The following is a 55,981-nucleotide window of genomic DNA, read 5'->3' on the forward strand; positions in this document are numbered from 1 at the left end:
ATCAGCTTGGTGGCCTCGCGGTAGGTGAGCACCACGTCCTGGGGCGCCTGAGGCTGTGCGAGGGTCACGGCGTGCCCTCCCTGATGGTGATGACGGTCCAGGCGCCCAGGTGGATCCTGTCGCCCGCGCCGACCCTGACCGGCACGTTGACCTTGACAGGCTTGCCGTTCACCTGGGTGCCGTTGGAGGAGCCGGGGTCGACCAGCATCCACGAGCCGTCCGGCTGCGCCAGCAGCACGGCGTGCAGGTGGGAGACGCCTGGGTCCTCGGGCGGCCCGGTCAGGTCGATCTCGGGGGCCAGGCTTCTGGCCCTGCTGCGCCGCCCGATGCGTACCTGCTCGCCCATCAGCGCGAACGAGCGCTCGGGGCAGTACGGCGGGAAGGCCATCGTCGCCGCGTCGGGCCCGCCCTCGGCGATGACCTTCTCGTAGTAGGTCCGGTCTGCCGCCGTGACGGCCTCGAACCTGACCCCTCGCACGGGGACCGAGACGGGCGCGCTGCCGCCGGTGTAGTCGTGCCCGCACACCTCGCAGAACTGCCCGGCACGCGGCGTCTGGCAGACCGGGCACGCCTCGGCCGAGGGGCCCGGCGCCTGGGGCTGGGGCGCCGCCGCGGGCGCGCCCCCCATCTGGGCGCCGCAGACGTCGCAGTAGTCGTCGGCGCCTGACGGGTGCCCCTGCGGACAGGTGGCCATCAGTTTCCTTCCTTGCGCAGCCTGCTGGTGCGGACGGAGCCGGTGTCGAGCTCGAGCTCGTCGGCCTTGTCCACGTTCCTGCGCAGCCTGGCCGTACCGGTGGCCGGATCGACCTCGACCACCTTCTCCAGCAGCCTGGCCGTGTCCTCGCGGCCCGACTGGGTGGCCAGCTGCTGGGCCTTGGCCAGGCGGGCGGTCGCGGTGTCGACGTCGCCCATCGCCCGGGCGCTGAGGCCGTCCTGGATGAGCTCGTGCAGCTCGGCCTGGCCGGTGTAGTGGGCGACCTTGCCGTTGATCCGGGTGGACTGCGCCAGGTCGTCGGTCCACTGGGCGAGCACGTTCCCGCTGGCCAGGACCTCCTGGGTGTCGGGGCGTACGAGCTTGACCCAGCCTGCCCTGATCTCGTGCCCGATCTGTCCCGGCGGCACCTCCACGCAGAGGTGGTACTCGCGCTCCTCCGCGCCCCAGGAGCCGGTCGGGTAGTCGCCGGTCAGCGGGTTCACGTCGGTGCGCTTGCCGGTCAGGTCGAGCAGCGTGGGGGAGACCTGCTTGACGAACTTCAACGTCGCGGTCTGCGGCACCCACACCCGCAGCGACAGCTCGGCCACGGTCTTGCTCATCGACGTCTGCGTCAGCCTGCGGAAGTACTCCGACAGATCCCCTTGGTTGCGGACGAAGTCGAACGAGCCGAGCATGGCCTCGGCGACCTTCCGCAGCTCGGCGGGCACCCAGTCCTCGCCGATGCCCAGGGAGTCGCACACGAACTTGCCGCTCCAGCCGGCCAGCACCGAGGCGAACACCTCGGGCCGCTCGTTGTTCTGGCCGTCGGTCATCAGCAGCGCGTGCCGGATCGCCGACGGGTGCGCCGAGAGCAGATGCCCGGCCAGCTTCAGCCACTCGCCCATGGCGGTGCCGCCGTGCGCGCTCAACCGGCTGATCGCCCGCTCGGCCTCGGCCCTGGTGGCCGGGCTCGCCTTGACCAGGTTGGCGTTGCCGCCGGGGTAGACGACCTTGGCCCGCTCGGTGCCGGCGACCACCGCGAAGTAGACCCCGTCGCGAAGGGTGTGGACGGCGGTCGTGGCCGCCTGCCTGGCCTCGCGGATCTTGCTGCCGCTCATCGAGCCGGAGGTGTCAATGATGATCACTTCGGCGGCCTCGGCGTTGACGGACTGGGTGGTGACGCCGCCGGTGGAGGTGACCGTGAGGATGGCGTGCACGTCGCGGCCGTCGGTGGAGAGGTACTTGTTCTGGTCGATGGTCAAGGTGAAAGTCGGCTGGTCACCCATGCGTCACTCCTAAGGGGATCAAGGCAATGGTCACGTTGTCCTGGCCGCCGGAGTCGAGCGCGTGGCGCAGCATCTCGCGGGCCATGTCGAGGGGGGTTCCGGAGCTGGGGAAGGCGTAGCCGTCCAGATAGCGCCACAGGCCGTCGCTGCACACGAGCAACAGGCCCGGCTCCTCCGGGGTGAGAGTGCGTACGTGGAGCGGGACGTCGACCGCGTCGGCGCCCAGCCAGCCGGTGATCTCGCCGGTATCGATCGCGTCGTCCACGGTCAGCATGACGCCGGGCCGGCCCGCCGGGGCCGGCAGCCAGTAGGCCCTGGTGTCGCCGGCCCAGCCGAGCGTGATCCGGCCCCGCTCGACCACGGCGGCGATGTACGTGCAGGCGGGGGCGTCGTCCACGGACGTGGCGAGCTTGGTCACCGCGCGCCCGGCCAGCTCGAACGCCTCCTGCTGCCCCAGCCCCCTGGCCAGCGCGGCCGAGGCGGTCTCGACGGCCACCGCGGACGCCTCGTCGGCCCTGGGCGAGCTGCCCACGCCGTCGCAGACCACGGTCACGATCGCGTCGCCGGACGTCAGCAGCGCCACCGCGTCCTCGTTGCGGCTGCGGCGCAGGCCCTTGTCGGTCACGGCCGCCGCGCCGCCGTCGATCACGCTCTCCGCGTGGTCCCTGTCGGTGGGCTGGCGCAGGCCGCACCGCTCGCAGTAGCCCTCGGCGTCCACGGCCGCCGCGCCGCACGACGCGCAGGTCGGCGCGCCCAGGGCGTGCCCGCACGCCTCGCAGTACGTGTCACCCGCGAGCACGGGCGCCTCACACACGGGACAACTCATCAGAACCACGTCCTCGGCCGTACCGCGTTCGCCTGGTCGATGAGGGCGTGGCGCTCCTGGCGGGACTCGGCCGCGACGGCCAGCTTGCGGTAGATCGACTCCAGCCGCCTGCGCAGCCCCTGCTCGGTGAACGGTGCCTCGGCCAGCTGCGCGCCCTTCGGCGGCGAGCTGCTCTCCAGCCAGGTCAGTGCCGAGGTGAGCAGCTCGGCGGTCAGCACGTCGCGGCGGCGCGGGTCGAGGTCGGCCTGCTTGGCCAGCCGGTCGGCCGAGCCCACCAGGTCGTCCGTGGTGAGCCTGCTCAGGTCGGCCCCCCGTACGACGGAGACCGCCAGCGCCACCTGCGCCCGAGCCCGGTAGACCGAGTGGGTGGGCACCTCGTCGAGCACGCTCATCCGGCCCGACCTGGCCAGGCCGAACACCGCGCTCACGTACGAGTGGTCGGTCCGCCAGACGGCCTCGTACCAGCCGGCGGCGGGCTTGCCCGCGCACTCCAGCGCGAACGCCAGCGCCAGCTTCGGCGCCAGCTCCCCGGGCAGTGCCGACAGGCACGCGTCGAACATCGCGACGGCCTCGTCCGGCCGCCCCGTGGTCAGCGCCAGCACCCCGCGGTACCAGGTGACCCGCCAGTCGCGGGGCAGCTCGATGTCCAGCTCGTGCAGTGCGACGGGGGCCTCGGCCGCGGCCCCCTCGGCCAGCAGCCTGGCCCGCATCAGCTTCGTCTCGGGCGTCTTCGGCAGCGCGGCGAGCTGGTCCATCAGCTCCTTGCCGTCGCTGCCCAGCAGCCCGGCCAGCGCGCCCGCGGCCGCGTCGGCGGGGTCGACCAGCGGCACCGGCAGCGCCTGCGCGACGGCCACCGGGTCGAGCGGCCCGAACACCACGTCGCTCTCCTCCGCCGGCACGGTGCCCACGGCGGTCCGCTCGGGCCCGAACATCGGCGAGGGCGCCGGGTACGGGACCTTGTCCTCGATGGCGCTGACCTCCCGTAGCACCCCGACGAGCTGCTCCTCCATCTCCTCCGCGCTCTGGAACCTGTCGGCGGGATTGACGGCGGTGGCCTTGCGCAGCAGCCGGGTGAACGACGGGTGCCCGCAGTCCTCGGGCAGCGGGGTGGCCACGCCGTTGGCGTACGGGGAGAAGCCCGGGATCGCCAGCACCGCCAGCGTCCTTGCCACGGTGTAGAGGTCGGCGGTGGCGGCGGCGGCGTGGCTCTCCACCTCGGGGGCGTGGTAGCCGGGCGTGGCCCAGCCCGAGCCCGGCGGCGCGCCGATGGGCAGCACCGCGCCCAGGTCGATGAGCTTGAGCCGCTTGCCGACCCTGATCACGTTGGCGGGCTTGAGGTCGCAGTAGACCATGCCGTGCTCGTGCAGGTAGGCGAACGCCTGCAGGATCTCCCGGCCGTACATGAGGGCCTCGCGCAGCGGCAGCGGGCCCTGGCGGCGCAGCTCGTGCAGCGACTGGCCGCCGACGTACTCCATGACGATGTAGCCGAAGCCGCCGGAGCGCTGGAAGTTGAGGATCTTGACGATGTTGGGGTGGTCGACCGTGGTGAGGAACTTCCGCTCGGCCTCCGCCGCCGCCAGCGCCTCGGCGTCGTTGGTGTTGAGCAGGCCCTTGAGCACGACCCACATGCCGTCGAGGTTCTCGTCGGAGGCCAGGTAGATCCAGCCGAGCCCGCCGTGGGCCAGGCAGCCAAGCACGCGGTACTGGTCCGCGACCAGGTCGTCCTTGTCCAGCTTGGGGGTGAACGAGAACTGCGTACGGCAGTGCGGGCAGAATCCGTCCGTCAGTCCCGGCCGGCCCTCCCTGGAGCGCCCGACCTCCTGCCCGCACGCCGGGTTGGCGCAGTACCGCTTGTTCTCGGGCACCACGGGGTCGGCCATCACGGCGGTGGCCGGGTCGCGGTAGGGCACCGACGGCAGGTCGGCGATGGTGGCCAGCACGCCGGCCCGCGACCTGCCGCTGCTCACCGGAGAGGTGACGGATCTGCTCACCGGCTGTGTCTGCAGGGGGACGGAAACGGGCCCGGAAACGGGCACGGAAGCGGGCACCGGTGCCGGGGCGCTCGCCGAGTGGCCGCACAGGTCGCAGTAGCCGTCCTCGATCGTGCCCGTGCAGCCCGGCTGCGCGCAGCGGGTCATGGCTTACCTCCGTGGATCGCGCGCTGGTACGTCTCGACGGCCGTCGCCGCCCTCGTCAGATCGCAGGGCGCGGTCCACAGCAGCACGCGCGCCCGTTCGAACAGCTCGCAGGCCGCCGGGTCCTCCGCCAGCCCCTTGCGCACCGCCATCACCTGGCAGGCGCCGAGCCGCCCGCGCAGCTCGTCACGCCTGCTGACCAGGCCGTAGAGCGCCTTGGCCGTGGCCTGCGACTGTTCGGCGGCCTTGCGGGCCTCCTCCTCCAGCGCCGCCAGCCGCTTGGCCCGCAGCACCCAGGTGTCGGCCGAGGCGTCCAGCGCGTCCAGCTCGGCGGCCAGGGACTCGGCCCGCCCACGCGGCTGGGCCTGGGGCGGCAGGGCGATCTTCACGACGACCGCGCCGTGGGCCAGCCTGGCCTCGCTCTCGGCCGCCCGCACCCGGTCGAGCGCGGCCACGAGGTCCTCCCGCCGCCTGCCGAACTCGTCCTTGACGGTGAGCGCCAGCTCCAGCTCCGCGCGGGAGCCGGCCAGCAGCCGGGTCAGCCGGTCGAGGTCCGGCTCGGCGGACGGGCCCAGCGGGTCTTCGAGCACCGAGCCGCGCAGCCGCTTCAGCTCGGCCTCCTGCGCGGTCAGGTCGGCGCCCTCGCCCAGTTGGCGTTCGAGGTCGCGGATGTGGCGCAGGTCGCTGTCGGCGCCGTCGAGGCGGGGCAGCACGGCGTTCCACACCGCGTCGATGTCGTTGAGGGCGGAGGTGACCTCGCGGAAGGCGGCGTCCATCCGCGCCAGGGTCTGGTCGAGGGTCAGCCGCTCGTCCTTCTGGGGGAGCAGCGAGCGCTGCTCGACCGGCTTGGCGGTGGCCCGCAGCACCACGGACGGGCCCGCGAGCAGCTCCGTCAGCCGGTTCAGCTGTTCGGGGGTCGGCCTGGCGCGCGTGGCCCTGATCTGCTCCGCGTCGCGCAGCACCCCCCGGTACGCGTCGTTCAGAGACCACAGCGTGACCAGCGACTCCTGCGCCGCGGCCCATCGTCGCTGCGTCTCCCCGCGTAAGGAGGCTCCCTTGAGCAGCTGATAGGTGGTGTGGGATTCGAGATCGAGCAGGTCGCCGGAGACGCGGTCGCGTTCGTCGGCTCGAGCGCGCAGTGCGTGCTCGACGCCCTCCCTGCTCATAGGTGGTCCCAGGCTCATCACGCTCCCCGTGAAGCAGGCCGCCCCCGAACCCTTGCTCCTACCGGCACAACGGGGGGATCGGCCGGTTGGTTCCAAGAGTAGGGGTGACCCCTGACTTGTCCCTGATTCAACCCTGCATCGCCTGCAATTCGCTTAAAGGATCTTTTACCGTTGCAGGCATGGGACGAATTCTGCTGATCATCGCGGCCGTCGTGGCCGCACTCGTACTTCTCGGGCCCCTTGTGGGCTTCGCGCTCACGCTGCTCAAGTGGGGACTGATCATCGGTGCCGTGGCGTTCGGCGTCATGCTCCTGTCGAAGTGGGTCAAGAGGACATAGCGTCCTGAGGTTTCCCCAGGCATAGTTGTGTGATGGAGGCGCGGCCGGCGGTCGACGATGCCGCGCTCGGGCGCGAGGCTCTGGCCGTGCTCGAGGCGAACTGGACAGGCACGGGCACCGTGCCCGCGCCAGGTCTCTATCCGCACCAATGGAGCTGGGACTCCGCGTTCGTCGTCATCGGCCTGTCCAGGCACCGGCCGGACCGGGCTCGCGACGAGCTGCTCAGCCTGCTGCGGGGGCAGTGGGCGACCGGGATGGTGCCGCACATCGTCTTCCACACGCGCGAGGCGTACTTCCCGGGGCCGTCCGTGTGGCGCTCGCAGGAGCACGATGCCGCGCCACGCGTGCTCACCTCGGGACTCACCTCGCCGCCGCTGCACGCGCTGGCGCTCTGGTGGTTCTACCGGCACACCGGCGACGTCGCGTTCGTCAGGAAGGCGTACCCGGCGCTGGTGGCCCAGCACGCCTACCTCTCCTCGGCCCGCGACCTCGGCGGCGCGGGCCTGGCGGCGATCGTGCACCCCTGGGAGTCGGGCATGGACGACAGCCCCTCCTGGGACGAGGCACTGAACGCGCTGCCCGCGATCAGGTACGGCTACCGCCACGTGGAGCTGGAGGAGCGCCACCCCGACAGCGACCACGACCGCTACGTCTGGCTGGCCATGCGCTACCGGGACGCCGGATACCGGGCCGAATACCTGCGGGACGAACATCCGTTCGCCATCGAGGACCCAATGTTCAACGGGATCTGGCTGGCCTCCTGCCAGGCCCTGGCCGAGCTGGCGCCGCTGGTGGGCGCCGACCCCGTGCCCCACGCCGAGCAGGCCGACCGCATCAGGCAGGCCATGCTCGACCGCCTGTGGGACGGTTGCTTCTACGCCCGCGACCTGCGGACCGACCGGCTGATCCGGGTCTGCACGGTGGGCGGGTTCGGGCCGCTGCTGGACCCCGGCCTGCCCAGCGACCACCTGCACGCGGCGGTGGAGGTGCTGGAGTCGGCCAGGTTCATGGGGGCCACCGGCTATCCGGTGCCGAGCTGCGAGATCCGGGCGCCCCAGTTCGACCGTACGCGCTACTGGCGCGGCCCCTCCTGGGTGAACACCAACTGGCTGCTGCGCAGGGCCGCGGCCGTGCACTCGCTCGACCAGCTCGGCCAGCAGCTCGCCAACGGCACCCTGCGCCTGGTCCGGCAGGCCGGATTCCGGGAGTGCTTCGACCCCTTCGACGGCAGCGGGCGCGGGTGCAGGGACTTCTCGTGGAGCGCGGCGCTCACCCTCGATCTGCTCGCCGATAACGTGGAGGAATGAGCATCTTCCGCCGCCTGCCCGCCGACGTGCGCAAGTCCCTGGCCACCGAGCCCGGGGAGCGGGTGCTGACGTTCGCCGCCGGGGCGGTCTCCGGCTATGTGGTGGCCACGAACCTCGCCCTGTACCTGACGGACGGGACGCGGGTGCCGTACGAGAAGGTCGACAAGGCCTCCTGGGACGACGACGGGGTGCGGATCCTCACCACGGACGGCACGTGGCACGCCGAGGGGATCAGCGAGCCGCGGATGCTGCCCGAGACCGTGCGGGAGCGCGTCAACTCCACGATCGTGGTCAACAAACACGTGAAGCTCCCGGGGAGGGGCGGCGTGCGGCTGGTGGCCAGGCGCCGGCCCGGCGGCGAGGTGCGCGGCTGGACCTTCGTCTTCGACGACGGTCTCGACCCCGAGGACCCGGGCCTGCGCGCACAGGCCGAACAGGCCCTGGAAGGGCTGCGGCGGAGCATGGGCGTGTGACGCCCGTCTTGCTGTGGACGCCCGTACGGAGCCGTGTGGGGCGCCCACGCCCATGCCCTGCTCTTGTCGGATCAGTAAGGAATCCCGCTCTCGCGGGCCTTCTTGTCCACGATGTCCTCTTCAGGCCAGCCCGTGCCCGTGTCGGGGTGGTGGTCGTCGGCGCTGAGGAACGGGATGCGTTGCTGCAACGTCGCCCCCACCTTCGACTTGGCCACCCCGGCCAGCCTCGACGCCTGCGCGCCCATCACCCCGGCGACTTCCTGCACTCTGGGGTTGTCGGCGACACGCTGCGCCGTCCGCTTGATCTGTTCGTACCGTTCGCGCCCGGCCCGGCTGCCCAGCACGTAGCCGATCGCCATACCCACAGCGAATGTCACTCGATAACGCATTTTGCACCTCCGCTGTCTCCGGGCCTACCCCGCTTACGATGCGACACGCACCCCAGGAGTGCGCTAATCTATTCCTGCGCACGACGGAGGGGCCCACAACCCCCGACGAAATGCGCAGACGCACGATCCCGCGTAGCTCAACGGCAGAGCAGCCGGCTGTTAACCGGCAGGTTATAGGTTCGAGTCCTATCGCGGGAGCTGCAGTCAACTAAGAGGTTGGCAGGTCAGGCCCTCTCACCGGCAACAGGTGGGAGGGCCTGAGTCGTTCTGGGAGCCACACCCGGTTTGATCACCGTTACCGAAGACGGCATCCATGGTTTCAGCTCCATGCACGATGACCGGCCTGATCTGGTGCCGGTAGACGGTCTGCGTGGTGGTGGGTGTCGAGTGCCCGACGAGATCGGCGATACGTTCCACCGAGACATCCCCGTCGCTCAAGATCGAGACGAAGGAATGCCTCAGTTCCCGTACCTTCCAGTGGTTCCCGATGCCAGCCTTCTTTGTGATCACTCGCAGGCCGCGCAGTACGCGCATCGGGTCGAGCAGGGTTCCGTCATCGCGTGCGAAGACGAGATCATGCTCCTGCCACGCCTCGCCGGCGAGCAGCTTCTGAGCGGTCTGCCGTGCTCGGTGCCGTTTGAGTTCATCGACCACGAGGGCAGGAAGAGCGAGCGCCCGACGTGACTTCTTGGTCTTGGTGTCGCCGCCGACTCGATCGGCGCGCAGGACCGAGACGGACGGTGGCTTCCCGCGCAGATTCACGGCCCCCCAGAGGAGCTTGCGAGCTTCCTCGGGCCGGATTCCGGTGAGGAGTGAGGTGATGACGTACACGCCGAACTTCTCACCCTCACAGGCCATGAGGACCGCGACGGCCTGGTCCAGCGTGAGGGACCTGCTCGGCCGTCCTTCCTGTCCGTGTGGTGTCTCGCACAGGGCCGAGACGTTGCGGCCGACGAGTTCACGCTTCTCCGCCATATGGATGGCTCGGGTCAGAAGGTTGTGAATCTGGATGATCGTCTTGGTGGCGAGAGTCTCGGCGAGTTCGTCGAGCCAGAGATCAACATGTTCGGCTCGAAGATCCTTGAGCCGATAGTTACCGATCTTTGGTTTGATCTGATTCTCGGCCATTGACCGAGCGTGCGTCATGGTGCCGAGGCTGCGGCCTTTGAGCCCGTGAGTGAGGAAATCCTCCACGGCGTCACTCACGCGGTAGTGAGTTTGCCTTGGTCTTGATTCCTTTTTCGGCCTCTTCGCGGAGCTTCTTGACCTTAGGGGTCAGCAGCTTGATCGCCTGTTCTCGCTGTTCGTCGACCGGACGATCTTGCCACTTGCGGGGCAAGACAACCGATGCCTTGCGACGGGCGCGACGGCCGGCGCCGTCGAAGCCGAGAGACACGGCCGCGATCCAGGCGTTCTTGCTCGCGTCGAAGTAGATCGAGAAATCGAGGTCCTCTGTGCTCATGCTCCCTTCGAGGCGAGCGACGTACTCGGAGAGTGCGGCTACCGGTATACGCCGACAGCCGTCGATCTTCACTGAGCGGATCTCCCTGCTCCGGAGTAATGCATAGACCTTCGTTCGGCCGCCGTCCCAGGGCAAGCCCTGGCAGACCAGCCGCAGGGCCGCCTCCGCTCCATCGCAGCCCTGACACCGGACGCGCGGCCGGGGCAGCCCCGCGGCTGGCCCGCTACCTCGGGGGTGGGACGACGGCAGACGGGCAGGCCAGATAACAATTGTTGGTCTTGGTTTAGTGTCAACGACGGCTTGACGCCTCGGCCGCTAAACTCGCTCCCTATGTCGCGATTATTCGATCGTTTGGGTCTCTTTTCTTTGATCATCGCCTGCCTCGCCTTCCTCGCCGGTGGCCGGGCGATGCTGGCTCTTGGGATCGTTGCGGCAGCACTGGCATCGCCTGGCCTACGAAGGAAGCCCACGATCTCCACGGTGTCCAACCGCAGCATGTCAGTAGCGGGACTGGTGCTGGGGGTGCTGGCGATCGGCCTCAGCACACTGTTTCTAACGCTGGGCGTCATCCTTCCAAGAACGTGATGGGATGAGAGCCCGAGGGGGAGCCAGGTTGGGAGCCACGTAAGGCGAACCAGCACGAACAAGTCTGAACTCAAATGACCGGCCCGAGCTCACGCCCGAATCAGGATGAACTGATCAACACAACGGAAATCTAATTCGAGTCCTATCGCGGGAGCTTCGGTTCCACAGCTCGGGCCCCCTTCCTGGATCAAGGACAGGGGGCCTCAGTCGTTCCGGGGGCCATCCGCGTGGCGGCCGCTACGCCGGGTGAGCGCGGTGAATACTGGACGCCATGCGCGTCGACTTCGACCCCGAGGCCATGGGCGGGGCGGCTTTCTACCGCTTCCTGACCTCGGTCGTCGTTCCGCGTCCGATCGCGTGGGTCTCCACCGTCACCCCCGACGGAGCGGTGGAGAACCTCGCCCCGCACTCCTTCTTCAGCATCGCCAGCACCGACCCGCCGATCGTGCAGTTCACCTCGATCGGCCGCAAGGACTCCTTGCGTAACGTCGAGGACACCGGCGAGTTCGTGGTCAACTTCTCCTCCGAGCCGATGCTGCACCTCATCCGCGACACCGCCACCGACTTCCCCCGGACCGTGAGCGAATTCAGCGTCGCCGAGGTCGAACGCGAGCCCAGCCGTCACGTGCGGCCGCCCCGGGTGGCCGCCTCTCCCGTCGTCCTGGAGTGCCGTTCGCACACCACCCTGCGCATGGGCAACTCCACCCTGGTGTTCGGCCGGGTCTTCCTCGCGGCGGTGCACGAGGAGTACCTCGTCGACGGCCGGCCCGACGCCGAGCTCCTGCGCCCGCTGACCAAGCTCGGCGGCGACCAGTGGGGCACGCTGGGCGAGATCCTGCACCTGAACCGCATCCCTTACGAGGAACCGCAGGCCGACTGAGCCCCGGGGCAAGCGGGACAGGTCAGGAGGGGCGTTTGGCGACGACGCCGGTCAGCGCCCAGCCGAGGCCGACGACGAGACCGCCGACGATGGCGACGACGCCGACGCCGCCGGTCTGGAGCAGCGCGAGCAGGGCGATCACCACTCCGTAGACCACGGTCAGGGCGAGCATCAGGCGGAGATACGTCTTCTGTGTCATACGCACACGATCGCGCGGTGCGGGGCAGCGGTCTGTCCCCCGATCGGTGGACACGTCCCCGGTAAAATGCCCGTCATGGGCAGTCCCGTGGACGCGCGGGCGGAGAACGCCTGGTTACGTTCCTATCCCTTCTGGGACGCGTACTTCGCGATCGTGCTGATCGCCACCATCATCACCATCGTGGTGGACGGCGGGGCGCCGGTCGCCATCATCCTGCTGCTCCTGATCACCGCCTCGTACGCGCTGTGGGGCCGCAAGGCCGTGCGGGCGCCGGTCGCCCCCACCAAGGAGGGCTGGTGGCACGCCGCCGCGATGCTCGTCCTGTTCACCGCGGCCGACCTGCTCGCGCCGCAGTCGGCCGTCGCGCTGTCGGCGCTGATCCCCATGACGTTCATGGCGCTGCGGCGGGCGCGCGCCGTGGCCGTGACGGTGGCCATGTTCAGCGGGCCCGCGATCCAGCTCATGGCCGAGAACGGCTCGCACCCGCTGCTGATCGCGGTCGCGATCGTCCTGGGATTGTCGGCCAGCACGCTGCTGGGGGTGTTCATCGACCGGCTCGGGCGGCAGAACACCGAGCGGGCCCGGCTGATCGCGGAGCTCGACCGCACCCGGGAGGAGCTGGCCGAGGTGAGCAAGGAGGCCGGGATGCTGGCCGAACGCGAGCGCCTGGCCGGTGACATCCACGACACGCTGGCCCAGGGGTTCGCGAGCATCATGATGCTGCTGCAGGCCGCGGGGGACGGGCACGACCCGTACGTGCGCCGGGCGCTGCAGACGGCCAAGGAGAACCTGTCCGAGACCCGCGCGCTCATCGCCGCCCTGGCGCCTCCCGCGCTGGAGGGCGCCTCGCTGGAGGAGGCGCTGGGGCGGCTGGCCAAGGGGTTCGAGCTGCCCGTGGAGGTGAGCGCCGCCGGGGCCGCCGACGTGCCCGCCCTCGTCGCCGAGACGCTGGTGCGGGCCGCCCAGGAAGGGCTGGCCAACGTGCGCAAGCACGCCCGCGCCCGCTCCGTACGGCTGGCCCTGGAACACGTGCCGGGCCCGGCCGTACGGATGTCGATCGCCGACGACGGGTGCGGCTTCGACCCCTCGGTCGGCGGCGACGGGTACGGCCTGCGCGCGATGCGGAACCGGGTGACCCGGCTCGGCGGCACCGTCCTGATCACCGGCTCGCCCGGCCGGGGGACCACGCTCGCGGTGGAGCTGCCGTGCTCAGGGTGATGATCGTCGACGATCATCCGATCGTCCGCGAGGGGCTGCGCGGGATGCTGCTGGCCGAACCGGACCTGGAGGTGGTCGGCGAGGCCGGGTCGGGGGACGAGGCCGTGGTCGTCGTGCCCCGGCTGCGGCCCGACGTGATCCTCATGGACCTGCGCATGCCGGGCGGGGACGGAGTCAGCGCCATCGAACGGCTGGGGCCCGGCCACCGGGTCATCGTGCTGACGACGTACGAGGACGACGGGGAGATCCTGCGGGCCGTCTCCGCGGGCGCGGCCGGATACCTGCTGAAGGACGTGTCGCGGGCGGACCTGGCCGCGGCCGTGCGGGCGGCGGCCGGTGGCCGGACGGTGCTCTCGCCCTCGGTCGCCGCGCGGCTGGGCGGGCGACGGCCCGCCGTGCCCGTGCTGTCGGAGCGGGAGCGGGAGGTCCTTGAGCTGGTGGCCCGGGGGCTCACGAACGGGGAGATCGGCAGGCGGCTGTTCATCGGGGAGGCCACGGTGAAGACGTACCTGCTGCGGGTGTACGGCAAGCTGGGCGTCTCCGACCGCACCTCGGCCGTCCTGGCCGCCCTGGACCTCGGCCTCGTCCACCGCCACCCCTGAGCCGCCCTCCTGACCCGCCACCCCTGAGCCGCCCTCCTGAGCCGCCGCCCCTGGCCCGGCACCCCTGAGCCGCCGCCCCGGAAGCGCCGCGGCCCTGAGGATCCGGGTGTACCTGAAGATCTCTTCGGGTGCCTTAAGCGCCGCTTCAGGTGCGCCGCGCCACCCTCGGGCTGTCTCATCGACTCGGGGAAGGAGACCCCAATGTTCAAGCGACGCGCCGCCGTCGTCCTCACCGCCGCCGCGCTCGGTCTCGCCGGCATGGCCGGGTCCGCGCTGGCCGACGACGGTCCGATCGAGGTGCGGGGCGAAGGGCTGGTCAGGGTCCACGGCGAGCCGGACTTCCCGGCCGGCCCGCTCACGTGCTGGCTGACCGACGGCAAGGTCGTGAAGTTCTCCAAGGCCAAGGTGGCCGAGCTCGTGGACGAGGAGTACATCGAGCCGGCCCAGCCCGTGACCGTGGGCGGCGTGACGACCCTGCCCGCGGACCGGCTGTCGATCAGCCTCCCGGCCGGGGAGCTGCCGCACAAGGTCAAGGCCGGCAAGCGCTGGCACCGCAGCCGCGTCATCCACCTCACGTGCGTCTGGAGGGACTACGCGAGCCGGTAGCCGCTCATCGCGCCCCGGGAGGCCCCGGGGCGCGTTCATTTCGTGGTTTGGCGGGACAAAGCAGAGGGCGGCAGGTAAGGATGGGTTACCGGTCCTCTGAGGCCGGGGAGCCGCGGGCAGGTCGACGGGGGCGAGGAGAGGGCGCCGCCACCAGGACGTGTCGCCGACCCGGAATCGGCGGGGCGATCCGATGACGGAGAAGTGTGGATTGCCGCGTGCGTACCTGGATCACGAGCCTGCGCCCCTTCGATGCCCTGACCGCGCAGGCGGTGCTTGAGCGAACCACCGACTTCCGCGAGGCGGAGCGCTTCATCAGGCTCTTCCACGCCGAGAACCCCCAGGCCGGAGGCCTGCACGCCCGGCTGCGCGACGTCTCCCGGGACGTGGCCCGCCACGGGACCTACACGCACACGTACGAGGAGCTCGAGTTCGGCGCCCGGGTGGCCTGGCGCAACAGCAGCCGGTGCATCGGGCGGCTCTACTGGCGCTCGCTGAAGGTGCGCGACCGCAGGCAGGTGACCACGGCCGAGGGGGTCGCCCTGGAGTGCGTGCAGCACCTGCGCGAGGCCACCGGGGCCGGCAAGATCAGGCCCACCGTCACCGTCCTGCCGCCCGACACCCCGGCGCTGCGCGGGCCCCGGATCCTGAACGACCAGCTCATCCGGTACGCGGGCCACCGCACCCGAGAGGGCCGCATCGTGGGGGACCCGCGCAACGCGGAGCTCACCGACATGGCCAAGGCGCTGGGCTGGCAGGGCAGGCGCACCCGGTTCGACGTGCTGCCGGTGATCATCCAGCCGAGCCTGGGCGATCCGCTGCTGTGCAACCTGCCGGGAGACGTCGTGCTGGAGGTGCCGCTGGTGCATCCGGAGTATCAGTGGTTCGAGGAGCTGGGGCTGCGCTGGCACGCCGTACCGGCTATTTCGGATATGTGCCTGGAGATCGGCGGCATCTGCTACCCCTGCGCGCCCTTCAACGGCTGGTACATGGGCACCGAGATCGGCGCCCGCAACTTCGCGGACGCCGACAGGTACGACCAGCTCAAGGCCGTCGCGGAGCGCCTGGGGCTGGACACCTCGACCGAGCGGACCCTGTGGCGGGACCACGCGCTGGTGGAGCTGAACGTGGCGGTGCTGTACTCGTTCGAGCGGGAGGGGGTCACGATGACCGATCACCACACCGAGTCGCGGCGCTTCCTCACCCACCTGTCGCGCGAGGAGAAGGCCGGGCGGGTCTGCCCGGCGGACTGGTCGTGGATCGTGCCCCCGATGTCGGGCGGCGTCACCCCCGTCTTCCACCGCTACTACGACACCAGCGTCCTGAGCCCGGCCTTCGTCCATCACCGCTAGTCGTCCTTGCCTTCCCGGGCTAGAACATGGTTCGGTTAGGGCATGGCAGAACTCGTGCTCTCATCCCTCGACCAGGGCGTACTCACGCTGACCTTCAACCGTCCCGACACCCTCAACGCGTGGACGGACGCCATGGGGCGGCGCTACTTCGACCTGCTGGCGGAGGCCGAGAAGGACCCGGAGGTGCGGGCCGTCGTGGTCACGGGCGCGGGCAAGGGGTTCTGCTCGGGCGCGGACTTCAAGGCGCTGGCGGCGATCCAGAACGGCACCTACGACGAGGAGCCCGATCCGCGGCCCAACACGTTCCCGACCACCGTCGCCAAGCCGATCATCGCCGCCGTCAACGGGGCCTGCGCGGGGCTGGGCATGGTGCACGCGCTCGTCTGCGACCTCGTCTTCACGGCCGCGGACGCCAAGTGGACCACGGCGTTCCCGCGCCGGGGGCTGATCGCGGAGTACGGGCTGTCGTGGGTGCTGCCCAGGCTGATGGGGCAGCAGCGGGCCATGGACGTCCTGCTGTCGGGGCGGGTGTTCACCGGGGCCGAGGCCTACGAGCTCGGGCTGGTCAACCGGGTCGTGCCGGGGGAGGGCGTGCTCTCCGAGGCGCAGGCGTACGCCCGGGAGCTCGCCGCCTACAGCTCGCCGGCGTCCATGGCGGTGATCAAGCGGCAGGTGTGGCACGACTGGGACGCCACCCTGGAGGACTCCGCCGCGGCGGCCGTCCGGGAGATGATCGCCTCCTTCGGCCGCCCCGACTTCGCGGAGGGCGTCGCCAGTTTCCTGGAGCGACGCCCGCCGAACTTCCCGCCCCTTTGAGCGGGGCAGGGTAGGCGGCTCAGGCCAGGCGGTGGGCGCCGGGGGCCGGCGTGGCCGGCAGGAAGCGCGGAGCCTGGAAGCCGTGCTCCGCGTACGCGGCGGTCACCGACTCCTCGACACTGGCCAGGCGGTCCACCGGCACCAGGGCGATGGCGGAGCCGCCGAAGCCGCCGCCCGTCATCCGGGCGCCGCGCGCCCCGCCCTTGACGGCGGCCTCGACCGCGACGTCCAGCTCCGGCGAGGAGACCTCGTACTGGTCCCGGAGCGACAGGTGGGAGGCGTTGAGGAGGGCGCCGATCTCGTTGACGGCGCCCGCCCGCAGGAGGCCGATGAGGGCCTCGACGCGGTGGTTCTCGGTGACGATGTGCATCGTGCGCTTGCGCTCGTCGCCCTGGAGCTGGTCGAGGGCCGCCGCCAGGTCCGTCACGTCGCGCAGGGCGGGGACGCCGAGCTTGCGGGCCGCCGACTCGCACTCGGCGCGGCGCTTGGCGTACTCGCCGTCGGCGTGCTGGTGGTGGACCTGGGTGTCGATGATCAGCATGCTCAGCCCGTGGGCGGCCAGGTCGAGCGGGATGTTGCGGGAGGCGAGCGAGCGGCAGTCGAGGAACAGCGCGTGCCCCTCCTCGCACAGCGCCGAGGCGGCCTGGTCGAGGATGCCGCAGGGCATGCCGACGAAGTCGTTCTCGGCCTTCTGGCTGAGCAGGGCGATCTCCATGGGCGTCAGGCCCAGGCCGTGCAGGTCGTTGAGCGCCGAGGCGACGGCCACCTCGAGGGCGGCGCTGGAGCTGAGGCCGGCGCCCGGCGGGACGTCGCCGTCGATCGCGATGTCCGCGCCCCGCACGCGCTCGCCCAGCATGGCGAAGACGCCGACGACGTAGCGCGTCCAGCCCTCCGACTGGTCGTGGCCGGCGATCGTGACGGGCTCGCCGGGAGCCTGGAGGGAGAGGAGCCGGATGGTGCCGTCCGTGCGCGGCGTGATCGCGGCCGTGACGCCCCACGGCACGGCGAAGGGCAGGACGAAGCCGTCGTTGTAGTCGGTGTGCTCGCCGATCAGGTTGACCCGGCCGGGCGCACGCCAGACGGTCTGGGGGGCCGCGCCATAGGCGGCACGGAAAGCTTCAATAACGCGCATAACCGAACACTCCTCAACAAGGGCTCGACCGTAGACTAGCGCCATGGAAGAACTGCTGGATCCCGGGCTCGGCCGGGTCCGGTTGTTCCTGGTGCACGACGACAACAAACCCCGCAAACTCCGGTACAACCTGGGCCATTCCCGCCTGCTGACCTTCGGTGGCGCGTACTCCAACCACATCAGGGCCGTGGCCGAGGCGGGGCGGCGGCACGGGATCGAGACCATCGGGGTCATCCGGGGCGAGGAGCACCTTCCGCTGAACCCCTCGCTCGCCCACGCGAGGGAGTGCGGGATGACCCTGACCTACCTCGACCGGGCCTCCTACCGGCTCAAGCACACCGAGGGCGTGCTGGCGGGGCTGCGGGCGCGCTGGGGTGACGACGTGGTGATCCTGCCCGAGGGCGGGAGCAACGCGGCCGCCGTGCGCGGGTGCGCCGAGCTGCCGGGGGAGATCCCGGCGGAGTACGACGTCATCTGCTGCCCGGTCGGCACCGGCGGGACGCTGGCCGGGATCTCGGCGGGGCTGCCGGAGGGGAGGCGGGCGATCGGGTTCGCGGTGCTGAAGGGGGCCGGCTTCCTGGCCGGCGAGGTGGCCCGGCTGCAGCGGGAGGCGTACGGGCGCACCTGGGCGAACTGGGAGCTCAACCTGGACTACCACTTCGGCGGCTACGCCAAGTCGACCCCGGCCTTGGACGCATTTATCAGGAAATATCGTGTTGAAGGCATCTATGTGGCCAAGATGCTCTACGGGATCCTCGACCTCGCCCGGCAGGGCGCCTTCCCCGACGGCACCCGCATCGTCGCCGTGATCACCGGTCAGCCCTCCACGCCCGTGTCGGTGTGAGCGGCCCCCACCGGCTTCGACTCGGGTGACCCCCGCTGCCGGAGGTAGATCGAGAGCACCACCATCGACAGCACCGCGAGCAGCTCCGACTGCCAGTTCTGCAGGGTCCGGTCCCAGAACTCGGGCGAGGTCACGTACGACCACCACGAGACCGCGTCGCGCAGGTCGCCGAGCCGATCCGAGTTGTACGCCGCCTGCCCCGCCACCGACTGCGCCAGCCACGACAGGACGAAGATGGCCCCCATCACCAGCCCCAGCGAGTTGCTGTAGACCCACAGCCTGAGCCCGTCGGACCTGGCCCACCGGGGAGAGCTCGGGCCGGCATGCGCCCCGATCTGCTGCTCCTCATCGGACTCCGTCCCCGCCCGATCCAGCTCCTTGGACTCGGGCGACCCCTTCTGCACGAGCCAGACGGTCAACATGATGAACAGCAGGAACTGCAGGTACTCCGACTGCCAGTTCTCCGCCACGTCCACCGCGAACGGGGACGACGTCACGTACTGCGCGAACGAGACCGGCTCCGCCCCCTCGGCCCGCTGCAGGTCGTTGTACTGCAGCATCCCGGCCACGGCCTGGCCGCCCAGCGAGAGCAGGAACATGACGAGGAACGCCAGCGCCAGCGAGTTCTCCCTGACCCACCTCATAGCCGCGAGAAGCCCACGACGAAGAAGTACGCCAGGCCGAACACGATGATCAGCATGGTGATCGTGAACATCGCGCGCATCAGTCCTCCACCTCGCACCGGTAGGGGAGGTCGCGCACCGGCTCGCACCCGGCGGCCGCGACCCGCCAGCCGTCGGTGAAGCGGTGCAGGAAGAGCGTGTCGCCGGCGAGCCGCACCTGGGCGGCGTCTCCCCACACGCTGACCGACGTGACCGACCCGCCCGGCCCCAGCTTCACCTCCCGCAGCGCCTCGGCGCAGGTCTGGCCGGGATCGGGAAGCTCCTCGGCGGTCTTGCGGGTGAGCATCGCGCACGCGGCGTCCTCGTGGTGCGCGGAGAGTGCCGCGTGGAAGCGCTCGGCCGCCCGCGCGGGGGCGGCCGTGTCCGGAGCGCAGCCTGCGGCGGCCAGCACGAGCGCCGGCCAGATGAGCAGCTTCCTCATGGACCTCCGCTACCCCGGGATCACCCGCGCATGCTAGCCGCCGAGCTGGTCGAGGACCGGCGACACCAGCGCGTTGAGCTCGCGGGTCAGCACCACCACCGCCCGGTGCGCGCGCTGCTCGACCTCGTCGTGCGGCCCCTCGGGCTCGGGCGGCAGGTCGTCCAGGGGCACGGGCACCTCCAGGAGCAGCGAGGCCCGCAGGAAGGGGTGCCGGGCCAGGTCCTGCTGGGTCGGCTCGACGTACTGGCCGAAGGTCTCCTGCCAGCCCAGCCATCCGCGGTCGCGCCACCAGGCCCGCGAGCGGGTCAGCTCCTCGGGCAGCGGCGAGACGACCCTGACCCGCGCGTAGAGCGAGCCGTCCCAGGTGTTGCGGTGGCAGGTGGCGTCGAGCACGCGCCGGTCCCACCGTACGTAGCCGGGGGTCAGCGCCGGCGGCGTGGCCAGCCGCCACGCGGCGCACGCGAACCTGATGGGCGCGATGTCGCCCCACTCGAACTCTTCGAGGTTCTTGCGAACGTGTACGGCATAGCGCCCGTCACGGTCTCTGTCGAACTCTTGATCGATCCAGAACGCCTTGCCCATGAGGACTACGCTACGGCCTCCCCCGTCCCGCCGGGGCTCCAGGCCGCACGGCCATCTCTACAAATGACCTGTGACGGACGTGACACATGTGTAGCTTTTTCACATTGTTGGATGACTTTGGAGTGAGCAATGGCGTCAGAACAGCTCGACGCGGCCATGAGCCACTGGAAAGCGGGAGATCTCGACCAGGCCGCCGCGCTGTTCAGGCAGATCGCGGCCACAGGGGATCCGGAGGCCTCGCATCTGCTGGCGGGTCTGCTGCAGGAGCAGGGGGACCTGGACGGCGCCGAGGCGGCGCACAGGTCGGTGATCCAGTCGGGCGACCCCGTGTTCGGGCAGCGTTCGGCCATCGCGATGGGCATGATGCTGGTCGCGGCCAAGGAGTGGCCGGCGGCGCACCGGGTGCTGACGATCGCGTCGGACGGGGCCGACTTCGAGGTGGCCGCGCTCGCCGACACGGCGATGGTGCTGGTGCTCACGCAGCTGGGCGACGTGGAGGGCGCGCAGGAGGCGCTGGAGCGGGCCCGCAGGTGTGACAGCCCGGCGGTGGCCGAGCTGGCCGCGCGGCTGGAGCTGCCCGAGTTCCACTTCCAGGACCCGGCCACGGCCCGCGAGCTCTATGAGGAGGCGGAGGATGAGGACGACTTCCGGGCGCTGCTGACCTGCGGCGACCCCGACGTGGTGTCGTCGTCGGCGTTCCGGCTGTACCAGATCTACGCCGAGGAGGAGGAGTTCGAGCAGGCCAGGCAGGTGTGCGAGCACGCCATCGCCGTCGGGCACCCCGACCACCTCGCCATGGCGCACAAGTTGCTCGGCGCGGTGCTGGTGGACCTGGGAGAGTACGCCGAGTCCGCCGCCGCCTACCGCGTGGCCGCCGAGGACCCGAGGCCCGACCTCCGGTTGCCGTCGCTGATCGAGCTGGCCAAGGTGACCGCGTCGCTGGGCGACGTGGAGGAGACCAAGGCGATCTTCCGCCGGGTGATCGCCAGCGGGCAGCGCGAGTACGTCGTGCAGGCCCAGGCGTGCCTGGCCCAGATGCACGTCGAGGCGGGCGAGACGGCCGAGGCGCTGGCGGCGCTGCGCGCGGTGCTGGAGGCGGGGGAGGACGAGTGGGCGTCGATCTGCGTCGCGCTGCTCGGCCTGCTGCTCGACCAGCATCCGGAGGTGTACGACGAGGCCATGGAGCTGGCGCGGTTCGCGACCGGGCACGACGACCCCGACGCCGCGTTCAAGGCCACGCTGCTGATCGAGCACGCCGCCAGGCAGCAGCCGCTGGCCGACCCCGTCGAGGAGCAGGCGCTCCAGGACACCGACGAGGGGCTGGCCCGCCTGCAAGCCGGTGACGTGGCCGGCGCCAGGCGGCTGCTGCAGGGGGCCGCCGACTCGGGCGCGGCCACGCAGTCGCTCAGGGCCATGGCGACGCTGGCCCAGCTGGAGATCGGCGAGGGCGACCGGGAGCAGGCCGACGAGCTGCTCGCGTACGTGGCCGAGGGCGACGACGTGCTCCAGGGCTTCAGCGCGACCTTCCTGCTGCACCTGCTGCGCGAGTCGGGCGAGGAACCGCACCCCGTGCTGGGGGCGATGCTCGACCACCAGCGGCTGGGCAGGGAGGAGGGGCTGGCTCGCTACCGCGCGGCCATGGACCATCCGGATCCCGCCGTCGCCGCGATCGGGGCCGCCGTGTTCGGCCAGGTGCTGGCCTCGATCGGGTACGACCTGTCGGACGCGGCCAAGCTGTTCGAGTCGGCGGCCGAGAGCGGGGACCCGCTGGCGTTGTCGTACACGGCGGTGATCTGCAAGGAGGTGCTGTCCGACGAGGAGGCGTCGCTCGAGCTGCTGCGCCGGGCCACGGCGGAGGGCCATCCGGTGCTGGCGCCGTGGGTGGGCTATGCGCTGGGCGGGCTCGTCGCGGAGCACGACCTGGGCGAGGCGCGGGCCGCGTACACGGCGGCCCTGGACGGCGGCAACCGCGGGCTGCGGAGCGAGGCGGCCGCCTCGCTGCTCACGGTGCTGGAGCGGCAGGGCGACCTGCTGGCCGTCTGCCGGCTGCACGAGAGGCAGATCGAGGAGGAGACCTCCGCGGACGACCGCTCGCGCGGCGCGTGGCTGCTCGGGCTGCACCGGGTGCGGGTCGACGACCTCGCCGCCGCGCGGGCGGCCTTCGACCTGGCGACGGGGGAGCCGGAGGAGATGGGACGTTTCGCCCGGTTCCTGCTCGACCGGGATCTCGACGCCGCCGCCGAGGCACTGGCGGAGATCGACGACGAGGGCAACGCGTTCCTGGTGAGCATGCTGGCCATGGAGAGCGCGCACGCCTGGCAGCGGCGCGGCGAGATCGCCGCCGCCGACGCGGCGCTCTCGCTGGTACTCGACGCCGGGCACCCCAACTACCGGCAGGAGGCGGGCTGCTACCTCGGCGCCCTGCGGAACGAGGCAGGGGACAAGCGCGGGGCGCTGGAGGCGTGGGAGCGGGTCGCCGAGGGCGACAACGAGCGCCTGGCCGCCATGACGCTGCGCGACATCGGCCAGGTGCGGCAGGAGCTCGGGTTGCTGGTCGAAGCGGCCGCCGCCTACCGGGGGGCGCTCGGGGAGCTGAACGAGGCGCGCAGGAAGGACGCGACCGTGCGGCTCGCCGAGGTGCTCGTGGCGAGCGGAGCGGCGCAGGAGGCCGGCGAGCTGATGACGGAGGAGTTCGGCGCGGCCGGGCGGCTCAAGTTCGCCGTCATTCTCCGCGACCACGGCGACCTGGGCGCCGCCCTGTCCCTCCTGACGCCCGGCTCGGGCGACACGTTCGAGGAACAGCTGCTCGGGGAGCTGCTGGCCAGGACGGGCGACGTGGCGGGGGCGCGGGAGGCGTTCGAGCGGGCCGTGGCCGCCGACCCCGAGTCCGCGTCCGGTGCGCTGATGTGGGCGGGCCGGACGCTGGCCGAAGCGGGCGACGACGAGTACGCCCGCTCCGCCTACGAACGGGTCGTCGCCCGGGACGACGACGAATGGTTCACGGCCGTCGCCCGCGTCCGGCTCGGCACGGCCTCGGCCAAGGAACGCGGATGGGTGCTGGCCGACGACGGCGACCGGGAGGGGGCGGTCGCGGCGCTGACCGAGTTCGCGGGGTCGGAGCTGATGGCCGAGGTGCTGCTCGCGCTCAACGAGGACGACGCGAAGGCCGTACGCCGCCTGGTGGCCGCGGCGGCCCCGCAGGATCGGCGCGAACCCCTCACCGAGACCCTTGAACGGGCCCGCGGGCTGGCCGACGAGCACGCGGCCGCGGCGCTGTGCCGGGTGGTCGCCGAGCTGGGCGAGCCCGACCTCGCCGCGCAGGCCGCGGTGGACCTCGGCGTGGTCCTCGCCGAGCGCGGCCACCACTGCCGGGCCGAGCTGAGCACCCTGCCCGCCACCGGACACCCGCGGACGGCCGAGATGGCCTGGCGCAACATCGCCATCCTCCGCCACCGCCGCGGCGACCTCGACGGGGCGATCGAGGCCGCCCGCGCCGCGATGCCCGCCACCGCCGTCGTGCTGGCCGACCTCCTCAACACGCGGGGCGACACCGATGGCGTACGCGAGGCGCTGACCGCCGGGGCGGCGGCCGGGGACCTCGAGAGCCTGAACCACCTGATCGCCCACCTGCTCCTCGTGGAGGACCACGACGCCGTGGTGGAGGAGGCCGAGCGGGCCGTCGGCACCGGCGACCCCGAGACCGTGTCGATGGGCTACTGGGCGTGGGGCGACGCGTACAAGGCGCGCGACGACCTGGAGAACGCGGCCCTCATGTACGCGCGGGGCGTGGAGACCGGCTTCCCCGGCACGTCGCCCGGCATCCGCGTGGACCTCGCCAAGGCCCTGCGCGGGCTGGGCGACCCGGCCGGCGCCGTCCGGGAGGTGCGGCTGGCCATCGAGTCCGGCGCCCCCGACGCGGTGGACCGGGGCGGCGTGCAGCTCGGCATCTGGCTGTACGAGGAGGACGACCACATGGGGGCCGCCCGGGCGTTCGCGGCCGCCGCGGGCGCCGGCTCCGAGGTCGCGGCGGGCAACCTGCGCGTGCTCGCCCACCAGGCGTGCGACCGCGGCGAGCACGACCTGGCCGTGCGGATCCTGCGGCTGATGGGCGACGAGGCCGCGGGCGTGGCAAGCGAGCTGGGCGGGCAGTGCGAGGACCCGGGCGCCGTACGGGCGTACTTCGAGCTGGCCGGGCGGGGGACGTTCACCGAGCTGGACATCGCCGACCGGCTGGCCGGGCTGGGCGAGCACGCCGAGGCGCGGGCGATCTACGAACGGCTCAGCCGGGACGACGACGCGGACGTACGGTTCATCGCCGGCGGCAGGCTGCTCGAACTGCTCGACGACGAGGAGGACGCCGACGCGTTCTTCGACGTCGCGCGGCGGGCGGCGGCCGACGCCGACAGCCCCGTCCGCGGGGTGTTCGGGAGCCTGCTCGGCATGCTGCAGGGCAGCCGCGGGGACACCGAGGCGTCCCTGGACACGTTGCGGGAGGCGGCCGCCGGGGGCGAGCCCATCGCGGTGGCCACGCTGGCGCAGACGCTGATCGGGGCCGGGCTGGTGGAGGAGGGGCGGGAGGCGTACCGGCGGGTGATCGACGCCGGCGACGCCGACCTCGCGGCCCGGGCGATGATCGCGCTGGGGCAGACATACCACGAGGAGGACGAGGAACGCGCCCGCCAGTGGTACCTGCGGGGCGTCGAGGAGGCCGAGGGGCACTACAGCGCGCTCGCGGCGATGTACCTGGGCGCGCTGGCCAAGCGGAACCGGGACTTCCCCGAGGCGCTCACCTGGTACCAGCGGGTCATCGACGCGGGGGACAGCGAGTCGGGGCTGGCCGCGGCGCACCTGGGCGAGCTGTGCTACTGGCTCGGCGACCACGACGGCGCCCTGCGGTACTACGAGCTCACGCTGGGGCTGACCGAGCAGGCCGACCTGGTGGCCGAGGCCGCCTGCCGGATGGGGGAGATCAGGTACGCGCGGGGCGACCTGGAGCTGGCCCGGCGGCTGCTGGTGACGGCGGTGGAGACCGGCGACCCGTCCTTCGCCTCCCCGGCCTCGTCGCTGCTGGCCAAGATCGGATAAGCCTGGTCAGGCCCGCCGCCGGGGCCGGCGGCGGGCCTGACCACGTCAGACGTGCCCGAGGCCCACCGGCAGCAGGGCGCGGAGCGTGGCCTGGACGGACTCCAGGTCCACCGCCTCGGGGGCGACCCGCCACTGGGCGTGGACGCCGATGACGGCCCCCACCAGCAGGACCGCGAACGCCTCCGGGGCGGTTCCCGGGGGCAGCGCGTCCGCCGGTGTCCGGGCCAGCACCCCCTGCCGCAGCGCGGCGTGGAGCCGGGCGTAGTGCTCGCGGATCGGCGAGCCGGCCTCCACGGCCTCGGCGAGCAGGGTGATGAACAGCCGCGTGGCGGGCACCCGGATGAAGCCCATGACCTGGTCGAGCGGATCGCCGGCGGGCGGCGGGAAGCCGCTCAACATGGTCTGGAGCTGGTCGTCGACCACCGCTTCCAACAGGCCGAGCTTGTTGCCGAAGTGCCAGGGGATGGAACCCCGGCTGATGCCGGCCTTGTCGGCGATGTCGATGAAGCTCGTCTGCCGGTACCCCTTCTCGGCGAAGAGCTCGGCCGCGGCCGCCACCAGCAGCCGGCGGCTCTCCTGAGTCCTCTCGTCACGTCGCGTGGCCATGCGGCCATCTAACCAGGCATGCCGGATGACAGAGCATGTGCTGGCCGATATAGCCTGTGTCGGCCAACATAGAAAGGTGTCATGATGGACTCCGGGAAGCGGCTGCTCCGCTGGGCGAGCGGGATCATGCTGGTGCTGGGAGCAGGGCATCTGTCCCTGCTGGCGTTCTTCGCCTGGGGCGACATCACCGGCTGGGTGGACCGGGGGCCGTGGGCGGCCGTCCCGCTCGAATTCACGGGCGGTGCCCAGACGGCGGAGTCCCTGCAGAACAAGCTCGTCTTCTGGGCCGGTCCGGGGGGCTTCGCCGTCCCGCTGATCCTCCTGGGGTGCCTGATCTGGCACCTGGCAGGACGAGGGGTGGCGGTACCCGCCGGACTCGGCTGGGGCGTCGCGGCGTGGTGTGTGCTGGGCGGCGTCCTCCTCGTGCCGTCCCCGTTCTTCGCCGGGACCGTCTCCGGGGCGCTCATCGTCGTGGCGGCCCGGCGGGCCCGCTCTAGTTCACCCGGGTGACCCGGCCCAGGGCCGGGGCCTGCAGCGGGCTCTTCGCCCGGATGTAGGACTCGAACGCCTCGATGTCGCGTACCTTCTCCACCCGCTCGGTGCCCTCGGTCAGCACCGAGAAGCCGTCGCCGCCGGTCGCGATGAAGGAGTTGGCGGTCAGGCGGTACTTCGCGGCCGGGTCGACGACGGTCCCGTTGAGCTTGACGGTGGCCGGGTCGATCCGGTCGCAGGCGGGCTTGGCGTTGTCGTAGGTGTAGGTGAGCCCCTGCGAGACGCCGAGCACGCGCGCGGTCCCCTGGCCGCACCACTGCTGCTCCAGCAGCCGCTCCAGCTGGGCGCCGGTGAGCGTCATGGTGACGAGCATGTTGGCGAAGGGCTGCACGCGCAGCGCCTTGCCGTGGGTCACCAGGTTCGACATCTCGTTGCCGGTGGGGTTGACGATCAGGTCGCCGCCGATGCCGCCGCCGTAGGGCGGCTGGATCGCGATCTGGGCGCCGCCGTTCTCCGGGGCCGAGGTGGCGAAGAGCCGGGCGTCGGCCAGGGCGTGGCCGACGGTGGACTCACCCGCGGCGTTGCGCTGGGCGGTCAGGTCGCGGGCGAGCAGGCCGACCGGCCGGTCCAGCAGCTTCTGCCCCTGCTCGTCGGTCCTGCGGCGCAGGGCGGCGATCTGGCCGTCGGGCTTGATGTCGTGGGTGACGGTGATGTTCTCGGCCTTGGAGGCGGTCGGGTTGCCGGTCGCCCGGTCGACGGTGAGGGCGACCCTGGTGAGCTCGCGCGTGTGGCCGGAGGTCTGGGTGACCGGGATGCCGTTGATCACGCAGTTGTACGCGTTGTGGGTGTGCCCGGAGATCACCGCGTCGACCTCCGGGTCGAACCTCTGCACGATGTCCTTGATCGGCCCGGCCAGGTTGTTGCACTGGTTGGGCAGGCCGCCGCCGGTCTGGCCGCCGCCCTGGTGGATCAGCACCACGATGGTCCGCACCCCCTTGGCCTTGAGCTCGGCCGTGTAGGTGTTGACCGCCTCGGCCTCGTCGCGTCCCTCCAGCGGCGCGGTGGGGCCGGGGGCCTCGTTCAGCGTGTTCTTGTAGCTGACGCCGATGATGCCGACCTTGACGCCCTTGACCTCCTTCACGATGTAGGGGGTCATCGCGGGCTTGCCGGTGGTGGTGTCGACGATGTTGGCGCCCAGGTAGGGGAAGCCGGCGCCCTTGAAGCCGGGGAGCGCGCACCCTTCGATCGGGTGGCAGCCGCCGTTCTCCATCCGGCGGAACTCCGCCAGGCCCTCGTCGAACTCGTGGTTGCCGACGCTGGAGGCGTCCAGGCGCATCAGGTTGAGCGCCTGGATGCCCGGCTCGTCGTGCAGGGCGGTGGAGATCATGGTGCTGGAGGAGATGTTGTCGCCGGCCGCGAGCCGCAGCGTGCCGTGGGGGTTGTCGCGCTGGAGCCGGTCCATGTGGGCGGCCAGGTACTCGGCGCCGCCCGCCGGGACCGGCCCGGACGGTGTCATGGCGAAGCTGGTCGGGAAGCCGGAGTGGAAGTCGTTGAAGGCCAGTAACTGGATGTCCACCGCGTCGGCGCGGGTGGGCAGCAGGCCGGCGCTCCCGAGCACCAGCGCCAGGAGGAAGTTCCGCATGGCCTCGAAAGTGACATACTCCCAATAGATCACACAAGGGGGAAATTTTCTAACATCGCCAGTTCAATGTGAACTATTGACATGCATGCCGTAAAGCGGGATGGTTCCTCCCATGTCACCGATCCTGGCCAGAATCCGGGGGGTCGAGCCCACCCTCACCGCGACCCACCGGCGCATCGCCGAGACGATCCTCGCGGACCCCGCTGCCGTGGCCGCCTCGACCATCGGCGAGCTGGCGGAGCGGTGCGGCACCTCGCTGACCACCGTGACCCGCTTCTGCCGCGAGCTGGGCCTGGCCGGCTACCCGGAGCTCAGGCTGGCGCTGGCGGCCGAGCTCGGCCGCAACGACGCGGCCCCGCGCGAGCAGAGCCTGATCGCCTTCTCGCCGGATGACCCCGCGAGCCTGGTGCTGCGCAGCCTGCTGGCCAGCGACATGCGCGCGATGGAGGAGACGGCGGCCCAGCTCGACCTCGAGGCGGTGGACCGGGCGGTCTCCGCCCTGGTGCGCGCCAGGTTCATCGACTTCTTCGCGGTGGCCGGAAGCGCCGGCGTGGCCATGGACCTGCACCTGCGGTTGCACGCCGTCGGCCGGCCGGGCGCGCTGTGGACCGACGTGCACAGCGCCGTCTGCAGCGCCAACGCGCGCGACGGCCACGACGTGGCGCTCGGCATCTCCCACTCGGGCACCACGGCCGAGGTCGTCGAGCCGCTGACCATCGCCAAAGAGCGCGGCGCCACCACGATCGCGGTCACCAACTTCCCCCGCAGCCCGCTGGCCGAGGCCGCCGACATCGTCCTCACCACCGCCGCCCAGGACACCCCCTTCCGCGCCGGCGGGGTGGCCGCCCGCCACACCCAGATGCTCGTCCTGGACTGCCTCTACATCGGCGTCGTCCAGCGCACCCATGAGACCAGCAACCAGCTGCTGACCGCCGCCACCGACGCGGTCGCCAAGCACCGCCTGCCCCCACGCTAGGAGCCCCCCATGCGCCTCGCCGCCGCTGTCGCGCTGGCGATAGCCGTCACCGCCTGTGCCCCTTCGACCACCACCCGTGCCGCCGAGGGCAAGGTCACCCTCTCGGTCTGGGGGTGGGGTCCCGAGGCCAACTACGACAAGATGTTCGCCGAGTACGAGAAGCTCAACCCGGGCGTCGACGTCGACGCCCGCTCCTTCACCACCGCCACCGAGTACGACACGATCCTGTCCACCGGCCTGGCCGGCGACAGCGGCCCCGACCTGGCCTGGCTGCGCGCCGGAGCCCAGCTGCAGCCGCTCGTCGAGGCCGGACGGCTCCTCCCGCTCGACACCAAGGACGTGCCAGGCCTGGCGGGCTTCGACGAGGGCGTCCTGCGCGCCGCCAAGGGCGACAAGGACGGCAAGGTGTACGGCGTGCCGTTCGCCGTGCAGACCCTGCAGGTGATCTACAACAAGAAGATCTTCGCCGACAACGGCGTCACCCCGCCCAAGACCTACGACGAGATGATCTCCTCCGCCCAGAAGCTCAAGGCCAAGGGCGTCATCCCGTTCGCCTTCGGCGGCAAGGACGACTGGATGCTGCCGATCGTGGCGAGCATCTTCGGCACCGCCCACTGGGGCGGCGACGAGTTCCTCGACGCCGTCAAGGCCAAGCGGAAGAAGTTCGCCGACCCGCGCTTCGTCGAGGGCATCGACCAGCTCAACAAGCTCAAGCCGTACTTCCCCGAGAACGCCGCCGGCGTCTCCTACACCGACGCGCAGATCCTGTTCTCCTCCGGCAAGGCGGCCATGTTCCCCGGCGGCCTGTGGGAGCTGAACTTCTTCAGCGAGAACGCCAAGGGCGTCCAGCTGGGCGTCTTCACGCCGCCCGCGCCGGAAGGCCAGGGCCTCATGCCCGGCTTCACCGACGGCTCCTACGGCGTCAACGTCAAGACCCGGCACAAGGCCGAGGCGCTGAAGTTCGCCGCCTGGCTGGCCTCCAAGGACTACGGCCGGCTCTACACCGACACCGTGCGCACCTTCTCCGCCGTGCCCGGCGTCACGCCCAAGGACCCCCTGCTCGGCGAGGTGGCCGCCACCTTCGGCGAGCACGGCGCTACCTACTTCATGAACGAGTTCGCCTACGGCAACCCCTCCTCGGCCGCCGTGTTCTCCAAGGCGCTGCAGGAGATGCTGCTGGGCCGGATCACCGCCGAGGAAGCGGCCGAGCGGCTCGACAAGAGCGTGTCCACATGGCTCTAGGCACGCGGCGGGGATCGTCGTACCTGTTCCTGATCCCCGCCTTCCTCCTCTACTCGGTCTTCGTGGTATACCCGCTGTTCACCGGCCTGACCTACAGCTTCTTCTCCTGGAAGGGCACGCTGCGCGGCGACTTCGCCGGGCTGGGCAACTACGCCGGCCTGCTGTCGGGCGCCTTCCTCGACCAGCTGCTGCCGGCGCTGGGGCACAACTTCCTGCTCTTCGCGGGCACCATGCTGGTGCAGAACACGCTGGGCCTGGCCTTCGCGCTCGCGCTGTCCCGCGTCCGGCGCGGCAAGCGGGCGCTGCAGACCATGTTCGCCCTGCCGTACCTGGTCAACCCCCTGGTCATCGGCTACCTGTGGACGCTGCTGCTCAGCCCCGCCTTCGGCCCGGTCAACGCGTTCCTCGAGCCGCTCGGCCTGGCGATGCCGTGGCTGGGCGACCCGGACACCGCGCTGCCGACCGTCATCGTGATCACCACCTGGCAGTGGGTGGGCTTTCCGATGCTGCTGTTCAGCGCCGCCCTCGGCGGCATCCCCCAGGAGTACGGCGAGGCCGCCAGGACCGACGGCGCAGGCTCCTGGCAGGTGTTCTGGCGCATCACGCTGCCGCTGCTCAAGCCGGCCATGGCCACTGTCACGATCCTCAGCTTCATCGGCAGCATGGGCACCTTCGCCCTGGCCTACGCGCTCGGCGGCTCCAACGGCGCCCCGGCGGGCGCGACGGACGTGCTCGGCCTGCTGTTCTACCGGACCGCCTTCGCCTCGGGCGACGTCAACGCCCTGGGCACCTCCTCGGCGCTGGCGGTCTTCATGTTCACCTTCATCTTCGGCTCGACGCTGCTGCTCGAGCGGGTCCTGAGGAGGAAGGCGTGAGGGCGGCGGCGATCAAGGTCCTGCTCTGGGGCTACGCCGCCTTCTCCATGGCGCCCCTGCTCGTCATGGTGCTCAGCTCGTTCCGGCCCACCAGCGAGATCTTCGACCAGCCGCTCGGCCCGCCCACCGGGCTCGGCAACTACGTCAAGGCGTGGACGGAGGCGTCGTTCTCCACCTACGTGGTCAACTCGGCGGTCGTCGTGGTCTGCGCGGTGCTGCTGGGCGCCGCGGTCTCGCTGCTGGCCGCGTACCCGCTGGGCCGCAGGGAGTTCCGCGGCCGGAGCATGTTCGCCGCCTACTTCGTCTCCGGCATGACGCTGCCCGCCCACCTGGGCGTGCTGCCGCTGTTCTACCTGCTGGAGAGCATGGGGCTGGTGGACTCGCTGGCCGGGCTGGTGCTGGTCTACGCGGCCGGGTCGGTGCCGTTCAACGTCTTCGTGCTGACCGCCTTCTTCCGCCAGCTGCCGCAGGAGCTGGACGAGGCCGCGGCCCTGGACGGGGCCGGGCCGTTCGCGACCTTCTGGCACGTGATGCTGCCGCTGGTCCGGCCCGCGCTCGCGACGGTGGTGGTCTTCCAGTTCGTGCCGATCTGGAATGACTTCTTCTACCCCCTGGTCCTGATGCGGGACGAGAGCAAGCTGACCCTGCCGGTCGGCCTCACCCACTTCTTCGGCCAGTTCCAGAACGACTGGGGGACGCTCTTCGCCGGCCTGGTGATGACGACGATCCCCCTGGTCGTGCTCTTCGTCCTGGCCACGCGCCAGATCGTCGCCGGGCTGACCGCCGGCATGAACCGTTGAGGAAACAGTCCATGGATCTTGTGATGGCCTTCGCCGACGAGGCGCGCTCCCGCCTGGACCGGCTCGTGACCGGCCAGCTGTCCGCCATCAGGCAGGCGGGGGCGCTGATCGCCGCGACCGTGCGCGCCGGCGGCGTCGTGCACGCGTACGGGACGGGGCACTCGGAGGCGGTGGCGCTGGAGGTGGCGGGCCGGGCGGGCGGTCTCATCCCGACCAACCGGCTCACCCTGCGCGACCCGGTGGTGCTGGGCTCGGCCGACCCCGGCGAGTTCGACCCGCTGGCCGAGCGCGACCCGGGCACCGCGCACCAGGTGCTGGCCCTGCACGCGATCGAGAAGTCCGACGTCTTCGTCATCGCCTCCAACTCGGGCGGCAACGGCTCGACCGTGGAGATGGCCCGGCTCGTCAAGGAGCGCGGCCTGCCGCTGATCGCGATCACCTCCCTGGCCCACTCCGGCGCCATCACCTCGCGCCATCCGTCGGGGGAGCGGCTGTTCGAGCTGGCGGACCTCGTGATCGACAACCTCGCCCCGTACGGCGACGCCGTCCTGCCGACCGAGCACGGCCCGGTCTGCGGCATCTCCTCGATCACCTCGGCGCTGGCCGTGCAGCTGATGGTCGCCGAGGCGATCGGCCTGCTCCAAGCGGATGGAACGGTCCCCCCGGTCTACCTGTCGGCCAACATCCCCGGCGCCGACGCGCACAATGACGCCCTCGTGGCCCGCTACGCCGGGCGGATCAGGACCGGAGCGCTGTGAATCTGACGATCGCCGCCTTCTGGCCGCCGCCGCCCCACGAGACGACGCCCGCCCGTTACCGGGAGATCGCCGACGCCGGCATCGACCTGGTCATCACCGGCAACTACCTCAACGACCGCGTCATCCTGCGGCACGCGCTGGCCTGCGCCGAGGAGGCGGGGCTCGGCGTGCTGGTCGCCTCCGACCCGCGCGTGGACGTGCTCATGCGCGACCTGGACGTGGACCCCGCGCCGCTGCTCGGGCGGGTGGTCGGCGACTACCGCCCGTTCCGCTCCTTCCGCGGCGTCGGCCTCATGGACGAGCCGCACCCCGAGCAGTTCGCGAGGGTGGCGGCCGGGGTCGCCGCCGTGCGCGCGGCCGGCGCCTTCGCCTACGCCAACCTCTTCCCGAGCCACGCCACCGGCCCGTACGACGCGTACGTGGGGGAGTTCGCCAGGATCGTCCGCCCCGACGTGCTCTCCTTCGACCGCTACCCGTTCCTGGCCGAGGGCTTCGACGAGGGCTACTTCGCCGACCTGGCGACCGTGCGCGAGCACGCGCGCCAGGCCGGCCTGCCCGCCTGGATGTACGTGCAGACGCTGGCCTACGACGGGCACCGCGAGCCGACGGCCGCCGAGCTGGCCTGGCAGGTCAACACCGCGCTCGCCTACGGCTACACCGGCATCCAGTACTTCACCTACTGGACGCCCGACCCCGCCCGCGGCGAGGGCTTCCAGCCGGCGCTCGTCGACGGGGACGGCGTGCCGACCGAGCGCTACGGCATGGTGCGCGACCTCAACACCCGCTGGCTGCGCCCGGTGGCGGCGGAGCTGTCCGGCTGGACGTCGGCCGACCACGACGGCGACGTCCTGGTGGGCCGCTACGGCGGGGGCCTGCGGTTCGTCTGCAACGCCCGCTACGACGAGCCGGTCGAGGTCACGCTCGACGGGATCACCGAGGCCTTCGACCCGGCGACCGGCTCCTACGCGGCCTGCGGCCCGGCCTTCACCCTCGCGCCGGGCGCGGCCAGGCTGGTCCGATGATGCTCTTCGCCGGCGTCGACGCCGGCGGCACCACCACCCGGGCCGCCCTCCACGCGCCGGACGGGACCAGGCTCGGATACGGCACCGCCGGACCGGGCAACCCGGCCGCACACGGCGGAACGGCGGCCGCGGCGGCGATCGAGCAGGCCCTGCGCCGCGCGCTCGACGGCCTGGACCCCTCGCTGGTGGCCGCCTCGGTGGCGGGGGTGGCGGGCGCGGACGACGGCTTCGCCGCGGTGCTGCGGCGCGTCTGGACCGCGTGCGGCATCGCCGCACCGCCCAGGCTGGTGGGTGACGTGGACGTCGCCTACGCGGCCGGCACCCCGGCGCCCTCCGGCACGCTGCTGCTCGCCGGGACGGGGGCGGTGGCCGCCCGCTTCTCCGCTCGCGCGGTGGCGGCCGTCGCCGACGGGCTCGGCTGGCTGCTCGGCGACGAGGGCGGAGGGTTCTGGATCGGCCGGGCCGGGGTGCGCGAGGCCGTCCGCGCGCTCGATCGCGGCCTGCCGTACGGGCTGCTGGTGGAGCTGGTCAGCGCGCACTTCGGCGTGGCGGGGGAGCCGCGGCGGCGCGCCGACCGCATCGTGCGGCTGGCACAGGCCGACCGGATGCTGGTGGCGGCCGCGTCGCCTCTCGTGGCGGAGGCGGCGGCCGGGGACGAGCGCGCGGCGGAGATCGTCGGCGAGGCCGCGCGGCGGCTGGCGGCGACGGCGGGCCGCGTCCACGGCGAGGGCCCGATCGTGCTGGCGGGCGGCGTGCTGGCCGCCGACGGCCCGGTACGCGCGGCGGTCATGGCACTGCTGGCCGGCCGGGAGGTGGTCACCGCGCGGGACGGCGCGGCCGGGGCGAGCTGGCTGGCCGCGCTCGACCGGCTGGGCGACCTCGGCACGCACGCGCGCTTCACGGCGACGGGTTGAGTCTCAACCTGCTTGAGACCCCATAGTGGACGCCGTGGACGACGACGAGCTCTACTCCATCGGGGACGTGGCGCGCCGCACCGGCCTGAGCGTCAGCGCCATCAGGTTCTACTCCGACGCCGGGATCATCGCGCCCACCGGCCACACGGACGCCGGGTACCGGCTCTACGACATCCAGGCCGTCGCCAGGCTGGAGCTCGTCCGCACCCTGCGCGAGCTGGACGCCGGCCTCGACGACATCCGCCAGGTACTGGCCGGCGAGCTGACGCCGCACGATCTCGCCACGGCCCATCTCGCGCTCGTCGAGCGCCAGGAACGTCGCCTGCGGGCCAGGCGGGCCGTCCTGCGCACCATCGTGAGACAGCACAGCCAGGCCGAGCAGGTGAGCCTCATGCACAAGCTGGTGTCCATGTCCGACGACGACCGTGACCGGCTCGTGGACCGGTTCTGGAACGAGGTCAGCGACGGCCTCGACGTCCACCCCGCCTTCGTCGAGCGGCTGCGCGAGCTGCGGCCGAACCTGCCGGAGGAGCCCACCACCGAGCAGCTCGAAGCCTGGATCGAGCTGGCCGACCTGGTACGGGACGACGACTTCCGCCGCTCGGTCCGCGAGCACCTCCACGAGACCTACTCCACCGACCAGGGCCGCCTCATGACCGCGCCGGCGACGCTGGGCTCGATCGAGCAGGGGGCGGCGGTCATCAGGGAGGCCCAGGCGGCGCAACGGGCCGGGCTGCCCGCGGACTCCCCGCAGGCCCGGGACATCGCCGGCCGTTTCCTGGCCGCGATCGCCGAGACCGCCGGACAGCACGACACCGTCGAGTTCCGGCGCCGGCTGGCCGCCAACCTCCTGGTCGCCAAGGACCTCCACCAGGCCGAACTCCGGCGCGCCGCGCACGAGACGTCCCGGTTCGGCAGGTACCTGTCGCTGGTGGCCGCCGTCAACGGGACGCCGCGCGAGGACGAGGTCCCCGTGCCCTACGAGTGGATCGCCGCGGCTCTCGACCACCACTGAGTGAACTTGTCATTAATTAAATGACCGATTAGTCTCATCTGGTCAAACAAATGAGGTGAGACGGATGGTCAAGGTAGGACGGCCGCCGCAGGACCCGGCCCGGCAACTGGAGCGGGGCCACCGGATCCTCGACGCCGCCGCCGATCTGATCCTGCGCTGGGGCTACGGCAAGACCACGATCGACGACGTGGCCAAGGCGGCAGGCGTCGCCAAGGGCACCATTTACCTGCACTGGAAGACGCGCGACGAGCTCTTCGCCGCGTTGCTGCGCCGCGAGCGGGTGCTCATGCTGGCCGAGGTCCGCCAGGGCGCCCCGGCCACGCTGGCCGAGCTGTACGGCGGTTACGCGCGCGTGCTGCTGCGCAGGCCGCTGCTCCAGGCGCTCATGCGGGGCGATTCGGAGCTGCTGGGCAAGTTCACCCGCCAGAAGCAGCAGGCGGGCCTGTCGCCGACGATGGGCGCGCCCCTGGAGGCGTACGTGGCCGAGCTGGTCAGGCTGGGCGCGGTGCGCGCGGAGCCGGGCGAGCACGCCATGGTGGCCAACGCCGTCCTGTACGGGTTCCTGTTCGTGCCGGACGGCCTGCCCAAGGAGGACGACCGGATCGCGTTCCTGGTGGCCGACACCATCGACCGGGCCTTGAGCACGGGCCGCCCCCTGTCCGGCGACGACGCGGACGCCGTCGCGCGGGCCACCATCGACTTCCTCTCCGCCACGCAGGAGATCGCCGAGCAGCGGCTGGCGGCCTCCATGGGCGGGACGCAAAAGGCTCAAAGGAGCGTGTGACGTGAAGGCCGTACTCCCTCTCGACGACGCGGCGGCCGACCTCGCGACCGTCGGCGGCAAAGGCGCGTCCCTGGCCAGGCTGACCAGGGCGGGGCTGCCCGTCCCCGCCGGGTTCCACATCACGACCGAGGCCTACCGGGCGTTCGTGTCGGCTTTCCGCGACGAGCTCCCGCACGCGGAGGACCCGCGCACGCTGTTCGCCGCCCACGACATGCCCGCCGAGCTCGCCGCGGAGATCCGCCGGGCGTACGAGGCGCTCGGCGACGACGTGCCGGTGGCCGTGCGCTCGTCCGCCACCGCCGAGGACCTGCCGGACATGTCGTTCGCCGGCCAGCAGGACACCTACCTCAACATCAGGGGCGACGCCCTGCTCGACGCGGTCAGGCGCTGCTGGGCCTCGCTGTGGAACCCGCGCGCCATCGCCTACCGCGACCAGAACGGCGTCCCCCACGACGACGTGGCGCTGGCCGTGGTGGTCCAGGAGCTGGTGGACGCGGACGCGGCCGGCATCATGTTCACCGCCGACCCGATCAGCGGCGCCCGCGACTCGACCGTCGTCAACGCCTCGTGGGGGCTCGGCGAGGCGGTCGTCGGCGGCCAGGTCACCCCCGACACGATCGTCGTGTCCGGCGGCGCCGTGACCCAGGAGCAGGTGAGCGACAAGACGGTCATGACCGTCCGCACCCCCGACGGCACCCGCGAGCAGCCCGTCCCGGAGGAGCTGCGGCGCGCGGCCGTGCTCGACGCCGCCCAGGCCGTGGAGCTGGCCGCGATCGGCGCGCGCATCCAGAGCCTGTACGGCATGCCGATGGACGTCGAGTGGGCCAGGCGCGACGGGAGGTTCGCCATCGTCCAGGCCCGCCCGATCACCGGCATCAAGCCGCAGGTCGAGGAGTGGAACGACAGCCTCAAGGGCGAATACCTGTGGACCGGCGGCAACCTGGGCGAGGCCATCCCCGACGTGATGACGCCCATGACGTGGTCGTTCGTGCGGCTGTTCATCCATGAGGCCATGTCCGCCTCGGCCCTGCCCGGCTTCGACCTGGTCGGCAACATCGGCGGCCGCTTCTACATGAACCTGAGCGTCGTCCACTCCATCGCGAGGGCCCTGGGCATGAGCGGCAGGCTGAGCGCGGTCGAGCAGGTCTTCGGCAAGCTGCCGCCGGGGCTCGGCGTGCCGATGGTGCCGGTGTCGCGCTGGGAGATCATCAAACGCGTCCTGCCCATGGCGATCGGCATCCAGCGCCGCGTGCGTACCAACCTCAAGGGCATGCGCGCGTTCCTGGCCACCTCGCAGCGGCGCTGCGAGGAGCTGCGCGCCACGATCGCCGCCACCGGGTCGGGCCCCGAGCTGGCCGAGCTGTGGGAACGCGAGATCAAGCCCCACCTGGTCACCTCCTGCCGCATGCTGGAGGCCGCCGGCCGCCAGGGCGGCGCCACCCTGGTGTGGACCCGTGACCGGCTGCGCAAGATGATGGGCGAGGTCGACGCCGAGGCCATGCTGACCGGCGTCAACACCGACGGCGAGCTGGCCAGCCTGGGCCCGGTCATGGGCCTGTCCAGGCTGGCGCGCGGGGAGATCACCAGGGACGAGTTCGCCCGCACGTACGGACATCGCGGCCCCCACGAGTTCGAGGTGTCGATCCCGCGGCCCGGCGAGGACGACGGCTGGATCGACGCCCAGCTCGCGGGCCTGCGTGACCTGCGGGCCGACACCGAGGCGCTGCTCGCGCGGCAGCGCAAGGCCAGGGAGGAGGCGTGGGCGCGCTTCGCCGAGCGCCATCCGCGCCAGGAGGCCAAGATGCGCGCCAGGGTCCAGCGCTGGAACGCCGTCGTGCGGGACCGCGAGTCCACGCGCTCGGAGAACATGCGGGCGTTCTGGGTGCTGCGGGCCTTCGCCGTACGGGCGGGGGAGCTGTCGGGCCAGGGCGACGACGTGTTCTTCCTCTACCTGGACGAGCTGCTCGCCCTGCTGCGGGGCGACCCGTCCGCGCTGGAGCGGGTGCCGGTGCGGCGGGCCACCTACGAGCAGTACGCCGCCCTGCCGCTCTACCCCGCGCTGATCGTCGGCCACTTCGACCCCGTGCGCTGGGCCGCCGACCCCGCCCGGCGGGCCGACGTCTACGACGCGCGCGGCACGGTCGTGCCGGTGAGCGACACCGTGAAGGGCTTCCCCGGCGCCCCCGGCGTCGTCGAGGGCATCGCCCGGGTGATCTCGGGGCCCGAGGAGGGCGACCGGCTCAAGCCGGGCGAGATCCTCGTCACGACGCTCACGAACGTGGGCTGGACCCCGATGTTCCCCCGCGCGGCGGCCGTGGTGACCGATATGGGCGCGCCGCTGTCGCACGCCTCGATCGTGGCGCGCGAGCTGGGCATCCCCGCCGTGGTCGGCACCGGCAACGCCACCATGCGCCTGCACGACGGCGACCGGATCAGGGTGGACGGCGAGCGGGGCACGGTCGAGTTGCTGGCGTGAAAAGTCTCCGCCAAGTCGGCCGCTTCGAGGGGTGGCATGGGGTGACCTTGGTGCCCATGATCGAATGGTGGACTCCAGAGGACGTACACGAGCTCGAGGCGCGCTGCGCCCGGTTCCGCATCGCCAAGCTGGCGCTCGATCGGGGCGTCGCGGAAATGGACAGGCGTGAGTGGGACGGGGAGGACGAGGCCGATCCGGCGGCGTGACTTCGCCGAGCTGCCCCCGTCGCTCGTGGCCGAGGTGGAGCGCAGGCTGGGCCCCGTGCGCGGGTTCGAGGAGCGGCGGGGCGGCTTCTCGGACGGCGTGCTCGGCGTGGCCGCGCTCGCCGGCGGGGAGCGCGTGTTCGTCAAGGCCGTCCCGGCGGACGGCGGGGACGCGGGCGCCTACCGGGAGGAGGCGGCCGTCAGCGCGGCGCTGCCTCCCGGGGTGCCCGCGCCGCGCATGAGGGGCCGCTGCGAGCTGTGGCAGGACCCGGGCCCCGCCCGGCTCGGCGCGTGGGAACGCGACCATCTGGCCAGGCTGGCGGAGATCGAGCGGGAATGGGAGTCGCTGGTCACCGGCGACACGATGCTCCACTTCGACCCGCGGTTCGACAACATCCTCATCGACGGGCGCGGGACCGCCCGGCTGGTGGCGCTCCTGGGCTACTGGACGCGTACGCGGTGCTCCCCGGGCCGGCGCACGCGCCGCACCTGCGGGAGCGGCGCGAGCACTCCCGCCGCGCCACCCTCGCCTGGCTCAGCGCCCGCTGGGCCTGAGGGGCACGCCTACCAGCCGGGCACGAGCCGCGCGTGCGCGTCCTGTGCCGTACGCGTCTGAATCGCCCTCAGATTCACGTGGGCGGCCTCTGTCAGCTGTGCCGTTCGCCGGGGCGGACCAGCCCGCTCTCATAGGCGTAGACCACCGCCTGCACGCGCGTGGTCAGGCCGAGCTTCATCAGGATCCGGGACAGGTGGGTCTTGACGGTGGCCTCGCCGAGGTGGAGCCGACCGGCGATCTGGATGTTGGTCAGTCCCTGCGCGAGCAGCTTCAGCACGTCGGTCTCTCGAGCGGTGAGCGTGCCGAGTTCGGCTGACCGGCCCGCGCTCCTCGCCGGGTCCGGCTGGCCGGCGAACGTGGCGATCACCCGCAGCGTGACGGCCGGATCGAGCAGTCCGCCGCCGGCCGCGACCGTCCTCAGCGCGTCGATCAGGTGTTCGGGCGGCGCGACCTTCAGCAGGAAACCGCTCACCCCGGCGCGCAGCGCCGCAGCGATGTACTCGTCCTCGTCGAACGTCGTCAGCACGATGACCTTGCTGTCGGGGTGGTCGCGGACGAGCCGGTGGGACGCTTCCAGCCCGTCCATGCGCGGCATGCGCACGTCCATGAGCACGACGTCCGGACGGGTACGCGCGACGAGATCGAGGGCCTCGGCCCCGTCGGACGCCTCGCCGACGACCTCGATGTCGGGCTCGCCGCTGAGCACCAGCCGCAGGCCGGTGCGGATCATCGCCTCGTCATCGACGAGGGCTACGGTGATTGGCATCGTGGCGTCCTTACCAGGCGCGGGGGAGGGGGAATCGGGCACGTACGGCGAAGCCGCCATCCGGCTCCGGGCCGGTGTGCAGGCTGCCCTGGACCATCGCCAGCCGTTCCCGCATGCCGACCAGGCCGTGGCCGGTCCGCTTCCCGTTGGGCGGGGTGGTGGCGGCGGGGCTGTTGCGGACCTTCGCTGTCCCGGTCCGCGTCCCGTTCACCGAAGGGATGGGAGCGGGGGCGTTGCGTACCTCCATGGTGAGCGCCTGATCGGTGTAATCGATGGCGACCGAGGTCGGCGCAGCGTCGGCGTGCCGCAGCACGTTGGTCAACGCCTCCTGGAGCACCCGATACGCGGTCACATCCAGCACCGGCGGCAGTCGGGGCAGATCGGAGGGGGCGTCGAGGGTGACGGCCAGCCCTGCGGCGCGTACGTCGGCGATCAACTCGTCGAGCCGGGCCAGCGACGGCATGGGGGTGAGCGGCTCGCCGTCGACGCGTTCGCGCAGGATGCCCACCAGGCCGCGCATCTCCTCGACGGTCTGCCGCCCGAGGCGCTCCAGCCCGGCTACGACCTCTTGCTCGGCCGGGCGGTCGGCGAGCAGCCTGCGCAGCCCGCCGAGTTGCAGGGTCATCACGCTGACCGAGTGCGCGACTGCGTCGTGCACTTCCCGGGCGATGTGCGTACGCTCCTGCGCGACGGCGGCCTTGGCAATGGCCTCGCTCTGGGCGTCGAGGGCGGCCGCGAGTTCGGCCAGCTTGACGGCCCGCTCGCCGTTGCGCCGGGCCAGCAGCCCCATGGACCAGCCCGGCAGCAGGATCGAAGGCACGAACAGCAGCTCCCACGGTGAAGCTGTGACGGCCGAGGTACTGGCGAAGGACGCACCCGCGACGCACAGTGCCACGACCGAACGCCGACGCGGCTCGCGCCAGCCCGCCCATGCGACCGCCCCGAGCAGCCCGATCATCGTCGCGCCGCTGACCCCGGGCGCGCCGAACGCGACCATGCTCACCGGCAGGCAGGCGGCTGCGACGACCGTACCCGCCAGTGGCCACCAGGCCGCCAGCATCAGGCCGGCGCCCATCACGACGCCCGAGACCCAGACGGCCGTGGAGGCCGCGCCGAAGAAGTCGTCCAGCCGGACCTCCGCCACGGCCAGCACTGCGACCAGAGGCCCGAACACCATGGGGATGAGGCGTACGTTCCTCAGCCGGCTCATCGTCATGACCACCGATCGTAACCGCGCTCGCCGCCTCCCGACTCCGCCGAACGATGGACCCCGGCAGCTCACGCTATCCGTCAAAGAGCGGACCCGGCGGCCGCCCGGTCCGCCACGGGGCGGAGCCATCACGGTGCGCGATGGCTGACGCGCTGGTGGACGCTCCGGCGAGAGGGTGGAGCCCGATGACGAACAAACACCCAGGAGGTACGAAATGACCCCCCTCACGCACTCTCCGGCCGCCGAACCCCACGTCGCGGAGCCGGCTGCCCGGTTCCTACGGCGGGCCGGTGGCGTCGCGCTGATCGCAGGACCCGTGCTGGTGTTCGCCGGGATGATGGCCTGCCCGCCGCAGGACTCCGACTCCACCCTGCACTACGTCACCTCACTCGCCCGCGATTCCTTCCTGACCGAGCTGTCGGCCATCCTGCTGCACTATGGGCTCGTTGTGGGCGCGCTGGGCGCTCTGGCCGTGCCCGGGTTGGTACGCGGGAGCAAGGGTCGCCTGCTCACAGTGGCCGGCGCGCTGGCGAGCGCGGTGAGCATGCTCAACGTGTCCGGGGCCGTCCGGGACGACTGGTGGCGCATGATCCTGGGGCAGCAGCTCGAGATGAACGTCGCGGTGCAGCTGTCCGAGGCCGTGGACGCGGCGTCGTTCATGCCGCTGTGGAGCGGCACGGAGCTCTTCGCCTTCCTCGGCCTGCTCGCGCTCAGCACAGGTCTCGCCCGAGCGGGCGTGGCCGGGTGGTGGCTGACCGCGGTCTACGTCGCCGCCTTCGCCGGGATGATGGTCATCCCAATCCACCTGACGTACGTGATCGGCGGAGTCTTCACCCTGCTGTTCCTGCCGCTCGTGGTCGCCGGCGTGCGCCTGCTGCGGCGCGAGCGTGCTGGTGCCTGACAGCTCCGGCTCAGCACTCGATGGTCTCCCAGACCGAGGCCAGGTCCCTGGCGATCTTGATGTCGTCGTTGCCAGTGTGCCGCTCGATCGGAGCCGGCAACCCCAGCAAGACCACAGATCACAAAGCCTGGCTGTAGTAAAAGATCGCTAGCCGCCGACATGGATGCCGGGCCGCTCGGCGGGGTCGGGCTCGCTCTTGCGCAGGATCTCGCGTACGACCGGCGCGGTGTCGCCGCGACCGAGGATGAGGTAGCGGAACAGGTGCACCAGCGGCGAGCCCTCCGCCCACGCGAAGTAGCAGTGCGGCCGCACGCCGCCGGCGTCGCGGAGCGCGAGCAGGACGGCGGCGATGGCGTTGGGTGCGGCCGGGCTCTCCGCGCGCAGGATGCGGTATTTGTCCACCTCCACCCCGCGCACGTGGAGCACGTCGCTGAAGTCGGAGGGGTCGATGACGTCGATCTCCAGGAACAGGACGTCCGCCCGGCCCGGCACGGGGTTGACCCCGCGCTGCTCGGACTCCTTGTCGGCGTACTCGGCCGCGTCACCCGCCTGACGCCGGTTGGCGATGATGTTGAGCGCGCCGTCGTAGTCGAGCGAGTCGGCGACGAACCGCCGCGCCGCCTCGTCGAACTCGATCCGGTCGGCCCGCAGCTCGGTCGTCCGCGAGACGCGCGAGACCAGCGAGATGGCGATGATGCCCAGGATGAACAGCGCGGAGATGGCGATGCCGTCGGGCTTCTCCCGGATGTTCTCCACCAGCGCGTACACCAGCACCAGGGTGAGCACCGAGAAGCCGGCCGTGGCGGCCCGCTGGCGGCGGCGGATGGCCGAGATCGTCACCGCGACCGCGCCGGAGACCATCATGGCCAGGATGCCCGTGGCGTACGCGCCGGCCTGGGCGTCCACGTCGGCGTCGAACGCGATGGTGAGCACCACGCAGATGCCCGTGTAGACCAGCACCACGGGCCGCACGGCGCGGCCCCAGTCGGGCGCCATGCCGTAGGAGGGCAGGTAGCGCGGCACGATGTTGATCAGGCCGGCCATCGCGGAGGCCCCGGCGAACCACAGGATGAGGATCGTGCTGATGTCGTAGACCGTGCCGAACATCTCGCCGAGCCGCTCGTGCGCCAGGTAGGCCAGCGCCCTGCCGTTGGCCTCGCCGCCGGGCCGGAACTTCTCGGCCGGGATGAGCACCGTGGTCACGAAGCTGGTCGCGATCAGGTAGACGCTCATGATGAGGGCGGCGCAGGTGAGCAGCTTGCGCGTGTTGGCGATGCGGGACTCCAGCTGCTCCTCGGCGGTCTTGCCGGAGGCGGCCACCAGCGGCATCATGCTGACGCCCGTCTCGAACCCCGAAAGGCCCAGCACCAGCAGCGGGAAGGCGAGGACGGCCGGTCCGATGAGGCCGCCGAAGCCCCCCGTGCCGCTGGTCAGCGCGTCGGTCCAGCGGGAGAGCGCGTCCGGCGAGGAGAAGACGTCGGCCAGGCCGACGGCGACGACGACCGCGTTCAGCAGCAGGAAGACCGCGACCAGCGGGATCGCCACGCCGACCGCTTCGCTGAACCCGAGCAGGAACACCCCGCCCAGCACCAGCAGCAGCACCACGGTCAGCAGGACCTCGTGGCCGTGCAGGAAGCTCGGGAAGTACGGGTTCTCCACGACGTGCACGGACGCGTCGGCCGCCGACAGCGTGATCGTGATGATCCACGACGTGGCCACGAACCCCAGCAGCACCAGCACGAACAGCTTGCCCCGCCAGAACGGCAGCAGCCGCTCCAGCATCGCCACCGAGCCCTGCCCGTGCGGGCTCTCCCGGGCCACCCGCCGGTACATCGGCAGCATGCCCAGCAGCGTCAGCGCCACGATGAGCAGCGTGGCCAGCGGCGACAACGCGCCGGCCGCCAGCGCGGCGATGGCGGGCAGGTAGGCCAGCGTGGAGAAGTAGTCGACGCCGGTCAGGCACATGACCTTCCACCAGGCCTGCGGCTCGGCGTGTCCCTCGGCCGCCTCCGGGCCCGTCGGCTGCACGCGAAGCTGCAGCAACCAGCGCGCCAGGCTGTTGGACGGGGGCGCTGGAGGTGTCGGGCTTTCGACGACCGCGGGGATCGTGCGCCCACCGGTACCGCTCACCGGATCTTCCTCTCTCATCGAGAACGGACACCACCCTAGGGGGTCCGCCGCACTACCACGCGGCTGGTCCGGCGAATCCCCCCACACCCCACCCGAACACCACATTCCTCCAGCCCTCGCGTGCTCTTCCCCAAGGACCTCAGCCGGAGTACGGCGGTAATTGGGTTGCTCTGGCCGAAGCCCTCTGATGTGCTGGCCCCGAAGCCAGGACGACCAAGGGAGCAGCAGATGCGGGCAACGTTCATGTCCCCCCGGATCGAAAGAGCCGTCTCTTCAAAGGACATGACGTTCGTTGCGTATGCTCAACTTGGGGATCCTGGCGCATGTAGACGCCGGTAAGACCAGCCTGACCGAGCGGCTCCTCTACGCCGCCGGCGCCATCGACGAGGTCGGCAGCGTCGATGACGGCAACACCCGGACCGACTCGCTCGCCCTCGAACGCCGCCGCGGCATCACGATCAAGTCCGCGGTCGTCTCGTTCGCCATCGGCGGCACCACGGTCAACCTGATCGACACGCCCGGCCACCCCGACTTCATCGCCGAGGTGGAGCGGGTGCTCAACGTGCTCGACGGCGCCGTGCTGGTCGTCTCGGCCGTCGAGGGCGTGCAGGCGCAGACCCGCGTGCTCATGCGCACGCTGCGCCGCCTGGGCATCCCCACGCTCGTCTTCGTGAACAAGATCGACCGCCGCGGCGCCCGTCACGACGGGATCGTGCGGGAGCTCGCGGACAAGCTCACCCCGTCGGTGGTGGCCATGGGCTCCACGGCCGGCCTGGGCACGGGCGCGGCCTCCTTCACGCCGTTCGACGGCGCGCCGGCGTTCGCGTCGCGGCTGGTGGACGTGCTGGCCGAGCAGGACGACGGGCTGCTGGCCGCCTACGTGGCCGGCGAGGAGATCCCGTACGCCAGGCTCCGCGCCGAGCTGGCGGCGCAGACGGGGCAGGCGCTGGCGCACCCGGTGTTCTTCGGCTCGGCGATCACCGGCGCGGGCGTGGACGCGCTGATGGCCGGGATCGAGGAGCTGCTCCCCGCCGCCCAGGGCGACCCCGCCGGGCCGGTCTCGGGCACGGTCTTCAAGGTCGAGCGCGGCCAGGCGGGCGAGAAGATCGCGTACGTACGGCTGTTCTCGGGCACGGTGAGCACCCGCGACCGCCTGACCTTCGGCGACGACCGGGAGGGGAAGGTCACGGCGATCAGCGTGTTCGACCAGGGCGCGGCGGCACGCTGCCCGTCGGCGGGCGCCGGCCGGATCGCTCGCCTCTGGGGCCTGGCCGACGTCCGGATCGGCGACGCGATCGGCCGGCCGGGCAAGGCCGGGCCGCGGGGGCACTTCGCGCCGCCGAGCCTGGAGACGGTCGTGGTCCCGCGCCGCCCCGCCGACCGGGCCGCGCTCCACCTCGCGCTCGCCCAGCTCGCCGAGCAGGACCCGCTGATCGGCCTGCGCCAGGACGACCTGCGGCAGGAGGTGTCCGTCTCCCTCTACGGCGAGGTGCAGAAGGAGGTCATCCAGGCCACGCTCCTCGACGACTTCGGCCTCGACGTCGCCTTCCGCGAGACGACCACGATCTGCGTCGAACGTCCGATCGGCACCGGCGAGGCGTACGAGGTGATCGGCACGGACTCCAACCCGTTCCTCGCGACGGTCGGGCTCCGCGTCGAGCCGGCCCGGGCGGGCGGGACGGAGCGGCGAGCCGGCCACGGAAGCGGCAGCTCGCGTAACCAGGACGGGGCCGAAGGGAGCGCGACCATGAGCACGGAATTCCGGCTGGAGGTGGAGCTGGGCTCGCTGCCGTACTCGTTCATGAGGACGATCGAGGAGACGGTGCGCGAGACGCTCCGGCAGGGCCTGCACGGCTGGCAGGTCGAGGACTGCGTGGTCACCCTGACCCACTCCGGTTACTGGGCCAGGCAGAGCCACATGGGCGGCGTGTTCGACAAGAGCATGTCCAGCACGGCCGGCGACTTCCGCAACCTCACCCCGCTGGTCCTGATGGCCGCGCTGAAGCGGGCCGGGACCAGGGTGTTCGAGCCGGCGCACCGCTTCCGGCTGGAGCTGCCCGCCGACACGCTCGGCTCGGTGCTGCCCGCGCTGGCCCGCCTGGGCGCCGTCCCGCGCACCCGGGCGCCCGGCCCGGCGGGCGAGGTCGGGGTGGAGGGCGAGATCCCGGCGGCGAGCGTGCATGAGCTGGAGCAGCGGCTGCCCGGGCTGACCCGTGGCGAGGGCGTGCTGGAGTGCGCGTTCGACCGGTATCAGCCCGTACGCGGGCCGATCCCGGAACGCCCCCGCACCGACCACAACCCGCTCAACCGGAAGGAGTACCTGCTGCACGTGGTGCGCAGGGTCTAGGCGCCGTCCTTGTCGGAGTCGGCGGAGAAGACGATGGCCCCGAGGTAGCCGTCGTCCTCCTGGGTGATCTTCATGAGCATGCTGTCGTCGTAGATGTTGTCGTTGTCGTTGAACGTGTCGCGCCCCGCGTGCTCCGAGTACGGCGACTTCGCCATGACCGCGCTGTTGAGCTTCTCGTCGAACATCATCTGCGTGGTCAGCACGCGCTGGTTGCTGAAGTGGACCATGGCGTGGATGTGGATCGTGCGCCATCGGTACCAGCCCGGCCAGATCGTGGTGAACTCCACGATGCCGTCGGCGTTGGTGACCTGCGCGCCGCGGAGGTACCGCTTGTCGTCGGTGGGCGTCAGATCCGCCATGTCGCCCCCACCGCTATTGGGCTGGCCGCCCGGGCCGCCGCTCGGCGGGGCGCCGGTGGGCGCGCCGCTCGGGGGATTGCCTCCGCCGGGCGGGTTGCCGCCGGTCGAGGCCGCCTCGGCCCCCGAGTAGAGCCCGGCCGCGTCGCAGTGCCAGATCTCCACGACCGCGTTGCCGAGCGGCTTGCACGTCTCGCTGTCCTGGACCTTGATGGCCACCCGCAGCCGCACGCCCTGCTTGTCCTCGCGGATGTCGCTGCGGATCTTGTCGGCGTCGAAGTAGTAGGGGCCCTGCGTCGTGGTGCTGGTCAGCTTGCACGTGCCGGCCCCGTCGAACAGCGAGGTGAGGTCCTTGGCCGTGGTCGCGGTCGGGGTCACGCTCGCGCCCGTGGACGTCGTGACGGTCGTCGCCGTGCCCTCGGCGCCCGAACAGGCCGCCAGCAGGCTGCCGAGCCCGAGCGAGCTGATGCCGGCGAACAGCCGTCTCCGGCTGACGCGCTGACCTTCGTGATCGTGTCCCACTATGGTGTCCTTGTCCGGGATGCTGTGATGTTCCGGACCTCACCGTAGGACGGGACCCCTTGGGACCTCCTTTACCGTGGATGAAGTTCTCATGAGTCGGTACGGCGTCAGCCGCCGTCCCGATCGGAGTCGGCGGACAGGATGATCGTGCCCAGGTAGCCGTCGCCGTCCTCGATGACCTGCAGCATCATGCCTTCGCGGAAGATGTTGTCGGCGCCGTTGAAGGTGTCGCGCCCGGTGTGCGCCGCGTAGGCCGGCGTCGCCAGCACCTTGTTGTTGAGCGCGTCGTCGAACATGATCTGCGTGTTCAGCACGCGCCGGTCGCTGAAGTGGACCATGGTGTGGATGTGGACCGTGCGGCCCGGGTACCAGCCCGGCCAGATGGTCGTGAACTCCACGATGCCGTCGCCGTTGGTGACCTGCGCACCCCGCAGGTAGCGGTAGTCGTCCGAAGGCCTCATGTCGTTCATGAAGGCCACGTCGGTGAAGCCGCCCGGGGGAGGGCCGCTGGCGGCGTCGTCCTTCGACTCCTTCTCCGCCCCCGAGTAGACGCCCGTGGCGTCGCAGTGCCAGATCTCCACGACGGCGTTGCCCATGGGCGAGCACGTCTCGCTGTCCTGCACCCTGATGCCCACCCGCAGCCGCACGCCCGGCTTGTTCTCCCGGATGTCGCTGCGGATCTTGTCGGCGTCGAAGTAGTAGGGGCCCTGCGTCGCGCTCGGGGTCAGCTTGCACACCCGCGAGCCGGCGAGCATCGAGGTGAGATCCGCGGCCGCCGGGCTCGACGCCGCCCCGGCCCGGGCGCCGGGCGCCGACAGTACGGCGCCGAGCCCGAGCGAGCTGATGCCGGCGATCAGCCGCCGCCGGCTGACCCGCTGACCTTCGTGATCGTGTCCCACTGGAGTTCCTTCTTGCGTTCGTTCACTCAGACGAACCTCTCACGGGAGGGCGGCCTTTCCTCGGAGGCGCGGCCTGCGGTCAGCGACATCCAGGTCGAAATCCTTTTCGGTGATATGAAACTGTAACCAGACGGCTGGCGAGCTGATCAGCGACCGTAGAGCCAGATAGGCCCAGTTGGACGGCCATGCACACAGTTGCAGTGGCCGATTGACAGCCCCTGTCTGGTCGTTCTACTTTCCCGAAAACCTTTTAGGTTCACCGCTTCGATCCCTGTCCGTGATGTTAGCGCTAACAAAAGCAATCGCTAGATTGTAAGGGGCGAACACATGAGACGACGCTGGGCAGCGGCCCTCACCGCGGCACTCGTGCTCATCCTCGGCAACGCGACGCCCGCCTACGCGGGCGCGCCGATCACCACCGCGATCTACACGGCTGACCCGGCCGCGCTGGTCGTGGGCGACACCCTGTACCTCTACACCGGCCACGACGAGGCCCCGGCGGGCGGCACGAACTTCCTCATGCGCGACTGGCACGTCTTCACCTCGACCGACGCCACCAACTTCACCGACCAGGGCGCCAAGCTCTCGATCTCGAACTTCTCCTGGGCGGGCGCCGACGCCTGGGCGGGCGAGGTCGAGCGCGGCGCCGACGGCAAGTACTACTGGTACGTCCCCGTCAACGGCAACGGCGCCGGCTGGATGGACATCGGCGTGGCCGTCGGCGACAGCCCGCTCGGCCCGTTCCGCGACGCCAAGGGTGGCCCGCTGATCAGCGACAGCACCCCCAACTCCTCGCCGCTCAACATCGACCCCACCGTCTTCACCGACGACGACGGCCAGGTCTACATGTACTGGGGCTCCTACTACGGCCTGCGCGCGGCCAAGCTCAACTCCAACATGACCACGCTCAACGGCTCGGTCATCACCCCGAGCGGCGTGTCGAACTTCTGGGAGGCCCCCTGGATGTTCAAGCGCAACGGCGTCTACTACCTCGCCTACGCGGCCAACGACTCGGCCTGCTCCGCGCCGGGTTACGCCTGCATCAGGTATGCCACCGCCGGCAACCCGCTCGGCCCGTGGACGCACCGCGGCGTCGTGCTCGACCAGGTCAGCTCGACCACCAACCACCCGGCGATCATCGAGTACAAGGGCCAGTGGTACATGGTCTACCACAACGCCGCCGCCCCGGGCGGAGGCAACTTCCGCCGCTCGGTGACCATCGACAAGCTCTACTTCAACGCCGACGGCACCATGCAGAAGGTCGTCCAGACCGGCGGCCCCACCACCCCGGGCAACCTGGCGGCCGGCGCGACCCCGTCCACGTCGTACGTCTCGCCGTGGGAGACGCTCGGGGCGATCAATGACGGCTACACCCCGGCGAACTCGGCGGACCACAGCCACGGCGCCTACGGCAACTGGGACCACCAGGGCACCGAGTGGATCGAGTACCGCTGGTCCAGCGCCCAGAACATCTCCAGGATCCAGACCTACTGGTTCGACGACGACCTGGGCATCGACCTCCCGGCCTCCTGCCAGGTGCAGTACTGGAACGGCAGCGCCTACGTCAACGTCCCCGGCCAGTCGTCCTGCGGCGTGGCCGGCAACACCTTCAACACCACGACGTTCACCTCGGTCAACACGACCCGGCTGAGGCTGAACATCACCTCCAAGTCCGGATTCTCGACCGGTGTGCTCGAATGGAGGGCCTTCTCATGAGGCGCGCCCTGTTAGCCCTGCTGCTCGTGGCGGGATTAGTCGTCGCCGGTGCGCCGGCGCACGCGGACCAGACCATCGGCTTCCCATCCTTCAGCGGCCCGGCCGTCCCCGCCCCGCCGGGGTCGTACACGCCCGGCAACATGATGCAGGCCATCTACGACGCCGAGAGCTCCGGCACCGACTTCTGGATGGACCGGCTGCTGGCCCGCCCGGGCAACGACCCGGCCGGCACGTGGCTCATGACGCGCGGCCGGGCGCTGTTCATGAAGACCCACACGCCCGGCACGCTCGGCTTCGCCGGGCAGGTGGCGTACTGGGAGAGCATCAGCAACAACAACGCCTTCACCGTCGCCGTCACCCCCGGCACGTTCACCGAACAGGTGAACTCGCGCTGGCAGGCGCCCAGCTACTGGAAGAGCCGGCACACCAGCGGCTCGATCACGATCGACCAGACGAAGTTCATCACTGACAACAACGTGGCCGTGGCCAACCTGGCCATCACCAACGGCGGCTCCGCCTCGACGACGCTGCAGCTGCGGGCCACCTCGCCGTACGCCACCAGCGGCAGCGGCAGCGAGCTGACCGGCCAGGTGAACGCCTACAACAACCTCACCACCATCTACCCGAGGCTGACCGGTGACGGGTTCACGGTCTCCAGCGGCGGGCTGAACAGGTCCGTCACGGTGGCCGCCGGTGCGACGGTGACCGTCAAGGTCGTCATGGGCTTCGTCACCAACGAGATCGCGGCCTCCCGCACCGACTACGACGCCTACGCCGGCTACACGCCCGCCACCGCGTTCGCCACGCACGTGCGCGCCTACAACAAGTGGTGGGCCGACAACGTCCCCTACATCGACGTGCCCGAGCCGGGCATCAAGAAGAACATCTACTACCGCTGGTGGCTGATGCGCTTCAACCACCTGGACGCGGACATCCCTGGGCAGACCTTCCAGTTCCCCACGTCCGTCGAGGGCGCGCTGGGCTACAACAACGCGATCGCGCTGACCCAGCCCATGCACATCGACGACCTCAAGTACCTGCGTAACCCGATCTACTCGTACGGTGACTGGCTGAGCGTCGGGCAGATCTCCAAGAACGGCCGCTTCATGGACAACCCAGGCGACCCGGAGAACTGGTCCAACAGCTACACGCAGTACATCGCCGAGGCGGCCTGGAAGAGCTACCAGATCCACGGCGGCCAGCCCGCCATCGCCGCGAACCTGGCCCGCTACGCCGAGCAGGACGTCAAGGGCCAGCTCTCCTACTACGACCACGACAACAACAAGCTCATCGAGTACGACTGGGGCGCCCTGACCGGCAACGACGCCGACGCCGTGTCCTTCCACTGGAAGCCGGGCAACATGGACCGCGCCGAGGCCGCCTACCAGTACAGCGGGGCGCTGGCCGCCGCGCAGGCGTACGACGCGATCGGCAACACGGCCAAGGCCAACGAGATGCGCACGCTGGCCACGCAGATCCAGAACGCCATCGTCAACGTGCTGTGGAACCCGAACAGGCAGCTCTTCGAGCACCGGCTGAAGTCCACCAACGAGTGGGTGCCGTGGAAGGAGATCAACAACTACTACCCGTTCGCCGTCGGCGCGATCCCCAACACCTCCACCTACAAGCAGGCCCTGCGCCTCTTCGACGACCCGGCGCAGTATCCGATCTTCCCCTTCTACACCGCCAACCAGGCCGACAAGGCGGCCTCGGGCACCGGCAGCAACAACTTCTCCACGATCAACTCCACGGTGCAGTTCCGCCTGCTCTCCTCGGTGCTGCGCAACTACTCCAACGAGTGGATCGACACGACCTGGTACAAGAAGCTGCTCTACTGGAACGCCTGGGCGCAGTACATCAACGGCAACACCCAGTGGCCGGACGCCAACGAGTTCTGGGCCGACTGGAACGGCTCGTCCATCACCTACCGCTCGTGGATCCACCACAACATCCTGGGCAGCAGCAACTGGACCGTGATCGAGGACGTCGCCGGGCTGCGGCCGCGCAACGACGCCAAGGTGGAGCTCTCGCCGATCAACATCGGCTGGACCCACTTCACCGTCAACAACCTGCGCTACCGCAACGCCGACCTGACCATCGTCTGGGACGACCCGTCCGACGGCGTCGTGCGCTACCCCGGCGTGCCCGAGGGCTACTCGATCTACATCAACGGCAACCGGGCGGCCACGGTGTCGTCGCTGGTGCCGTTCACGTGGGACCCGGCCACCGGTAACGTCACCACCAGCGGGTCCGTCACCTACCACGTGGCCGTGTCAGGGCTGCAGGCCCCCGCGCAGGTCACCCAGAACAGCGCCCGCATGGTCGACATGCTGGCCAAGGCCGGTGTCGACCTGACCGCCAACCTCACCAACCTCGCCACCGGCGCCACCGTCACGGCCTCCACCACCGCCTCGGGCAGCAACACCGCGGGCGCGGTGGACGGCTTCCCGATCAACGAGCCGTTCTGGGGCGGCACGACCGCCGGCCAGGACTGGTACGAGCTGAACTTCGGCTCCGCCAAGTCGCTCAACGAGGTGCGGCTCTACTTCAAGGACAGCCGCCCGGCCAGCGCCACCTACCGGGCGCCGGCGTCGTACGACATCCAGTACTACAACGGCAGCGCCTGGGTGAGCGTGCCCGGCCAGGCCAAGACGCCGTCCGCGCCGCGGGCCAACTACAACGTGGTGCAGTTCTCCGCGATCAGCACGCAGCGCCTGCGGGTGCTGGCCACGGCCGCGTCCGGCGCCAGGACGGGGCTCACCGAGATCAAGGTCTTCAACCGGGGCGGACCGCAGCAACCGCCCACCACCAACCTGGCGTCGACGGCCACGCCGTCGGCGTCGTACACCTCGTCGTGGGAGAGCGTGGCCGCCATCAACGACGGGATCGACCCGCCGTCGTCCAACGACACCGTCAACCCGCGCTGGGGCTGCTGGCCGGAGACCGGGCAGCAGTGGGTGGACCTGACCTGGTCCGCGGCGCAGAACATGAACCGCGCCGAGGTGTACTTCTTCGACGACGACGAGGGGATCGACATGCCCGCGTCGTGGAAGCTGCAGTACTGGAACGGCAGCGCGTACGTGGACGTGCCGGGCGCCTCGGCGTACACGCTGACCAAGAACGCCTACAACAGCGTCACCTTCAACGCCACGAGCACGACCCGCCTGCGGGTGCTGCTCACCGGCAACGGCAGCAACTCCGTCGGCCTCCTGGAGGTCAAGGCCTACGTTCCGTGACACCACGCGGGGGCGCGCCTCTGCGCGCCCCCGCCTTACTCCGCCCCGCCCCGCCCCGTCAGCGTTGCCTGGCGGGGCGGATGATCATCTCGTTCACGTCCACCTCCGGCGGCTGGCCGATCGCGTACGCGATGGCGTCGGCGATCGCCTCCGGCGGGATCGAAGCCGCCCGGTACGCGCGCATCGCCTCCCGCGCGCCCGGCTCCGTGATCGTGTCGGCCAGCTCCGACTCCACGACGCCCGGGGAGACGGTCGTGACCCGGATGCTCGGGTCCAGTTCCAGGCGCAGCCCCTCGGTGATCGCCCAGGCGGCGTACTTGGTGGCGCAGTAGACCGCGGCCGTCGGCACCACCTGGTGCGCGCCGATCGAGGCGACGGTGACGAAGTGGCCGCCGCCCTGCCGCTGGAAGTGGGGCAGCGTCGCGGCGATGCCGTGCAGCAGGCCGCGCACGTTCACGTCGATCATCCGCTCCCACTCGTCCACCAGCAGCGAGTCCAGCCGGGACAGCGGCATCACGCCCGCGTTGCCGACGAGCACGTCCACCCGGCCGTGCCGCTCCGCGGCCGTGTCGACGAACCTCGTGACGTCCGCGCGGTCCGTCACGTCGAGGCGGTGCACCTCCACACTGCCGCCCTCGTTCCTGATGCCCTCGGCGACGGCGGCCAGCCGGTCCTCACGGCGGGCGCCGATGACCAGGTGGTGGCCCTCGCGGGCGAGCCGCACCGCGCCGGCCTGCCCGATGCCGCTGCTGGCGCCGGTGACCAGAATGATCTTCGTCATATCAGTCAGTTCCTTGGTAGTCGTGTGTCTTCAGGTGGATGGGCATGGCGAAATGGCGCCCCGGCCGGGCGCGATCAGCGAAGGGTTGTTCAGCCGGCGGTCAGGGAGCCCAGCAGGGACAGCGCCTCTTCCGACGGGCTGCCCGGGTCGGCCTGGTAGACGACGAGCTGCTGCCCGGGAGCGCTGTTCACGGTCAGCGACTCGTAGTGCAGGGTCAGCTCGCCCACCAAGGGGTGGCGAAAGCGCTTGGTCTCGCGGGTCTTCTGGCGGATGTCGTGCCGGGCCCACAGCCTGCGGAAGGGCTCGCTCTTGACCGACAGCTCGCCGACCACCTCGATCAGCAGCGGGTCGTCCTGGTCGGCGCCCGCTCCGGCACGGAGCCCGGCGACCGTGTTGACCGCCACCCGGTCCCAGTCGGGGTAGAACTCGCGCGCGTCCGGGTCGAGGAACACCAGCCGGACCAGGTCCCCGCTGTAGGCATGACCGTCGAACAAGGCTCTGCCGAGCGTGTTGGCGGCCAGCACGTTCAGGCAGCGGCCCAGGACCACCGCGGGGGTGTGCGGCCAGCGCTCCATCATGCCCACCAGGTTCGGGCTGACCCGCTCCCGCCTGGTGGACGCCCGCCTGCGCCGGACCGGGCGGGCCAGCCGGTGGAGGTGCGCGACCGCGTCCTCCTCCAGGGCCAGCGCGTGGGCGAGCGCGTCGACCACCTGGGCGGAGGGGTGGCGCTCGCGGCCCTGCTCCAGCCGTACGTAGTAGTCGGTGCTCACGCCCGCCAGCCGCGCAACCTCCTCCCGGCGCAGCCCCGCCACGCGGCGCCGGGCCGTGACCGGCACGCCGGCCTCCTCCGGCTGGAGCAGCTCGCGGCGGGCCCGCAGGAACTGGCCGAGTGGGTTCTCCCTGTCCATGCCTTCGAGGCTAGGCGAGGCGCGGGGGTTCCATGAGGGCTGAAGGTGGCCGCGCCGCTCCCACCTTGCGGAGCGTCATCCGGCTCAGCGCAGGCGGCCCGCTCCGGCCTTGGCCGGGACGAGGGACCGCAGCGCCTGCGGCGGGTGGACGCGGGTGAACAGCGCCGGGGTCCAGCCGGCGTCCGGCCCGACGGCCGTGCCGTGCGCGGCGTTGTACGCGGCCACCACGTCGGCCGGGGCGCCGTCCACCAGGCTGCCCTTCGCGGTGATCGCGGTGCCGTTGAACACCGACAGGACCTTCTCCGCCGCGATGCCGTCGAAGGCGTCCGAGCAGATCAGAGGGGTGCCGTCGGCGCTGGTGTCGGCGTCTATGGCGCCCTTCACGTACACGATCCTGGGGGTGTTGTCGGCCGGCTCGCCGAGCGCCGCGACCACGATGGTGCCGGGCGCCTGGGCCGCTGTCACAGGAGGCAGGGCGAGCAAGGGGAGAAGTAGCAGGAATCGCATGAGGCGACCTCGCCGAGGGTGCGGCAATCGGTTGCGTGAAACGCTGACCTACGGCCTCCAATCCGCCAATCCCGTGCAGTGAAACTGCACTGCTCTGCAACAAGCGATTGCAAGATTGCGGGTGATCTTGACCTTCGGAGGGGGTCGCATCTACAGTCCGCCTGATATTTATCGGCGCTTCGCTGAAACTTTCATCGGGAGCATCGTGCGCACCCTTCGAGCCCTGGTTGCCGCAGCCCTGTTATGCCTCGTGCCCGCGGTCT

The 55,981-nt window shown here is 71.1% G+C and carries 53 protein-coding genes and 1 tRNA gene (1 of these 54 running past the window's edge); 31 read left to right on the forward strand and 23 right to left on the reverse strand.

Features of this window, described 5'->3' with window-relative positions; translation table 11 throughout:
• Positions 1-64: 64 nt before the first annotated feature.
• Genes ACFKCF_RS07905 through ACFKCF_RS07925 form a run of 5 tightly spaced genes read right to left on the reverse strand, consistent with a single transcriptional unit; the run spans position 65 to position 6,107 of the window.
• A complete protein-coding gene (locus tag ACFKCF_RS07905) occupies positions 65-694 on the reverse strand; it encodes an FHA domain-containing protein (protein WP_394492193.1) in 630 nt (209 codons plus the stop codon).
• Positions 694-1,980, reverse strand: a complete 1,287-nt coding sequence (locus ACFKCF_RS07910) for a VWA domain-containing protein (protein ID WP_394492195.1) — start codon at positions 1,978-1,980, stop codon at positions 694-696. The genes ACFKCF_RS07905 and ACFKCF_RS07910 overlap by 1 nt, the downstream gene beginning before the upstream one ends.
• Positions 1,973-2,794, reverse strand: coding sequence for a PP2C family serine/threonine-protein phosphatase (locus ACFKCF_RS07915; protein ID WP_394492197.1), 822 nt, complete (start codon positions 2,792-2,794; stop codon positions 1,973-1,975). Before ACFKCF_RS07915 ends, ACFKCF_RS07910 begins: the two co-directional genes overlap by 8 nt.
• Before the next feature lie 11 nt (positions 2,795-2,805).
• Entirely contained in the window at positions 2,806-4,944 is a 2,139-nt protein-coding gene (locus ACFKCF_RS07920) for a tetratricopeptide repeat protein (RefSeq protein WP_394492199.1), read from the reverse strand.
• Complete coding sequence (locus ACFKCF_RS07925; protein WP_394492201.1) at positions 4,941-6,107, reverse strand: hypothetical protein; 1,167 nt, start codon at positions 6,105-6,107, stop codon at positions 4,941-4,943. The genes ACFKCF_RS07920 and ACFKCF_RS07925 overlap by 4 nt, the downstream gene beginning before the upstream one ends.
• Before the next feature lie 179 nt (positions 6,108-6,286).
• Here ACFKCF_RS07925 and ACFKCF_RS07930 point away from each other — a divergent pair, with 179 nt between their 5' ends.
• From ACFKCF_RS07930 to ACFKCF_RS07940, 3 genes are read left to right on the forward strand one after another with little or no spacing between them, the layout of a single operon-like run.
• Positions 6,287-6,445, forward strand: coding sequence for a hypothetical protein (locus ACFKCF_RS07930; RefSeq protein ID WP_350725179.1), 159 nt, complete (start codon positions 6,287-6,289; stop codon positions 6,443-6,445).
• 32 nt (positions 6,446-6,477) lie between these two features.
• Entirely contained in the window at positions 6,478-7,752 is a 1,275-nt protein-coding gene (locus ACFKCF_RS07935) for an amylo-alpha-1,6-glucosidase (protein WP_394492203.1), read from the forward strand.
• Positions 7,749-8,225, forward strand: coding sequence for a hypothetical protein (locus ACFKCF_RS07940; RefSeq protein WP_394492205.1), 477 nt, complete (start codon positions 7,749-7,751; stop codon positions 8,223-8,225). The genes ACFKCF_RS07935 and ACFKCF_RS07940 overlap by 4 nt, the downstream gene beginning before the upstream one ends.
• A gap of 71 nt (positions 8,226-8,296) precedes the next feature.
• On the opposite strand, the gene ACFKCF_RS07945 is transcribed toward ACFKCF_RS07940, so the two are convergent.
• On the reverse strand, positions 8,297-8,614 hold the full coding sequence (locus ACFKCF_RS07945) for a YtxH domain-containing protein (protein ID WP_394492207.1): 318 nt from the start codon (positions 8,612-8,614) through the stop codon (positions 8,297-8,299).
• Between the two features lie 126 nt (positions 8,615-8,740).
• Between ACFKCF_RS07945 and ACFKCF_RS07950 the strand changes: the two genes are divergently transcribed.
• Positions 8,741-8,812: transfer RNA gene (locus tag ACFKCF_RS07950), tRNA-Asn, on the forward strand.
• 36 nt (positions 8,813-8,848) lie between these two features.
• On the opposite strand, the gene ACFKCF_RS07955 is transcribed toward ACFKCF_RS07950, so the two are convergent.
• Positions 8,849-9,820, reverse strand: coding sequence for a tyrosine-type recombinase/integrase (locus ACFKCF_RS07955; RefSeq protein WP_394492209.1), 972 nt, complete (start codon positions 9,818-9,820; stop codon positions 8,849-8,851).
• Positions 9,813-10,148 carry a hypothetical protein gene (locus ACFKCF_RS07960; RefSeq protein WP_394492211.1) on the reverse strand — a complete coding sequence of 112 codons (336 nt, stop codon included), beginning with the start codon at positions 10,146-10,148 and terminating at the stop codon, positions 9,813-9,815. Before ACFKCF_RS07960 ends, ACFKCF_RS07955 begins: the two co-directional genes overlap by 8 nt.
• Positions 10,149-10,406: 258 nt before the next feature.
• On the opposite strand from ACFKCF_RS07960, the gene ACFKCF_RS07965 reads away from it, so the two are divergent.
• Together ACFKCF_RS07965 and ACFKCF_RS07970 are read left to right on the forward strand one after the other, a co-directional pair.
• The gene (locus ACFKCF_RS07965) at positions 10,407-10,661 is read left to right on the forward strand and encodes a hypothetical protein (protein WP_394492213.1); all 255 of its coding nucleotides are present in this window, start codon (positions 10,407-10,409) and stop codon (positions 10,659-10,661) included.
• 271 nt (positions 10,662-10,932) lie between these two features.
• Complete coding sequence (locus ACFKCF_RS07970; protein WP_394492215.1) at positions 10,933-11,541, forward strand: flavin reductase family protein; 609 nt, start codon at positions 10,933-10,935, stop codon at positions 11,539-11,541.
• A gap of 22 nt (positions 11,542-11,563) precedes the next feature.
• Here ACFKCF_RS07970 and ACFKCF_RS07975 read toward each other — a convergent pair whose 3' ends face one another.
• Positions 11,564-11,740, reverse strand: a complete 177-nt coding sequence (locus ACFKCF_RS07975) for a hypothetical protein (protein WP_394492217.1) — start codon at positions 11,738-11,740, stop codon at positions 11,564-11,566.
• Positions 11,741-11,815: 75 nt separating this feature from the next.
• Between ACFKCF_RS07975 and ACFKCF_RS07980 the strand changes: the two genes are divergently transcribed.
• The 5 genes from ACFKCF_RS07980 to ACFKCF_RS08000 all read left to right on the forward strand — a co-directional run bounded on the left by ACFKCF_RS07980 (position 11,816) and on the right by ACFKCF_RS08000 (position 16,331).
• Complete coding sequence (locus ACFKCF_RS07980) at positions 11,816-12,958, forward strand: sensor histidine kinase (protein WP_394492219.1); 1,143 nt, start codon at positions 11,816-11,818, stop codon at positions 12,956-12,958.
• Entirely contained in the window at positions 12,946-13,560 is a 615-nt protein-coding gene (locus ACFKCF_RS07985; protein WP_394492221.1) for a response regulator transcription factor, read from the forward strand. Before ACFKCF_RS07980 ends, ACFKCF_RS07985 begins: the two co-directional genes overlap by 13 nt.
• Before the next feature lie 201 nt (positions 13,561-13,761).
• Complete coding sequence (locus ACFKCF_RS07990) at positions 13,762-14,166, forward strand: hypothetical protein (protein WP_394492223.1); 405 nt, start codon at positions 13,762-13,764, stop codon at positions 14,164-14,166.
• 215 nt (positions 14,167-14,381) lie between these two features.
• Complete coding sequence (locus ACFKCF_RS07995) at positions 14,382-15,515, forward strand: nitric oxide synthase oxygenase (protein ID WP_394492225.1); 1,134 nt, start codon at positions 14,382-14,384, stop codon at positions 15,513-15,515.
• 42 nt (positions 15,516-15,557) lie between these two features.
• Positions 15,558-16,331 carry an enoyl-CoA hydratase-related protein gene (locus tag ACFKCF_RS08000; protein ID WP_394492227.1) on the forward strand — a complete coding sequence of 258 codons (774 nt, stop codon included), beginning with the start codon at positions 15,558-15,560 and terminating at the stop codon, positions 16,329-16,331.
• A gap of 19 nt (positions 16,332-16,350) precedes the next feature.
• Here the strand turns inward: ACFKCF_RS08000 and galK are convergent, their stop codons facing one another.
• On the reverse strand, positions 16,351-17,463 hold the full coding sequence (galK, locus tag ACFKCF_RS08005; RefSeq protein ID WP_394492229.1) for a galactokinase: 1,113 nt from the start codon (positions 17,461-17,463) through the stop codon (positions 16,351-16,353).
• A 43-nt stretch (positions 17,464-17,506) separates the two neighbouring features.
• On the opposite strand from galK, the gene ACFKCF_RS08010 reads away from it, so the two are divergent.
• A complete protein-coding gene (locus ACFKCF_RS08010; RefSeq protein WP_394492231.1) occupies positions 17,507-18,307 on the forward strand; it encodes a 1-aminocyclopropane-1-carboxylate deaminase/D-cysteine desulfhydrase in 801 nt (266 codons plus the stop codon).
• Here ACFKCF_RS08010 and ACFKCF_RS08015 read toward each other — a convergent pair.
• From ACFKCF_RS08015 to ACFKCF_RS08025, 3 genes are all read right to left on the reverse strand, one after another.
• On the reverse strand, positions 18,280-18,951 hold the full coding sequence (locus ACFKCF_RS08015) for a DUF6766 family protein (RefSeq protein ID WP_394492233.1): 672 nt from the start codon (positions 18,949-18,951) through the stop codon (positions 18,280-18,282). The two genes, ACFKCF_RS08010 and ACFKCF_RS08015, sit on opposite strands and share 28 nt — an antisense overlap.
• Before the next feature lie 79 nt (positions 18,952-19,030).
• Positions 19,031-19,411 carry a hypothetical protein gene (locus ACFKCF_RS08020; RefSeq protein WP_394492235.1) on the reverse strand — a complete coding sequence of 127 codons (381 nt, stop codon included), beginning with the start codon at positions 19,409-19,411 and terminating at the stop codon, positions 19,031-19,033.
• Positions 19,412-19,444: 33 nt separating this feature from the next.
• Positions 19,445-19,993 (reverse strand): hypothetical protein, encoded by a 549-nt coding sequence (locus tag ACFKCF_RS08025; RefSeq protein WP_387564646.1) that lies wholly within the window; start codon positions 19,991-19,993, stop codon positions 19,445-19,447.
• Positions 19,994-20,122: 129 nt separating this feature from the next.
• Here ACFKCF_RS08025 and ACFKCF_RS08030 point away from each other — a divergent pair, with 129 nt between their 5' ends.
• The gene (locus ACFKCF_RS08030; protein ID WP_394492237.1) at positions 20,123-25,078 is read left to right on the forward strand and encodes a tetratricopeptide repeat protein; all 4,956 of its coding nucleotides are present in this window, start codon (positions 20,123-20,125) and stop codon (positions 25,076-25,078) included.
• A gap of 45 nt (positions 25,079-25,123) precedes the next feature.
• On the opposite strand, the gene ACFKCF_RS08035 is transcribed toward ACFKCF_RS08030, so the two are convergent.
• Complete coding sequence (locus tag ACFKCF_RS08035) at positions 25,124-25,684, reverse strand: TetR/AcrR family transcriptional regulator (RefSeq protein ID WP_394492239.1); 561 nt, start codon at positions 25,682-25,684, stop codon at positions 25,124-25,126.
• Positions 25,685-25,765: 81 nt separating this feature from the next.
• Between ACFKCF_RS08035 and ACFKCF_RS08040 the strand changes: the two genes are divergently transcribed.
• Positions 25,766-26,194 (forward strand): DUF6463 family protein, encoded by a 429-nt coding sequence (locus tag ACFKCF_RS08040; protein ID WP_394492241.1) that lies wholly within the window; start codon positions 25,766-25,768, stop codon positions 26,192-26,194.
• On the opposite strand, the gene ACFKCF_RS08045 is transcribed toward ACFKCF_RS08040, so the two are convergent.
• Positions 26,178-27,818 (reverse strand): bifunctional metallophosphatase/5'-nucleotidase, encoded by a 1,641-nt coding sequence (locus ACFKCF_RS08045; RefSeq protein ID WP_394492243.1) that lies wholly within the window; start codon positions 27,816-27,818, stop codon positions 26,178-26,180. The genes ACFKCF_RS08040 and ACFKCF_RS08045 overlap by 17 nt on opposite strands.
• A gap of 112 nt (positions 27,819-27,930) precedes the next feature.
• Here ACFKCF_RS08045 and ACFKCF_RS08050 point away from each other — a divergent pair, with 112 nt between their 5' ends.
• From ACFKCF_RS08050 to ACFKCF_RS08105, 12 genes are all read left to right on the forward strand, one after another.
• Positions 27,931-28,794, forward strand: a complete 864-nt coding sequence (locus ACFKCF_RS08050; protein ID WP_394492245.1) for a MurR/RpiR family transcriptional regulator — start codon at positions 27,931-27,933, stop codon at positions 28,792-28,794.
• Positions 28,795-28,803: 9 nt separating this feature from the next.
• Positions 28,804-30,036, forward strand: coding sequence for an ABC transporter substrate-binding protein (locus tag ACFKCF_RS08055; RefSeq protein WP_394492247.1), 1,233 nt, complete (start codon positions 28,804-28,806; stop codon positions 30,034-30,036).
• Entirely contained in the window at positions 30,027-30,911 is an 885-nt protein-coding gene (locus tag ACFKCF_RS08060) for a carbohydrate ABC transporter permease (RefSeq protein ID WP_394492249.1), read from the forward strand. Before ACFKCF_RS08055 ends, ACFKCF_RS08060 begins: the two co-directional genes overlap by 10 nt.
• The gene (locus ACFKCF_RS08065; RefSeq protein WP_394492251.1) at positions 30,908-31,711 is read left to right on the forward strand and encodes a carbohydrate ABC transporter permease; all 804 of its coding nucleotides are present in this window, start codon (positions 30,908-30,910) and stop codon (positions 31,709-31,711) included. The genes ACFKCF_RS08060 and ACFKCF_RS08065 overlap by 4 nt, the downstream gene beginning before the upstream one ends.
• 11 nt (positions 31,712-31,722) lie before the next feature.
• Positions 31,723-32,469, forward strand: a complete 747-nt coding sequence (locus tag ACFKCF_RS08070) for a sugar isomerase domain-containing protein (RefSeq protein ID WP_394492253.1) — start codon at positions 31,723-31,725, stop codon at positions 32,467-32,469.
• The gene (locus ACFKCF_RS08075) at positions 32,466-33,491 is read left to right on the forward strand and encodes a hypothetical protein (RefSeq protein ID WP_394492255.1); all 1,026 of its coding nucleotides are present in this window, start codon (positions 32,466-32,468) and stop codon (positions 33,489-33,491) included. Before ACFKCF_RS08070 ends, ACFKCF_RS08075 begins: the two co-directional genes overlap by 4 nt.
• Positions 33,488-34,405, forward strand: coding sequence for an N-acetylglucosamine kinase (locus tag ACFKCF_RS08080; protein ID WP_394492257.1), 918 nt, complete (start codon positions 33,488-33,490; stop codon positions 34,403-34,405). Before ACFKCF_RS08075 ends, ACFKCF_RS08080 begins: the two co-directional genes overlap by 4 nt.
• Before the next feature lie 34 nt (positions 34,406-34,439).
• Entirely contained in the window at positions 34,440-35,420 is a 981-nt protein-coding gene (locus ACFKCF_RS08085) for a MerR family transcriptional regulator (RefSeq protein ID WP_394492258.1), read from the forward strand.
• A 64-nt stretch (positions 35,421-35,484) separates the two neighbouring features.
• On the forward strand, positions 35,485-36,204 hold the full coding sequence (locus tag ACFKCF_RS08090) for a TetR/AcrR family transcriptional regulator (protein ID WP_394492260.1): 720 nt from the start codon (positions 35,485-35,487) through the stop codon (positions 36,202-36,204).
• 1 nt (position 36,205) lies between these two features.
• Positions 36,206-38,680, forward strand: a complete 2,475-nt coding sequence (locus ACFKCF_RS08095) for a PEP/pyruvate-binding domain-containing protein (protein WP_394492261.1) — start codon at positions 36,206-36,208, stop codon at positions 38,678-38,680.
• 56 nt (positions 38,681-38,736) lie between these two features.
• Positions 38,737-38,886, forward strand: a complete 150-nt coding sequence (locus ACFKCF_RS08100) for a hypothetical protein (RefSeq protein WP_394492263.1) — start codon at positions 38,737-38,739, stop codon at positions 38,884-38,886.
• Positions 38,846-39,499 (forward strand): hypothetical protein, encoded by a 654-nt coding sequence (locus ACFKCF_RS08105; RefSeq protein WP_394492265.1) that lies wholly within the window; start codon positions 38,846-38,848, stop codon positions 39,497-39,499. Before ACFKCF_RS08100 ends, ACFKCF_RS08105 begins: the two co-directional genes overlap by 41 nt.
• Positions 39,500-39,530: 31 nt before the next feature.
• On the opposite strand, the gene ACFKCF_RS08110 is transcribed toward ACFKCF_RS08105, so the two are convergent.
• Together ACFKCF_RS08110 and ACFKCF_RS08115 are read right to left on the reverse strand one after the other, a co-directional pair.
• Complete coding sequence (locus tag ACFKCF_RS08110; RefSeq protein WP_394492267.1) at positions 39,531-40,205, reverse strand: response regulator; 675 nt, start codon at positions 40,203-40,205, stop codon at positions 39,531-39,533.
• Between the two features lie 10 nt (positions 40,206-40,215).
• Positions 40,216-41,421: a histidine kinase gene (locus ACFKCF_RS08115; RefSeq protein ID WP_394492269.1), complete on the reverse strand. Its 1,206-nt coding sequence runs from the start codon at positions 41,419-41,421 to the stop codon at positions 40,216-40,218.
• Positions 41,422-41,629: 208 nt separating this feature from the next.
• Between ACFKCF_RS08115 and ACFKCF_RS08120 the strand changes: the two genes are divergently transcribed.
• Positions 41,630-42,316, forward strand: coding sequence for a hypothetical protein (locus tag ACFKCF_RS08120; RefSeq protein WP_394492271.1), 687 nt, complete (start codon positions 41,630-41,632; stop codon positions 42,314-42,316).
• A gap of 147 nt (positions 42,317-42,463) precedes the next feature.
• Here ACFKCF_RS08120 and ACFKCF_RS08125 read toward each other — a convergent pair whose 3' ends face one another.
• Positions 42,464-44,446 carry an amino acid transporter gene (locus ACFKCF_RS08125; RefSeq protein WP_394492272.1) on the reverse strand — a complete coding sequence of 661 codons (1,983 nt, stop codon included), beginning with the start codon at positions 44,444-44,446 and terminating at the stop codon, positions 42,464-42,466.
• 298 nt (positions 44,447-44,744) lie between these two features.
• On the opposite strand from ACFKCF_RS08125, the gene ACFKCF_RS08130 reads away from it, so the two are divergent.
• The gene (locus tag ACFKCF_RS08130; protein WP_394492274.1) at positions 44,745-46,793 is read left to right on the forward strand and encodes a GTP-binding protein; all 2,049 of its coding nucleotides are present in this window, start codon (positions 44,745-44,747) and stop codon (positions 46,791-46,793) included.
• On the opposite strand, the gene ACFKCF_RS08135 is transcribed toward ACFKCF_RS08130, so the two are convergent.
• Together ACFKCF_RS08135 and ACFKCF_RS08140 are read right to left on the reverse strand one after the other, a co-directional pair.
• A complete protein-coding gene (locus ACFKCF_RS08135) occupies positions 46,790-47,671 on the reverse strand; it encodes an intradiol ring-cleavage dioxygenase (RefSeq protein WP_394492276.1) in 882 nt (293 codons plus the stop codon). The two genes, ACFKCF_RS08130 and ACFKCF_RS08135, sit on opposite strands and share 4 nt — an antisense overlap.
• 107 nt (positions 47,672-47,778) lie before the next feature.
• A complete protein-coding gene (locus tag ACFKCF_RS08140; RefSeq protein WP_394492278.1) occupies positions 47,779-48,570 on the reverse strand; it encodes an intradiol ring-cleavage dioxygenase in 792 nt (263 codons plus the stop codon).
• A gap of 327 nt (positions 48,571-48,897) precedes the next feature.
• Between ACFKCF_RS08140 and ACFKCF_RS08145 the strand changes: the two genes are divergently transcribed.
• Positions 48,898-50,286, forward strand: coding sequence for a glycoside hydrolase family 43 protein (locus ACFKCF_RS08145; RefSeq protein WP_394492280.1), 1,389 nt, complete (start codon positions 48,898-48,900; stop codon positions 50,284-50,286).
• Entirely contained in the window at positions 50,283-53,522 is a 3,240-nt protein-coding gene (locus tag ACFKCF_RS08150; RefSeq protein ID WP_394492282.1) for a hypothetical protein, read from the forward strand. The genes ACFKCF_RS08145 and ACFKCF_RS08150 overlap by 4 nt, the downstream gene beginning before the upstream one ends.
• A 58-nt stretch (positions 53,523-53,580) precedes the next feature.
• Here ACFKCF_RS08150 and ACFKCF_RS08155 read toward each other — a convergent pair whose 3' ends face one another.
• The 3 genes from ACFKCF_RS08155 to ACFKCF_RS08165 all read right to left on the reverse strand — a co-directional run bounded on the left by ACFKCF_RS08155 (position 53,581) and on the right by ACFKCF_RS08165 (position 55,718).
• On the reverse strand, positions 53,581-54,303 hold the full coding sequence (locus ACFKCF_RS08155) for an SDR family oxidoreductase (protein WP_394492284.1): 723 nt from the start codon (positions 54,301-54,303) through the stop codon (positions 53,581-53,583).
• An 89-nt stretch (positions 54,304-54,392) separates the two neighbouring features.
• Positions 54,393-55,211, reverse strand: coding sequence for a helix-turn-helix transcriptional regulator (locus ACFKCF_RS08160; RefSeq protein WP_394492286.1), 819 nt, complete (start codon positions 55,209-55,211; stop codon positions 54,393-54,395).
• An 84-nt stretch (positions 55,212-55,295) separates the two neighbouring features.
• Positions 55,296-55,718, reverse strand: coding sequence for a hypothetical protein (locus ACFKCF_RS08165; RefSeq protein WP_394492288.1), 423 nt, complete (start codon positions 55,716-55,718; stop codon positions 55,296-55,298).
• 205 nt (positions 55,719-55,923) lie between these two features.
• Here ACFKCF_RS08165 and ACFKCF_RS08170 point away from each other — a divergent pair, with 205 nt between their 5' ends.
• Positions 55,924-55,981: the 5' portion of an endo-1,4-beta-xylanase gene (locus tag ACFKCF_RS08170; protein WP_394492289.1), read on the forward strand. Its footprint extends 3,035 nt past the window's final position; the window shows 58 of its 3,093 coding nt (coding positions 1-58); the start codon lies at positions 55,924-55,926; its stop codon lies off the right edge, out of view.

The organism is Nonomuraea sp. JJY05 (assembly GCF_043496855.1).
Taxonomy (GTDB): Bacteria; Actinomycetota; Actinomycetes; order Streptosporangiales; family Streptosporangiaceae; genus Nonomuraea.

Coding starts and splice junctions, on each gene's coding strand:
- ACFKCF_RS07905 (WP_394492193.1), bottom strand. CDS start 694: ATGGCCACCTGTCCGCAGGGGCACCCGTCAGGCGCCGACGACTACTGC.
- ACFKCF_RS07910 (WP_394492195.1), bottom strand. CDS start 1,980: ATGGGTGACCAGCCGACTTTCACCTTGACCATCGACCAGAACAAGTAC.
- ACFKCF_RS07920 (WP_394492199.1), bottom strand. CDS start 4,944: ATGACCCGCTGCGCGCAGCCGGGCTGCACGGGCACGATCGAGGACGGC.
- ACFKCF_RS07925 (WP_394492201.1), bottom strand. CDS start 6,107: ATGAGCAGGGAGGGCGTCGAGCACGCACTGCGCGCTCGAGCCGACGAA.
- ACFKCF_RS07930 (WP_350725179.1), top strand. CDS start 6,287: ATGGGACGAATTCTGCTGATCATCGCGGCCGTCGTGGCCGCACTCGTA.
- ACFKCF_RS07935 (WP_394492203.1), top strand. CDS start 6,478: ATGGAGGCGCGGCCGGCGGTCGACGATGCCGCGCTCGGGCGCGAGGCT.
- ACFKCF_RS07940 (WP_394492205.1), top strand. CDS start 7,749: ATGAGCATCTTCCGCCGCCTGCCCGCCGACGTGCGCAAGTCCCTGGCC.
- ACFKCF_RS07945 (WP_394492207.1), bottom strand. CDS start 8,614: ATGCGTTATCGAGTGACATTCGCTGTGGGTATGGCGATCGGCTACGTG.
- ACFKCF_RS07965 (WP_394492213.1), top strand. CDS start 10,407: ATGTCGCGATTATTCGATCGTTTGGGTCTCTTTTCTTTGATCATCGCC.
- ACFKCF_RS07970 (WP_394492215.1), top strand. CDS start 10,933: ATGCGCGTCGACTTCGACCCCGAGGCCATGGGCGGGGCGGCTTTCTAC.
- ACFKCF_RS07975 (WP_394492217.1), bottom strand. CDS start 11,740: ATGACACAGAAGACGTATCTCCGCCTGATGCTCGCCCTGACCGTGGTC.
- ACFKCF_RS07980 (WP_394492219.1), top strand. CDS start 11,816: ATGGGCAGTCCCGTGGACGCGCGGGCGGAGAACGCCTGGTTACGTTCC.
- ACFKCF_RS07990 (WP_394492223.1), top strand. CDS start 13,762: ATGTTCAAGCGACGCGCCGCCGTCGTCCTCACCGCCGCCGCGCTCGGT.
- ACFKCF_RS08000 (WP_394492227.1), top strand. CDS start 15,558: ATGGCAGAACTCGTGCTCTCATCCCTCGACCAGGGCGTACTCACGCTG.
- galK (WP_394492229.1), bottom strand. CDS start 17,463: ATGCGCGTTATTGAAGCTTTCCGTGCCGCCTATGGCGCGGCCCCCCAG.
- ACFKCF_RS08010 (WP_394492231.1), top strand. CDS start 17,507: ATGGAAGAACTGCTGGATCCCGGGCTCGGCCGGGTCCGGTTGTTCCTG.
- ACFKCF_RS08015 (WP_394492233.1), bottom strand. CDS start 18,951: ATGAGGTGGGTCAGGGAGAACTCGCTGGCGCTGGCGTTCCTCGTCATG.
- ACFKCF_RS08020 (WP_394492235.1), bottom strand. CDS start 19,411: ATGAGGAAGCTGCTCATCTGGCCGGCGCTCGTGCTGGCCGCCGCAGGC.
- ACFKCF_RS08025 (WP_387564646.1), bottom strand. CDS start 19,993: ATGGGCAAGGCGTTCTGGATCGATCAAGAGTTCGACAGAGACCGTGAC.
- ACFKCF_RS08030 (WP_394492237.1), top strand. CDS start 20,123: ATGGCGTCAGAACAGCTCGACGCGGCCATGAGCCACTGGAAAGCGGGA.
- ACFKCF_RS08035 (WP_394492239.1), bottom strand. CDS start 25,684: ATGGCCACGCGACGTGACGAGAGGACTCAGGAGAGCCGCCGGCTGCTG.
- ACFKCF_RS08040 (WP_394492241.1), top strand. CDS start 25,766: ATGATGGACTCCGGGAAGCGGCTGCTCCGCTGGGCGAGCGGGATCATG.
- ACFKCF_RS08045 (WP_394492243.1), bottom strand. CDS start 27,818: ATGCGGAACTTCCTCCTGGCGCTGGTGCTCGGGAGCGCCGGCCTGCTG.
- ACFKCF_RS08050 (WP_394492245.1), top strand. CDS start 27,931: ATGTCACCGATCCTGGCCAGAATCCGGGGGGTCGAGCCCACCCTCACC.
- ACFKCF_RS08055 (WP_394492247.1), top strand. CDS start 28,804: ATGCGCCTCGCCGCCGCTGTCGCGCTGGCGATAGCCGTCACCGCCTGT.
- ACFKCF_RS08060 (WP_394492249.1), top strand. CDS start 30,027: ATGGCTCTAGGCACGCGGCGGGGATCGTCGTACCTGTTCCTGATCCCC.
- ACFKCF_RS08070 (WP_394492253.1), top strand. CDS start 31,723: ATGGATCTTGTGATGGCCTTCGCCGACGAGGCGCGCTCCCGCCTGGAC.
- ACFKCF_RS08080 (WP_394492257.1), top strand. CDS start 33,488: ATGATGCTCTTCGCCGGCGTCGACGCCGGCGGCACCACCACCCGGGCC.
- ACFKCF_RS08090 (WP_394492260.1), top strand. CDS start 35,485: ATGGTCAAGGTAGGACGGCCGCCGCAGGACCCGGCCCGGCAACTGGAG.
- ACFKCF_RS08100 (WP_394492263.1), top strand. CDS start 38,737: ATGATCGAATGGTGGACTCCAGAGGACGTACACGAGCTCGAGGCGCGC.
- ACFKCF_RS08110 (WP_394492267.1), bottom strand. CDS start 40,205: ATGCCAATCACCGTAGCCCTCGTCGATGACGAGGCGATGATCCGCACC.
- ACFKCF_RS08115 (WP_394492269.1), bottom strand. CDS start 41,421: ATGACGATGAGCCGGCTGAGGAACGTACGCCTCATCCCCATGGTGTTC.
- ACFKCF_RS08120 (WP_394492271.1), top strand. CDS start 41,630: ATGACCCCCCTCACGCACTCTCCGGCCGCCGAACCCCACGTCGCGGAG.
- ACFKCF_RS08130 (WP_394492274.1), top strand. CDS start 44,745: ATGCTCAACTTGGGGATCCTGGCGCATGTAGACGCCGGTAAGACCAGC.
- ACFKCF_RS08145 (WP_394492280.1), top strand. CDS start 48,898: ATGAGACGACGCTGGGCAGCGGCCCTCACCGCGGCACTCGTGCTCATC.
- ACFKCF_RS08150 (WP_394492282.1), top strand. CDS start 50,283: ATGAGGCGCGCCCTGTTAGCCCTGCTGCTCGTGGCGGGATTAGTCGTC.
- ACFKCF_RS08155 (WP_394492284.1), bottom strand. CDS start 54,303: ATGACGAAGATCATTCTGGTCACCGGCGCCAGCAGCGGCATCGGGCAG.
- ACFKCF_RS08160 (WP_394492286.1), bottom strand. CDS start 55,211: ATGGACAGGGAGAACCCACTCGGCCAGTTCCTGCGGGCCCGCCGCGAG.
- ACFKCF_RS08165 (WP_394492288.1), bottom strand. CDS start 55,718: ATGCGATTCCTGCTACTTCTCCCCTTGCTCGCCCTGCCTCCTGTGACA.